The following is a 57,671-nucleotide window of genomic DNA, read 5'->3' as shown; positions in this document are numbered from 1 at the left end:
CAGAGTCTGGTTGCCCGCACCCAGATGCAGATTGCTGTAAGGATCGTCGATCGGCTTGGAGATACAGACATCGACGCCCCCGATCACCGACGTCATCGCGGCCACGCCGTCGAAAGAGATGACACCCGCGTAGGGAATCTTCAGACCCGTGATCTGTTCGACGGTCGCGACGACGCAACCGAGGCCACCTCGCTGCCCGCCACGCCCGAGAGCGGTGTTGAGTTGCTGGTACGACGTCGCGCCGTACACCTCGCCCGTGTCGGGATCGGTGCACTTCGCCATGTCGACCATCGTGTCGCGCGGAAAACTGATGACGCTGACGTTCTGATGATCCTGACTGATGTGCAGAAGCATGGTGACGTCGTTACGCGCACCCTCGGTGTCGTCGCCCTCTGTCGAGAGCTGATTGATGCGCGTGTCGCTGCCCACGACGAGAACGTTGACGCCGCCCTCGATAGCCCCTACATCCACGAGCTGCGGCACGTCGACTTCGTTGCTCAGAGCGACGGTGTTCGCCTGCACGGTGGATGCGAGTCCGTTGACGGCGATCGCGACGATCGATACCGAGCTCACGACAGCAACCGCGGCCGTGATCGCAACAACCCGCATGACGGCCCAGAAGCTGGAGCGGTTGCCGAGGCGACCGTGTCGCGGTGCGATGGACGAAGAGGTGCGTAACGAGCTGATGAGAATCGAATTCCTTTGTCTGACCCGGACGGGTTTCGGCAAGGCTCACGAAACTAGCGAGAGAACTTCGGAATTTGCTGTGTTCTCGCGCGGATTCTGCTGAGCGCCGGCATCACCAGGGCTTGTCGACGTAGTCCGGGTCGGTCGGTGTGCGCTCAGACGTCTGCTGGTCGCTGCGATCCTGACCCGCATCACGGAGCTTCTCCTCGAGCTGCTCGACCGTGGCGTCGCTCGGCGAGCCATCCGGCTTGGGCTGATCGTCGCTCGTGTCGCCCTCGTCCTCGGGCGGCTGCTCGGCAAGCGCCTCCTTCTTCTCGGTCACCCGCTTCTCCGAGTCGGACAGGTCGTCGTCCGTGCCCTCTTCTCCGTTCTGCGGAGGCTGTCGACACGACTCGTCGGCCTTGTCGATCACGTCGAGCGCCTCGTCGTAGAACGCGGATGCCTCGTCGCGCTTGTTCGGATCGGCTGCGACCACCGCATCGCCCTGCCGCTCGAGCACGAGCGACAGATTCACCCGCACGGGGCACTGATCTTCGGTGGACGCCAAGCCGAGCGCACGCTCGAACTCGCCCTGCGCATCCGCATCGAGCCCCTGAGCGGCGAGACCATCGCCTACGGCGAAGTGCGCCTTCCACGGGTCGATCACGTTCACGACGGTGAGCCATCGGGCAATCGATGTGGCCGACTCGAAGTCCTCCCTCTCGTACGCGGCGGAGACCTGGCCGGACACGATCGTGAGTCCGATCAGTTTCACCGCGACGACAATCGCGAGCACTGTCGGCGGCAGAGCGATGAGACCGGCTTTGGTACGGCGGCGCATCATTCGTCTCTCCCCTTCCGCCCGGCGGCAGCTCCGAGCTCGCGGAGTCGCCGAACAACGATGATGGCTTCGAAGGCGAGCAGCAGCACGAGGGCACCGGCCGGAATCCAGTAGAGCTCCGTCGTACCAGCCGAGGACTCGTCCGACAGGGAACTGCCCGCGGACGCGTCTACGGTGGCTGCCGGCGGGTCGCCGGGAGCGGTGCGGTGAAGGTATTCGGCTCCCAGCTGGTCTGCGATCGTGCGCAGATTCTGCTCGTCGATCACCGAGCGGGCGGGTGAGCCCGTGTCGTCGGTGACGAATCCGTCGTCCGTCTTGTCGTCGTCGTAGTATCCCGTCTGCACCCGCATCTGGCCGCCTGCCTCTGTGCCGTAGCCGAAGACATAGGCCGCGCTGACGAACGGAGCGGAGTCGGCGAAGCTCCCGACGGGTGCCGCCGCAGTCTGTTCACCGTCGCCGAAGTAGTACACGACGCGCGCGCGATCCGGCTCCGCGTCCTCCGCTCGCTGCAGAGTCGATGCGAGCAGGTCTTTCGCCTCGGTGATGCTGCTTCCGCTCGAGTAGATCGTGATCTCGGGGGCCAGCACGTCAGCAGCATTAGCGACTGCGGTGGCGTCGGAGGTGAGCGGCACTCGCAGCACAGCCGAACTGTCGAACGACATCAGAGCGAACTTCGCCCCGGGATACGCGTCGACCAGGTCGACGATGTCGCTCTTCACGCCGTCGAGTCTCGGATCGGAGCCGTCGAAGTCTTCGGCAACGATGCTCGTCGTCGTGTCCACCACGAAGAACACGTCGACATCGGAGGTCGCCTTCTCACCTGCAGGTCCGGGTATGCCGGGTCGGAGGGCGATGAGCAACAGCGCGACGACCATGGCCGCGCGGATCGACCACGACAACCGACGTGATCGGTTCTCTCGCAACACCAGCTGCCAGACGACGAATGCGGCGAACACGACGAACACGGCGATCAGCGCCGGCAACGGGAGAACGGGAGAGAACCTCACAGCCTGGCCCTCCAAGCGAGAACGAGCAGACTTGCGAGGAGAACGATGGAGAGCGCGACGAAAAGGGTGGGCTGGTCGGAGACGATCAGCTTAGGTTCGTCGTCGACAAGGGCGGCCTCCGTCGCCTCGATGCCGTCGACGATGGTCGGGACGGTGTCGGCGGACTCGAGCACGAAGTACTGGCCACCGGTCGAATCGGCGACGCGTTGGAATTCAGCCGAATCCTCGGAGTCGCCGGGCTTCGTCACGCTCGGGTCGATGCCGTAGACGCGGACATCGCGAGACGTGGCGAATGCGCCGGCCTCATCGAGGGTCATGATGGGCGTTCCATTGATGTCGTTGTCGGTCGCCAGCACGACGGAGCGGGATCTCTTCTCGTCTGTCCTGTCGAAGGTGAGCACGCACGATGCGAGGCCGTCGCCGATGAGCGAGGCGCCCTCCCCCGTGAGAGTTCCGCCGAACGCGTCTCCGAACTCTCCCGTGCCATCGAGACTCGAGCGCACCGCCTCGAGTTGTTCTGCGATGTAGTCGTAGTCGTCAGTGAGCGGGAAGACCTGGGCCGCGGACGAGTTGAAGATGACCAGGGCCAGGCGCTCGCCCTCGAATCCCTCTGAGAGCTCCTTGAATCGTTCGAGCACGTCGATGTCGACATCCGTCATCGAGCCCGAGACGTCGAGACACAGCACCACGTCGCGGGTGAACTTCGCGGGCTTCTCGGTGGAGGTGATGACGGGTCGAGCCGCGAGCAGAGCGGCCGTCGCTATGAAAAGAGACACCACCAGGAGCGCGGCGATGCTGAGACCGCGCATTCTGGCGACCGCCGCGATATAGCCCGGGAGTCTGGTGAGGCGCCCGGTGTGCGCCACCGGCACCCCGGCATCCGACGATCGTCGACGACGCGCCAACCGAGGCACCACGATCACGGCGACGACGACCGGCACGAGGCCGAGCAGGATCCACGCGTTGGCTAGCCCCATGACTCGATCACCTGCCTCGCCTTCGCCACGGCCGACGAGATCTCGTTGCGGTCGGCGGACTCGAACGATGCCGGGTAGTACTCGGCGATCGCCGCGGTCACCGTGGGCAGAGGCGACGACTGCAGCTCGGTGAGCGTCATCACCGGGGCGTCTACCCCGCTGACGGCACGTCCGTACTGACGCACGACCGCGCTGAGGCGGTGATGCGCCGCTCTGGCGGAGAGCCGCCCCTCGGCGAACTCGGCCTCGATCGCGGTGATCCGCGCGTGATACTCGGCACGAAGTCCCGCGAGTCCGCCGAGCGGCAGCTCGGCCGACGCGGACCGCTTGCGTGCGCGCACGAGGATAATGAGCAGGATCGTGGCGATGACGAGCACGATGAGCACGACACCGATCACGAGCCATGCGCTGCCGAAGCCGATCGGAGGGATGAGTTCGGTGTCAGGCACGCGTCCTGGCTTTCAGCAGGTGCAGGAGCGACGGCACGACATCGTCGATCCGCCCGATGCGTCGGTGCGAGACTTTCAGGTCATCGAACGTCGTCTGACGTTCTGCGACGTCCTCCTCGATCGAACGCGTCAGCTCGGCGGTGAGCCGACGGTCCATGCGCAGCGTCTCGGGGATCCGCCATCCATCGTCGACCGCCGTCGCTCCTGCTAGACGCAGAGGATCGATGTCGCCCACCGTCACCCAGACGAGTTCGTGCTGTGCGCGAAGTCGGCGCACCAGCCTCGTCTGATCGGGGCCGAGGGGCGCATCATCGGTGATCACGACGACGATGGCACGCCGGCGCACCGTGCGGGCGACGAGCTGGAGCGTGCGGTCGAGATCGCTCAGAGGAGAGTCCAGGCTGTGCGCCGAGTCGATTGAGCGCAGAACCCGTTCGAGGTGATCCTCGCTCGAGCGGGCCGGGAGCCGGATCGTGCGCTCCGCGTCGCCGGAGAGCAGCGCGACCTCGTCGCCGTGACGCACAGCGAGGTAACCGAGAACTCCGACGACGAAAAGGGCGACCTCGCTCTTGCGTTCGCCATCGGCCGCATGTGCCGCCATATTGCGACCCGTGTCGAGAACGAAGTACACCGTCTGTCTGCGCAGGGCGGTGTAGCGCCTGACCAGAGTCGCCCCGTGACGAGCGGTAGCCTTCCAATCGATATCGCGCACCTCGTCGCCGGCGACGTAGCTGCGCAGATCTTCGAAGTCCATGCTTCGCCCCGTGACGAGCGATCCGTACTCACCGTCGAGCAGGTGGAGCGCCTTGCGATGCGCGTGGATGAACATCCGCGACTTGATCCGCACGAGAAGGCTGTCCATAGCGCTCAGGGCGTATGGACAGACGCGAAGATCGCGTCGATGACGGTCTCGGGCCGCACACCCTCGGCGTCGGCATCGAAGTTCAAGATCACGCGGTGCCGCAGAACGGCGTGCCGGATGGCCTTGACGTCGTCGGGCACGACGTGCGAGCGACCGGACAGGAGGGCGAGAGCGCGTGCGGCCTGCATGAAGGCGATGGTGCCGCGGGGACTAGCTCCGTACTCGACGTAGCCGGCGAGCTCTTCACCGATGTAGTTCAGCGGATTGCGGGTCACATACACAATCGACACGATGTAGTTGCGGATGGCGTCGTCGACGTAGACGCGAGACGCGGCCTTCTGCAGAAAGCGGATGTCGTCGAGCGAGACCGAGCCCTCGTGCTGACTCGACGCCTCGAAGACCCCGGCGTCGAGGCGGCGCAGCACCTCGAGCTCCTCCTCCATCGTCGGATAGTCGATGATCTCCTTCAACAAGAACCGGTCCATCTGCGCCTCGGGCAGCTGATACGTGCCCTCCTGCTCGATGGGGTTCTGCGTCGCCATCACCAGGAACGGCTCCGGCAGTGGGTAGACGGTTCCGCCGATGGTCGTCTGCCGCTCCTGCATGGCCTCGAGCATCGCGCTCTGGGTCTTCGCGCTCGAGCGATTGACCTCGTCGAGCAGAACGAAGTTCGAGTGGACCGGACCCAGCTGAGTCTCGAAAGTGCTGGTCCTGGCGTCATACACCTGGGTGCCCGTGATGTCGCTCGGCAGCAGATCGGGCGTGCACTGGATGCGCGTGAACTGCGCGTGGATGGCTCGGGCGAGCGTCGTCGCCGCTGTCGTCTTGGCAAGGCCGGGGACGCTCTCGAGAAGCACATGGCCCCCGGCGACGAGAGCCACCAGGAGGGCGCGACGCAGGGTCACCTGCCCCACCACCGTCGCCGAGTACGACGACTCGACGGCGTGCACGATCGTGCCCGCCCGTTCCATGTCGTCGGAGGTCAGAGGCTCCAGCCTCATCAGGCCCCGACCGTCACGACAGGGCTGCCGGTCGAGGTGTCGGCGGCCGGCATCTCGGCCGCGAGGCGGTTGGCCTCGGCGATCAGCGTCGCCACGATCTCGGACTCCGGAACGGTCTTGACGACCTCGCCCTTGACGAAGATCTGACCCTTGCCGTTGCCGGAGGCGACGCCCAGGTCGGCGTCGCGGGCCTCGCCCGGACCGTTCACGACGCATCCCATCACGGCGACGCGGAGGGGCACGGTCATGCCCTCGAGGCCGTCTGTCACATCATTCGCGAGCTTGTAGACATCGACCTGAGCACGCCCACAGCTGGGGCACGACACGATCTCGAGCTTGCGCTCGCGCAGGTTGAGCGACTGCAGGATCTGCAGGCCCACCTTGATCTCCTGTGCGGGCGGGGCCGAGAGCGACACTCTAATCGTGTCGCCGATGCCCTCGCCGAGCAGGATGCCGAATGCGGTGGCGCTCTTGATGGTGCCCTGGAATTCGGGGCCGGCCTCGGTGACGCCGAGGTGCAGCGGCCAATCGCCGCGTTCCGCAAGCAGGCGGTAGGCCTTCACCATAACGACGGGGTCGTTGTGCTTGACGGAGATCTTGAACTCGTGGAAGTCGTGCTCCTCGAAGAGGCTTGCCTCCCACACGGCGCTCTCCACGAGCGCCTCGGGTGTCGCCTTGCCGTACTTCTGAAGCAGCGATGGCTCGAGCGAGCCCGCGTTGACGCCGATGCGGATGGAGACGCCTGCGGCCTTGGCCGCTGCGGCGATCTTTCCGACCTGGTCGTCGAATTTGCGGATGTTGCCGGGATTGACCCGTACCGCCGCGCAGCCCGCGTCGATGGCCGCGTACACGTAGTTCGGCTGGAAGTGGATATCGGCGATCACCGGGATCTGGCTCTTCTTCGCGATGATCGGAAGGGCCTCGGCGTCGTCTCGGCTCGGCACGGCGACGCGAACGATGTCGCACCCGCTGGCGGTGAGCTCGGCGATCTGCTGGAGAGTCGCGTTGATGTTCGTGGTGGGCGTCGTCGTCATGGACTGCACGCTCACACGGGCGTCGCCTCCGACGAGAACTTTTCCGACCTTGATCTGACGGGACTTGCGCCGAGGTGCGAGGGTGTCAGGCACTTTCGGCATTCCCAAATTAATAGCAGCCACGTCCTCCAGTGTAGGCGTCGACCGGAGGGGCGCGGCCGGTGCCGCGCTATCCGCCGTTCCAACCCGTTCGAACCAAATGCGTCTCGTAGGCCGTGACCACGAGTTGCACGCGATCCCTGGCACCGAGTTTCTGCATGATCCGTGACACGTGCGTCTTCGCTGTCAGGGGGCTGAGAAACAGCTTCGACGCGATCTCCTCGTTGGTCAGGCCGTGGCCGACGAGGGCCAGCACTTCGCGTTCCCGGTCTGTCAGCACCGACAGCCTGTCTGTGTCGACGACCGCCGATAATCCTCCCGATACGCGTCCGAGAAGCCTCCTGGTAACCCCTGGAGACAGCAGCGCATCGCCCGCGGCGACGACACGCACCGCCCTGATGAGCTCGACCGGCTCGGTGTCTTTCACGAGGAACCCGGACGCCCCGGCGCGAATGGCGTCGATCACATAGTCGTCGAGTTCGAAAGTGGTGACGATCACGATGTGAGTCGCAGCGTTCGCCGGCTCGGCGACGATCCGTTCCGTCGCCCAGATTCCGTCTCCGTCAGGCATCCGGATGTCCATCAGCACGACGTCGGGGTGCAGCCGCCCCACCAGTTCCACGGCCTCTGCGCCGGTCGCGGCCTGGCCGACGACGTCGATGTCGGACTCGCTCGCGAGGAGCGCCGTGAAGCCGGCGCGGATGAGCTGCTGATCGTCGGCGATCACCACTCGGATCATCTCAGGATGCCCCGTTTCTCGTTGGCCGCGTCGAGCGGGGAATCGTGGCGGAGATCTCGAAGCCGTGAGGCTCGAGATTGACCGCCTCGAGGCGCCCGCCCAACAGTTCCGCCCGTTCGCGCATGCCCAGCAGACCCTTGCCCGCGACGGATTCGACATCGACCGGTAGACCCCGGCCGTCATCGCTCACTCTGAGAACGATATCGTCGCCGCTCTCGCGGAGATCGATCCGGGCCTTGCTCGCCGACGCGTGCCGCACGATGTTCGTCAGACTCTCCTGCGCGATGCGGTACAGGGCGAGTTGCACCGCCGCCGACGGGGCCCGATCGACGTGCGAGTCGAGCTCGACGTCGAGGCCGCTCGATCGGGCGTTCTCGACGAGACGGGGAAGGCTCTCGAGGTCCGCCTCGGGAACGAGCGGCGCCTCGGTGGAATCGCCCGCATCGCCGCGAAGGATGCCGAGCACGTCGCGGACCTCGTCGAGGGCCTGCTTGCTCGTGGCCTTGATGCTGGCGAGCGCCTCGCCGGCCTTCTCGGGCTGTGATTCGAGAAGATGAAGTCCGACACCCGCCTGCACATTGATCGACGACAGGGAGTGGGCCAGCACATCGTGCAACTCGCGGGCGATACGCACCCGCTCCTGCTGGGCGGCATCCACCCGTCGTCTGCTCTGCATGCTGCGCAGCTGCGCGAATCGCTCGCGTCGGGTTCTGATCGACGAACCGAAGCCGAGCGCGACGACGATTCCCGCGGTGAGCAGCACTGCTGGCACGGGCTGCCACGTGGCCCCCGCGAGAGCGCTCCAGACGAACGCGGCGATCCAGCCCGCACCGACGGATGCGACGGCCCAGACTCCCGCGCCCCGCACGACAGCAAGGCAGGCGGCGAAGAGCACCGACGCGTACGCCGCGAAGATCGACGGGTCGACGACGACGTCGGCGACGGAGACAGCGGTGACGACCACGACGACGGGCCCGGGAAACCGCCGTGCCGCGATCAGGATGGCCGGGCCGAGGACGGCGAACAGATACGCCAGGCCTACCGTCTCGGGCGAGACGGAGGCGCCCGCGAGTTGGGCCGTGACAGCGGCCACCTGTACGACGAGCGAGATGATCACCGGCAGCCAGAGTCGCGCCTGCGGCGGAACGAACGGGCCCCGAGGACCGATTCCGTAGGCGCCCCGCCATCCGGATCTAGGCCCATGACGATGCTCACGCCCGCCGACCCGGCCACCGCTCTCGGGGTGCTCTATCGGAGCGCCCCAACCCTCGCGGCGCCGGTCGTCATGGTGCCCGTGCTCCAGCGACCGTCTCATGGTCTCGTTGCTAGCGAGCGACGCGTCCGGTGCGCGTCGGCCCGCGGCCGCATCATCGCTTACTCCGAGGGGAGTACGCCGGCCTCGACCGGTCAGCCGAAGAGGTTGATCGGTTTGACGATGTCGGCGTATGTCAGCAACACGCTCATCGCACCGAGGACGATGACCACGGCGAAGGTCAGGGGCATGAGCTTGGCGGTGTCGACCGGTCCGGGATCGCGCCTCTTGAAGAGCTTCGCGAAGAATCGACGGATGCCCTCCCACAGAGCGCCGGCGATGTGTCCGCCGTCGAGCGGCATGAGCGGCACGAGGTTGATGACGCCGAGCGCGATGTTGAGCGAACCGATCAGGCCGAGGAGGGTCGCGACCTTCGACTGCACGGTGAACTCGTCCATGCTCGCGATCTCACCGGCGGCACGACCGACGCCGACGACGCTGATGGGGCCGTTCCGGTCACGCTGGCCGGGCCCGAACGCGGCGTTGGCCACGTCGACCATGCGTTGTGGAAGGTTCACGATGATGTGCACGACACCGGCGATGTTCTCACCGACGAAGGGAAGCACGGCACCGGCGTTCTGCGGAACGAGTTCCTGTTTCGGGCCGATTCCGACGAAGCCGACCTCCTGGGTGACGGGCTGTCCCGAGTCGTCGAGCACCTTGTTGCCCGCGGCATCCTGCTCGTAGCGCTCCGCGAGAAGCGGCACCACGGTGAGCGTCTTCGTCTGACCGTCTCGCTGCACCTCGACGCTCAGTGTCTTGTTCGGAGACTTCTGGATGATCGCCGTCGACTCGTCCCAATTGGAGACCTGCTTGCCGTCGATGGCTGTGATGATGTCGCCCTCTTCGAAACCGGCGGTGACTCCCGGCCCCGGCTTGTCGGTGGCCTCACAGGTCTGTCGCTCGCTCGTCGCAGGCAGAACGCACTGGCTGATCGAGCCGATCGAGGTCTTCGCCACGCCGAAACCGCAGAGGACGATCGCGAACACCACGATGGCGATGACGAAGTTCATCGCCGGTCCGCTGGCCATGATGATGATGCGCTTCCAGACCGGCAGACGGTAGAACGCCCGATCGTCGTCATCACCGATCGTCTCGGCGCTCACCTCACGTGCGTCCTGCACGAGCGTGTTGAAGAACCCCGTGCTCGCTGTCCGCACGGCGCCGCCCGACTTCGCGGGCGGGAACATGCCGATCATCGAGATGTAGCCGCCCAGGGGAATCGCCTTGAGGCCGTACTCCGTCTCTCCGCGACGTCGCGACCACAGCGTCGGACCGAATCCGATCATGTACTGCGTGACCTTCACCCCGAAGAGCTTCGCCGGAACGAGGTGGCCTACCTCGTGGAGGCCGATCGAGACGATGAGGCCGACGAGAACGACGAGCACGCCGAGAATGAACTGAAGGACCGTTTCCACGTGCACACGTTACAGCGCTCCCCCAGGTCGCCGCTGTCCGTTCGCTGGACGAACGCCGCACGGCGGCCGTCAGTCGCCTCCGCGGATCAGCCCGCGATGAGCGTGTCGGCGGTGCGGCGTGCCCACAGCTCCGCGTCGGCCAAGGAGTCGAGTGAGATCTCGGCCGGCGCCTCGTGCTGCTCCACCACCCGGCGGATCGTGTCGACGATGTCGAGGAATCCGATCGTTCCCGCGTGGAACGCGGCGACCGCCTGCTCGTTCGCCGCGTTGAAGACGGCCGGGTAGCTGCCGCCCGCGCGGCCGACCTCCTTGGCGAGCTCCACCGCGGGAAACGCCTCGGAATCGAGCGGCTCGAACGTCCAGGTCTGCGACGAGGTCCAGTCGAGCGGGCGGCCGACTCCGCGCACCCGGTTCGGCCAGTCGAGTCCGAGAGAGATGGGCAGCTTCATGTCGGGCGGCGAAGCCTGAGCGATGGTGGAGCCGTCGATGAATTCCACCATCGAGTGGATGATCGACTGCGGGTGCACGGTCACGTCGATGCGTCCGTAGGCCACGTCGAACAGCAGATGCGCCTCGATGACCTCGAGGCCCTTGTTCACGAGGGTCGCCGAGTTCGTCGTGATGACGAGCCCCATGTCCCAGGTCGGATGCGCGAGCGCCTCGCGCGGCGTGACATCGGCGAGCGACTCGCGGCTGCGACCCCTGAAGGGCCCGCCCGAGGCCGTCAGTACCAGACGCTCAACCTCCTCCGGCGCACCCGAGCGGAGGGCCTGAGCGATCGCGGAGTGCTCGGAATCGACGGGGACGATCTGGCCCGGACGCGCCAGGGCTTTGAGCAGGTCGCCGCCCACGATGAGGCTTTCTTTATTGGCGAGGGCGAGAACTCGCCCCGCCTTCAACGCGGCGACGCTGGGCCCGAGTCCTACGGAGCCCGTGATTCCGTTGAGCACGACGTCGGCATCGACGTCTCGCACGAGGTGCGACGCCTCGTCGGCACCGAGCGCCGTGTCGGCGACTCCGAACTCAAGGGCCTGCTCGTCGAGCAGATCGCGATTGCGCCCGGCGCCCAGACCGACCACCTCGAACCTCTCGGGATTCGAGCGAACGACATCGAGCGCCTGCACGCCGATCGAGCCGGTTGAACCAAGGATGACTACGCGTTTCACATCGCTATCCTTGCACCTGCCGCTGGGTCAGCCCCGGCGGCAGGCGCTCCGACGGTCAGCCGGCCAGGATGTCGATGACGAAGACGAGGGTGTCGGTTCCAGAGATGCCTGCCTGCGGCTGGCCCTTGTCTCCGTATCCCTGCGCGGGCGGAATCGAGACGATGACCTGCGATCCCACGGTCTGGCCTGTGATGGCTGCTTCGAAGCCCTGCACCGTGCTGCCCGGCTGCACGGCGAACGGCTGCTTGCCCCAGCTCTGGTCGAACACCGCCTTGGTTCCCCAGATGCTGCCCTGGTACTGAACGACCGACGGCTGTCCGGATTCGATGACCTTGCCGGCGCCCTTCTTCAGGACGGTGACGGTGAGATCGGCGGGCGGAGCCGAGTCGGGGATGGTGACGGTCGGGGTGCCGTCTTCGGCGTCGACGACGGTGGGAACACCGTCGACGGCGGGCTGAGCCTCGCCATTCGCCTTGAGCTGCGAGGGGTCGTTCGCCGGAAGCACCTGGCCGAGGTCGACGACGAAGACGAGGGGGTCGGTCGCGGTGATTCCGAGCGCCGAGTTGCCCTTGTCGCCGAAGCCTTCGGAGGCGGGAGCGGCGACGGCGATGCGCGAGCCTCCATTGAGGCACTCGACACCCTTGACCAGGCCGGGCAGGAACTGGGTGGCGTCGACGACCATGCTCAGCGAGGCGGAACCCTGGTCGTAGGTCGAGAAGACCTTGTCGCCGGACGTTCCGTTGAACATCGTGAAGTTCAGAATGCCGAAGTCGCCGACGTTCGCCTTCGGGCCGTCTCCCTCCGAGAGCACCGTCCGCTGGGTCGCATCGATGTCGACGGGCGAGTCGAATGTCGCGGACGCCACCGAACCGGCGTCACCGGTCACCTTCACCGAGTCCGAGGCCGAACCGCTCGGGGTGTCGGTGCACGATCCGGCCGCGGCCTGGGGCGCCGCCGTTGCGCCCGCCGTCGACGTCGGGCTGGGAGCGGGAGAACCCGCGCAGCCCGCGAGGGTCAGGGCGAGCGCCGCCGAGGCGGCGAAGATGACGGGAAGTTTGCGCACGGAATGGCCTCACAGAATGACGGGAGATGACGTGGACGCGCAACGTGGAGCGCGCGAAGACGGTGGATGATTCCCAACCAGTCTGGACTACGTTCGCCGCACCTTCCTGTTCAGGGGCTGGGAGGGAGAACGCTCGGCGGGGCGGGGCCGCGCTCGTAGATCAGTTCCACCCCGTCTTCATCGTCGATCTGCTCCCCCACCAGCACGAAGCCGAGGCCGCGCACGACGGCGAGAGACGCGGCGTTGTCGGGGCTGACGCTCGCCCGCACGACGGAGGCGCCCAGGGTGGCGGCTTCGCTCAACAGCAAGGACACGGTTGCGGTGGCGTAGCCCCGCCTCCGGTGCTCCTCGAGAACCGTGTATCCGACCTCGATCATGCCGCGGGAATCCGGGGGCGCATGGAATCCGGCGTGTCCCACGACGACATGCGTCTCGGCGTCGACGATCGCGCGCACGACCACGGCCTCCGCCTCGGGGTCTGCGGCGATCTTCGCTCGGAAGACGGGCCACAGCCACGACTCGCTCGTGACGAAAGCCCGCGGCAGGTCGAGCTGTGAGCGACGCGATGCCTCGGCGAGATCGCCCCGCTGCAGCAGCTCGAAGACCTCGTCGCCCAGAAATATCAGCCCGACGGTCGGCAGCGTCACGGTCTGGCCGCCTTCTCTGGTGCGTCGGTCTTCCGAGGGTTGACGATGCCGATGCCCGAGATGACACCGCCGACGATCAGCAGCACACCCGTGACGATCGCCGCGCGGTGGAATCCGTCGACATCGAGACTCGAACCCACGATGAGCCCGGCGGCCGCGACGGAGATGAGACCCGCGACCCGCGACACGGCGTTGTTGACAGCCGAGGCGATACCGGCTCGTGACTGCTCGATCGACCCGAGGATGGCCGAGGTCAGGGGCGCGACGGTGATCGTCATACCCAGACCGAAGACGACGATGCCGGGAAACACCTCCAGCCAGTAGTCGGCCGAGTCGGTGACGCGCAGTAGCAAGAGGAATCCGATACCCGCCACGATCGGCCCGACGAACATGAACAGTCGGGAACCGAAGGTGCCCGCCAATCGACCGATCTGCGTCGACAGGGCGATGCTGATGATCGTCGTCGGCAGTGTGCTCAACCCGGCCAGGGTGGCGGAATAGCCGGCGACCTGTTGGAGGAAGACGGCGAGCAGGAAGGTGCCGAGCGACAGAGCGCCGTAGACGAAGAACGTCGACACGTTGCCCACCGAGAAGTTGCGCACTCGAAAGAGCGACAGCGGCATCATCGGCTGCGCGGTTCGACGCTCGTGCAGGATGAAGAGCACGAACGACACGGCTCCGACGATCGCGGGGACGAGGATCACGGGACTCGTCCATCCGAAATTGGACTGCTCGATGAGCGCGAACACGGGCAGACCGAGCCCCACGATGCCGAGCATCGCCCCGGTGACGTCGACCCGCGATCCCGCAGCGGCAGGCTTGTCATGCGGAAGCCGGGCCAGAAGCACGAGCGTCACGGCGATCGGAACCACGTTGATGGCGAAGACGAGCCGCCACGAGACCAGGTCGACGAGGAGCCCACCGATGAGAGGTCCGGCCAGGAAGGCCGTGCTGGTCCACGCGGTCCACGATCCGATCGCCTTCGCCTGCGCGGGGCCGGAGAACGTCGAGAGGATCAGAGCGAGCGAACTCGGGACCAGCAGCGCCCCGGCGACGCCCTGAAGCGCTCGGGCTCCGATGAGAACACCCGCTGTCGGCGCGATCGCACAGATCAACGACGAGACGCCGAAGCCGAGCAGTCCCCAGAACAACACCTTCTTGCGCCCGAAGACATCGGAGAGGGAACCGGCGAGAAGAATGATCGAGCCGAGGGTGATGAGGTACGCGTCCATGACCCACTGCTGCGTGACGAGGCCGCCGCCCAGTTCACGGGTGATGGCGGGCAGGGCGACGGTGATCACGGTACCGTCGAGGAACGCGACGAAGGCGGAGAGCACGGCGACGATCAGAACCAGTCGCTGCAGAACGGGGGTGGGCGGTGTGGACACAGTCCTAGCTAACTGCACCTCAGGCGAATCCGTTCCCCTTCGGCCGCGTTAACCTCTCGTCCACCTGCGAACCCTATGGTTCGAGCGCCGCGTGGGCGCGCGGCGATCGAACCTCCAGGAGACTGACGACGTGACCGACTCCCCCGCTGCACCCGGGCTCCTCCTGGGCAGCGAGCGCACCCCGGCCCCGCGCACGCTCGTAGACATCCTGCGAGACTCGGCCGATAGGCATCCGGAATCGGCCGCCCTCGCCGATGCGAACGGATCTGTCAGCTATCGAGAACTGATGCGATTGGTGTCGCAGTCGGCGGTCTCTCTCTCGGTCGCCGGCGTGCGCCGCGGCGATCGGGTCGGCATCCGCATCCCCTCGGGTGGCCGCACCCTCTACGTCTCGATCCTGGCCGTGCTGGTGCTCGGTGCCGCGTACGTCCCGGTCGATGCCGACGATCCAGACGAGAGGGCCGAGCTCGTCTTCGGCGAGGCGGATGTCGTGGGCTACATCGGCGCAGACGGCACCATCGTGCCGCGCGTCTCTGCCGACGGAAGCCGTCGTCTGGATGCTCGAGAGAGCGTTGGACTCGAGCCTGTGCGCACGGGTACCGGCACCATCAGCACGCTCGGAGCGCCCACGCCGGACGACGACGCCTGGATCATCTTCACCTCGGGCTCGACCGGCGTGCCCAAGGGCGTCGCCGTCACCCACCGATCGGCGGCAGCCTTCGTCGACGCCGAAGCACGGATGTTCCTGCAATCGGAGCCGCTCGACCAGACCGACAGGGTGCTCGCCGGGCTCTCTGTCGCTTTCGACGCCTCGTGCGAAGAGATGTGGCTGGCCTGGAGGCACGGCGCCTGCCTCGTTCCTGCGCCCCGATCGCTCGTGCGCTCGGGTGCTGATCTCGGGCCGTGGCTCATCGCTCACGGCATCACGGTCGTCTCCACGGTTCCGACGCTCGCGGGTCTGTGGCCGGCAGAGTCACTCGAGAACGTGCGTCTGCTGATCTTCGGTGGCGAGGCATGCCCGCCCGAACTTGCGGCGCGGCTGGCGACGCCCGCCCGAGAGCTGTGGAACACCTACGGCCCGACGGAAGCCACCGTGGTGGCGTGCGGCGCCCTTCTCGATGGATCGGCGCCCATTCGCATCGGACTCCCGCTCGACGGGTGGGATCTCGCCGTGGTCGACGCGGCGGGAACACCCGTGGGCGAGGGCGAGATCGGCGAACTGATCATCGGCGGAGTCGGGCTGGCACGCTATCTCGATCCGGCGAAAGACGCCGAGAAATACGCACCGATGCCCACTCTCGGGTGGGAACGCGCGTATCGCAGCGGCGACCTCGTGCGCTTCGAGCGCGAGGGACTCGTGTTTCAAGGCAGAGCCGACGACCAGATCAAGCTCGGCGGACGTCGAATCGAACTGGGCGAGATCGAGGCTGCCCTGCAAGCTCTGACGGGCGTGGCGGGCGCCGCCGCAGTCGTGCAGACCACGGCGGCGGGCAATCAGGTGCTCGTGGGCTACCTCGCTCTCGATGCGGCGATCGCCGAGGCCGACTTCGATCGGAACGCCGCCGTGGCCAGGCTCCGCGAAGAACTGCCTGCCGCCCTGGTTCCCGTGCTCGCCATCGTCGAGTCGATACCGACCCGGATCTCCGGAAAAGTCGACCGGGCCGCGCTCCCCTGGCCCCTCGCATCCGCTGCCGGCGCAACCTCGGGCGGGGCGGCCGCGCTCAGTGGAACCGCGGGCTGGCTGGCCGAACTCTGGACCAAGGTGCTCGGCGCCCGGGTCTCCGACGAGTCCGACGACTTCTTCGCCGTCGGCGGCGGCAGTCTCGCCGCCGCCCAACTCACGAGCATGATCCGCACGCGGTTTCCCGAAGCCCGCGTCTCAGACCTCTACGATCATCCACGCATCGGGGCACTGGCGACCGAGCTCGACTCGAGGGCGCCGAGCGTGGCCACGGAGCCACGCACGGTCGCGCCCACTCCACGAGCGACGCAATGGGCCCAGACGCTGCTCGGAATCCCGATGCACATCATCGTGGGCGCGCGGTGGAGCGTCTACCTCCTCGCCGCCAATGCCCTGCTGATCGGGTTCGCCGGCATCGGCTGGCTCCCGACGCCCGCGTGGTGGTGGCTGCTCGTGGGATTCCTGATTCTGGTGACCCCGTTCGGACGCATGGGTGTCTCGGTGGTCGCCGCGCGCCTGCTCCTCCGAGGTGTACGGCCGGGTGCCTACCCGCGTGGGGGCCAGGTTCACATAAGGCTGTGGATGGCGGAGCAGGTCGCGGCCCTGGTGGGAGCGGCGAGCCTCGCCGGTGCGCCCTGGATCGCCTACTACGCGCGAGCGCTCGGAGCGACGATCGGCGAGGGCGTCGATCTGCACTCACTTCCGCCGGTGACCGGCATGCTCAAACTCGGTGCGCGTGTCGCCATCGAGCCCGAGGTCGATCTCTCCGGGTACTGGATCGACGGCGATATCCTGCGTATCGGCGCCGTCACGGTGGGGGCCGACGCGACGATCGGCTCGCGGAGCACGCTGCTTCCCGGGGCGCGAGTCGGCCGTGGGGCGGAGATCGCCGCGGGGTCGTCGGTGTCTGGTCGGGTCCCTGGCGGCGAGCGGTGGGCCGGCTCGCCGGCCGAACGGATGGGCAAGGCCCGCCCTGGCTGGCCGGCGGAACGGCCGCCGCGGGCATCCGTGTGGGTCGCCGCGTACGGCGCCGGGTCCGTCCTGCTGTCCCTCCTGCCTCTTGCCGCGCTCGCGGTCGGCGCCCTGGTGACCGGAGCCATGGTGCGCGGCTCCGATTCGCTCGGGGAGCTCTCGCTGAGGGCCCTGGCGTCTGTGCCCCTCGCGACGATCGCGGCGGGCGTCGTCTTCGCCGTGCTCGTCGTGCTGAGCGTTCGACTTCTGGGGATCGGTCTCTCTCCCGGGCACTACCCGGTGCGCTCGCGCGTCGGATGGCAGGTCTGGGCCACGGAACGCCTGCTCGACCTGTCGCGCACGATGCTTTTTCCCCTCTATGCGAGCCTCTTCACCCCTGTCTGGCTGCGGCTTCTCGGTGCCAAGGTCGGAGCGAATGTCGAGGCCTCGACCGTTCTGCTTCTGCCCGCGATGACCACGATCGGCGACCACGCCTTTCTCGCCGACGACACGATGGTCGCGTCGTACGAGCTCGGCGGCGGCTGGATGCGCATCGACGAGGCCAAGATCGGTCGTCGGGCGTTCCTCGGGAACAGCGGGATGACAGGTCCCGGAAGGACCGTTCCGAAGAACGGACTCGTCGCGGTGCTGTCGGCGACACCACGCAAGGCGAAGTCGGGGTCGTCGTGGCTCGGCAACCCGCCGGTGCGGCTGCGCCGTGCCGTGGCCGAGTTCGACGAGAGCCGCACGTATCAGCCTCCCGTCTCGTTGCGAGTGGCGCGCGCGCTGTGGGAACTCGGCCGCATCGTGCCCGTGATGATCACCGTCGGCATCGGCCTCGGGGTCATGCTCGCTCTCGAGTTCCTCCTGATCGAATGGGGACTCGGCTGGATGATCGTGCTCTCCGGGCCTGTCATGCTGGCCGCCGGTGCTGTGGCGGCTGCCGTCACGACTGTCGCGAAGTGGACGATCGTGGGCAGGATCCGAGCCACCGAGCATCCGCTCTGGTCGTCGTTCATCTGGCGCAACGAGGTCTCCGACACGTTCGTCGAGATGGTCGCGGCCCCCTGGTTCGCGAGGGCCGCGACGGGAACCCCCGCACTCGCCCTGTGGCTGGCTTCGCTCGGCGCCCGCGTCGGCCGAGGCACCTGGATCGAGACCTACTGGCTGCCCGAGGCCGACCTGGTCGAACTCGGAGACGGATCGAGCGTGAACCGCGGATGCGTGGTTCAGACGCATCTCTTTCACGACCGCGTGATGTCGCTCGACACCGTCGTGATCGCATCCGGAGCGACCCTCGGACCGCACAGCGTGATCCTGCCCGCGGCCCGCATCGACGACGGCGCGACCGTCGGTCCCGCCTCTCTCGTCATGCGCGGCGAGGTCGTTCCGGCCTCCAGCCGCTGGACCGGCAACCCCATCGCGTCGTGGAATACTTGAGCGACAGATGCCGCACACTCCCTCACACCCCAGTCACGGTTCCCTGACCATTGGTGACAGCTACGTTCCCACCAGCGGCAATGGCGGCTACACCGTCTCGTCGTACGACCTCGATCTCGACTACAGGGTCGCCAACAACCGTCTCGCCGCGACCGCCATCATCACGGCGACCGCGACGCACGAGTTGACCCGCTTCAGCGTCGACTTCTGCGGGCTCGTGGCGACGCGCGTCACCATCGACGGCGCCGCACCCTCGAAGCTCGTCGAGTCGGCCAGAAAACTCACCATCACGCCGGCGCGTCCCATCGAAGCCGGCAAAGAATTCGTACTGAGCGTTCGCTACGGCGGTCTCCCGCGGCCCGTGCGCAGCCCGTGGGGCGAACTCGGCTGGGAAGAACTGAGCGAGGGCGTGCTCGTCGCGTCTCAGCCCAGCGGGGCACCGAGCTGGTTCCCGTGCAACGACCATCCCAGCGACAAGGCCTCGTTCCGCATCCGCATCGCGGCCGAGTCGTCTTACTCGGTGCTCGCGAACGGCCGCCTCGTCTCGAAGGTCCGGCGGGCGAGCCGCACGACGTGGACATACGAGACCGTCGAACCCATGGCGACCTACCTGGCCAGCATCCAGATCGGTGTGTATAGGGAGCTCGTGCTCTCGAAGGTGCCTGTTCCGCAGACGGTGCTGGCGCCGGCCTCCATCGTCGATCGCGCCCAGAACGACTTCGCCGACCAGGAACGGATGATCGCTCTCTTCGAGCGTTTGTTCGGACCCTATCCCTTCGGCGAGTACTCGGTCGTCGTAGCCGACGACGACCTCGAGATCCCTGTGGAGGCTCACGGCTTCGCCGTCTTCGGCAGGAACCACATCGACGGCCTGGGCGGCTCGGAGCGGCTCATCGCGCACGAGTTGGCGCACTCCTGGTTCGGCAACAGCGTCACCGCTACGACGTGGAAGGACATCTGGCTGCACGAGGGTTTCGCCTGCTACGCCGAGTGGCTCTGGTCGGAGGAATCGGGCGGCCCCACGGCCGACCGCCTCGCGCATCAGCACTGGGCACGGCTCTCGCACCTCCCCCAAGACCTGACGATCGGCGATCCCGGGCCGGAGAAGATGTTCGACGACAGGGTCTACAAACGCGGCGCCCTCACGCTCCACGCTCTGCGCATCATCCTCGGCGATGACGCGTTCTTCGAGCTCCTGAGTTCGTGGGCGACGGAGAACCGCTACGGCAACGTGACCACCGAGGCGTTCTATCTGCACGCTCACGAACGCAGCGCCGTCGACTTGGATGAGCTGTTCGAGAGCTGGCTCTTCGCCGAGCGACTGCCGGTGCTTCCCCGCTGAGCGTGCCGGCTCGAGTCAGTCGAGCAGCTCCACGACGACCGGCTCCACGACGACCGGCTCAGGGCCGAGCATCGCGACCGTGAGAACAAGAGTCGGGTCCCCGAACGGCACGTCGACGATCACGGCACCATCTCCAAGGCCGGATGCGAGGTCGATCGTCGTGAGGTCGAGGCGAAGACCGCGCCCGGTCGCTTTCAGGTACGCCTCTTTGCGTGACCACAGCCGGGTACGCAGCTCGTCACGGCTCCCGGCGTCTTCGTCGTCGATGAGATCTCGCTCGGCCTCGGAGAACGCGGCTTCATCGACCCGCGCCCTCGACATCTGCACCGACGACTCGATGTCGACGCCCAGATCGCCTCCTCCAGCATCGAGCGATATGGCCGTCGCGACCCACCCCGCCGCCGAGCTCTTGCTGACCATGATCTCGGAGCCGTCGTCGGCAAGCGGGAAGAGCACCCGCGGCTTGCCGTGTGGCCTCTCGCAGTCATCGCAGTGCGACTCGATGATCACCTGCGACGCCACGACACCGGCGACGGATGCGACGGTCCGCTCGATCGCGTCGGACGCGGGCGCCGCACGCAGCGTCACGCGCACGTGTCTGGCGGTCATCCGGCCAGGGGTTCGTGCAGCACGGGAAAGCTGACCGAGTTCGCGATGAAGCACTTCTCACTCGCCTCGCCGTGCAGTGACTGGGCCAGCTCGGCTTGCGAGGGGTCGGCCAACTCGACCCTGGGATGCAGCGTCGCCGACGTGAACCGTCCGCCACCCGTGCGGTCGAGGGCGAGTGTCCCCGTCGCCTCGTCCCGATACCCCGTGACCACGACGCCGTGCAGAACCGCGACGTGCAGGTACGAGAGCATGTGGCACTGGCTCAGTGCGGCCAGCAGCATCTCTTCGGGGTTCCACCGGTCGGTGTCTCCGTGGAATGTGCGGTCGGCGCTTCCCTCGACGGGGTGTTTCCCCTCCGCCGTCACGAGGTGGCCGCGCCCGTAGTCTCGGTACCCGCTGGTACCCGTGCCCCTATTTCCAAGCCACTCTACGGTCACGGTGTAGGAATGCTGCGCTTTCACGCGATCAGCCTAACCGGGCGCGTGTCGGCACGGCGGTAAACTCGATGGCATCATGACAGACACCCTGAATTCCTCGTACACAGTCGCCCAGGAGCGGAAGGTCGTCACGGCCATCCCCGGTCCCCAGAGCATCGCACTGCACGAGCGACGACTGGCCGTTGTGCCGGTGGGTGTCGGCACCGCACTCCCTATCTACATCGAGAAGGCCAACGGAGCGATCCTCGTCGACGCCGACGGCAATCAGTTCATCGATCTCGGCGCCGGTATCGGAGTCACGACCGTCGGTCACACCTCTGCTCGGGTCATCGAGGCCGCCGCGGCTCAGCTCGGCAAGGTGACGCACACGCTGTTCACGGTCACCCCCTACGAGGAGTACGTGCGGGTCGCCGAACTGCTCGCCCAGCACACCCCCGGCGACTTCGCGAAGAAGACGGTGCTCGTGAACTCCGGCGCCGAGGCCGTCGAGAACGCCGTGAAGATCGCCCGCAAGTACACGCGCCGCACGGGTGTTGCGGTGCTCGAGCACGCGTACCACGGTCGCACCAACCTGACCATGGCGATGAACTTCAAGGCGGCTCCGTACTCCACGGGCTTCGGCCCCTTCGCCGGCGACGTCTACCGCGCACCCAACTCGTACCCGTACCACGACGGACTCACCGGAGCCGAGGCGGCGGCCCGCACGATCGGCTACCTCGAGAAGACCGTCGGCGCGTACGACCTCGCGTGCCTCGTCGTCGAGCCGATCCAGGGCGAGGGCGGCTTCGTCGTCCCGGCCGAGGGCTACCTGCCCGCCCTGCAGCAGTGGTGCACCGACAACGGCATCGTCTTCATCGCCGACGAGATCCAGAGCGGCATGGCGCGCACCGGCGCCTATTTCGCCAGCGAGCACTTCGGCCTCGTTCCCGACCTCGTGCTGAGCGCCAAGGGCATCGCGGGCGGGCTTCCTCTCGCGGGAGTCACGGGCCGCGCCGAGATCATGGACTCGGCCCTCCCCGGCGGATTGGGCGGCACCTTCGGCGGCAATCCCGTGGCAGCGGCAGCGGCCGTGGCCGTCTTCGAGCAGATCGAGAGCGACAACCTGCTCGCCGAGGCGACCCGCATCGAGCAGACACTCGTCACGGGTCTCGAGGAACTGGCGTCGAAGTACGACATCATCGGCGACATCCGCGGTATCGGAGCCATGATCGCGATCGAGCTGGTGCAGCCCGGAACGGGAGCCACCACGAAGGAACCCAACCCCAAGGCCGTCGACGCGATCGTGGCCTACGCGGCGTCGCAGGGTGTTCTCGTCCTGAATGCGGGAACGTACGGCAACATCGTGCGTTTCCTGCCGAGCCTCGCGATCTCCGATGCACTCCTGACCGACGCGCTGAGCGTCATCGACGATGCGATGGCGACCCTGCGATGAGCTCTCTCGCGACGGCTGCCTCAGACGCTGCATCGCGGGGCACCTTCTCTCTCGAGGGAGCCGTCGAGCTCGCCGTGCTCGAGCGCAGCGGATTCATCGAGTCGCGTCACGTGGGCGCGGCCGTCGTACTCGACCCGACGGGCGCGGTTCTCGACGAGCTCGGCGACGCATCTGCACCCGTCTTCCCGCGCTCCAGTCTCAAGCCCTTCCAGGCGCTGGCCATCCGTCAGGCGGGTGTCGACCTCGATCCGCTGCAGACCGCACTCTCGATGGCGAGCCACGGGGGAACGCCCGAGCATGTCGACGTCGTGCGCGACATCCTTCGACTGGCCTCGCTCGACGAGTCCGACCTCGGATGCCCCGAGGACTGGCCGGGAGACCGGGCCGCGCGCGATGCGGTCGTCCGCGCCGGCGGCTCCGCACAACGGGTCTATATGAACTGCTCCGGAAAGCACGCCGCCATGCTGCTTGCCTGCGTCAAGCAGGGCTGGAGCACCGCCGACTACCTCGACCCCGCGCATCCTCTTCAGCGCCGGATCCGCGACCTCATCGAGGAGCAGACCGGCGAGGCGATCGCCGCATCCGGAGTAGACGGCTGCGGTGCTCCCGTGCATGCCATCTCCCTTCGTGCACTCGCCCGGGGCGTGTCGCGCATAGCCCAGAGCGAGACTCCGGATGCCGAATGGCTGGTCGACTCGGTGCTCTCCAACGGCTGGGCCGTCGACTCCCCCAATGAGCAGAACACCCTCGTGATTGACAAGCTCCAGCTCTTTGCGAAGCTCGGTGCCGAGGGTGTCATGGTCATGTCCACCAGATCCGGTGTGGCCGTCGCCCTCAAGATCCTCGATGGCAGTCTGCGGGCGGCCGCGATCGTGGCGCTCGATCTCCTCGTGCGCGCGGGCGCCGTCAGCCGCGACGACGTCGATGCCCTGGTGCGCACGTTCGATCTCGCCGTTCTCGGTGGCGGCAAGCCCGTCGGAACGATCAGAGTCACCGCCTGATCGGGCTCGGGCGCTGGATCAGGTGAGCTTCGCCAGCCTCTTCTGCCTGGCCGAGCGGCTGACCTGACTCACCACCACGATGAGGATCGCCAGGATGAACACGGCCGAGGCGATCACATTCGCCTCGGCGGGGATGCCTCGTGCCGCCGCGATGTAGATGAATTTGGGGAAGGTGTCGACGGCGCCCGAGTTGAAGTTCGTGATGATGAAGTCATCGAAGCTCAGCGCGAACGACAACAGCGCCGCCGCCAGAATGCCCGGCAGAAGCAGAGGAAACGTGATGCGCCAGAAGACCTGGGCCGGCGAGCCGTAGAGATCTCGTCCCGCCTCTTCGAGCGCCGGGTCGAGGCCTGCTACGCGTGCTTTCACGGTGACCACCACGAAGCTGATGCAGAACATCGTGTGGGCCAGAATCACCGTCACGATGCCCTTCTGCGTACCGAGGGCCAGGAATTGTGCAGCAAGCCCCGCGCCCAGCACGACCTCGGGGGTCGCCATGGGCAAGAACAGCAGCAGGCTGATACTCGAGCGAAACCGGAATCGATAGCGCACGAGCGCAATCGCGATGGCCGTGCCGAGCGCGGTCGCGAGAACGGTGGCGACGACTCCCACGAGAATGCTGTTGCCGAAGGCCTCGCAGAGACCGGGTTCGTTGCAGACCGTGAGCCACTTCTCGAACGTGAACCCCCTCCAGGCGAGGTTGGACTTGCCCGAGTCGTTGAACGAGAAGACGAAGGTGTAGACGATCGGGATGAGCAGGAACGCGAGGGCCAGCGCGACATAGATGGGAAGTCCGATACCCGCGAACCTTCCGCGGGGGCGTGAGGGCTCTCCGCGCCTGGTCGCCGGGTTCTTCGGATCGAGAGGTAGCGCGGTCACAGCAGGTCCTCCGTTCCACTGCGGCGCACGTACACGCCGACGAGTACCAAGATGACGGCCATCAGGATGATGGAGAGCGCCGCCGCGACAGGATAGTTCTGCAGCGTGAGGAAGTTGGCCTCGATCGCATTTCCGAGCATGGCCGTCTTACTCGATCCCAGAAAGTCGCGGCTCGCGTTGATGTAGTCACCGGCCGCCGGGATGAACGTCAGCAGTGTGCCCGAGATGATGCCCGGCATCGAGAGCGGAACCGTGACCTTCAGGAACGTCGTGGCCGGATTCGCGTAGAGGTCGCTTCCCGCCTCGAGGAAGCGAGTGTCGAGGCGCTCGAGAGTCGTATAGAGCGGAAGGGTCATGAACGGGATGAAGTTGTAGGTGAGCCCGAAGATCACGGCGAACGGTGTACCCGTGAGATGTCCGTCTACGGGCAGGATCGCCACCGCTTTGAGCGCCAGGACCACGGGCGACTCGTCGGAGAGGATCTGCTTCCACGCGAGCGTGCGGAGGAGGAAACTGATGAAGAACGGAGCGATGACGAGGGTGAGCATCGTGCTCTGCAGAAGGGGCCAGCGTCGTGCTTTGACACCGATGAAGTACGCGATCGGGTAGCTGATGATCAGGGCGAAGACGGTGGCGACGAGTGCGTAGCCGAACGCGCGCAGGATGTGCGGCAGATACTCGCTCGCACTCGCTACGTAGTTCTGCCACTGCACTCCCGGAATGTATTCGCCGATGTCTCCCCCGGGAAGCTCGGCCTGGAACGAGGTGATGACGAGCGATATGAGCGGGGTGAGAAAGAACAGCACCATGTAGAGGATGCCGGGAAGAAGCAGAACCAGCGCGATCGTGGACTTTCGTCTCGGCGGCTTCGTCACGGCCGCGTCGCTCGAAGCGAATGCCGCGAAGGCCACGGGTTACGCCCCTTCCAGTTCGGTCTCGAGCGCGGCCCTGCGCTGGATCGCGATGGCGCTCGTCGACGCGTCGGCGGGGAAGCGGGAGCCCGGGCTCGGCTCGTCTTCAAGACCGAAGCCGTGATCCACCGTCCAGCTGACCCAGACCTCGGCACCCTCGTTCACAACCGGTCCGAAGACCATGTTCTGAGCGAAGACGGTCACGGCGCCCAGACCCGGGATCTGGACGATGTACGAGGTGCTGACCCCGGAGAACGAGACGTCGGTGACGCGGCCCGGTCCGAGGATGTTGAGTCCGGCCTTGGTCTCGGGCGCTTCCGTGTGCAGCAGCAGCTTCTCGGGCCTCACGCCGATCGTCACCTCGCCCGCGTGGCGCTGAGCCCGGGTGCGAGGCACCACGATGCCTCTGCCCGCGATGTCGACGGTGATGAAGTCGGCGGTCGACTCGGTGACCCGGCCCGTGAAGAGATTCGATTGACCGAGGAAGTTGGCGACGAACGCTGTTCGCGGCAATTCGTAGAGCTGCTCGGGCGCCCCCATCTGCTCGATCTGGCCCTTGTTCATGACCGCTACGATGTCGGCCATGGTCATGGCCTCCTCCTGGTCGTGCGTGACATGAAGAAAGGTCAGGCCGATCTCGGTCTGGATGCTCTTCAGCTCGAGTTGCATCTGGCGACGCAGCTTGAGATCGAGCGCCCCCAGCGGTTCGTCGAGCAGGAGAAGAGCGGGTCGATTCACGATCGCTCGTGCAAGCGCGACGCGCTGCTGCTGACCGCCCGACAACTGAGCGGGGCGCCGCGTCGCGAGGTGGTCCAGTTCGACGAGTTTCAAGGCCTCGTGAGCCTTGCCGAGCGGATCGTCGATCTTGCGTCGACGAAGACCGAAGGCGACGTTCTCGAGGATCGTCATATGCGGAAAGAGAGCGTACGACTGGAAGACCGTGTTCACCGGACGTTGAAAGGACTTCGTGTTCGTGACGTCCTTTCCTCCGATGAGAATGCGTCCCGCCGACGGCTCCTCGAGCCCCGCGACAAGTCGGAGCGTGGTCGTCTTGCCGCAGCCTGACGGCCCGAGAAGCGCGAAGAACGAGCCGGCCGGAATGGTGAGATTGAGATCCTCGATGGCCGTGAAGCCGGGGAACCTCTTGCTGATATCGACGAACTCGAGGTCGGCGCCCGCCTCGGCGAAGGTGCTCATCGTCTTCATCAGATACCCAACAACACTTTCTGAAATTCGGTGCCCAAGGTCTTCTCTTCCTCTGCCGTCAATGTCCGGAACACATGTGTTTGTTCGAGGGTCTTCTCATCGGGAAAGATCAACTGGTTGTTCGCGAGTTCAGGATCGATGGACTCCATCGCCTCCCGTGCGCCGACGACGGGCGTGATGTAGTTGACCCAGGCCGCGACCTCTGCGGCGACCTCCGGTTCGTAGTAGTAGTTCATGAGCGCCTCGGCGTTCGCCTTTCGAGTAGATCCCATCGGCACCACGAAGGTGTCGTTCCAGAGGGTTCCGCCGGAGTCGGGAAGGATGAACTCCCATTTGTCACCCGCCTCCGCGTTGATCAGAGTGATGTCGCCAGACCAGCAGATGGCCGCCAGCGTGTCCTCGTTCTGCAGATCGTTCAGATAGGCGTTGCCTTTGATGTTGCGCACCTGCCCGTCGTCGACCTGCTTGCGGAACAGATCTACGGCATCCATGAACTGAGCCTCACCCCAGTTGCTCGAGACGTCGGTTCCGAGCGACTGCATGATCACTCCGATGGTGTCTCGCATCTCGCTCAGCACGCCGACGCGGCCCTTGAGCTCCGGATTCCACAAGTCGTCGACAGACCTGAGTCCCTTCGGCAGCCGCTCCTTGTTCCAGCAGATTCCCGCGAACCCACCCTGCCAGGGAAGCGAGCGCGCGCGACCGGGATCGAAGTCGGGGTTCGCGAGCGACGGAAGCATGTTCGCCTTGTTGGGGATGTTCGCAGCGTCGAGCTCCTGCACGTAGCCCTTGCGAACGAGACGGGAGACCATCCATTCGGTCAGACATACGGCGTCTGCGCCGATGTCCTGGCCCAGGGCGAGCTGATCCTTGACCTTGCCGTAGTAGGTGTTGTTGTCATCGACCGCGACGTTGTAGGTCACGCTGATGCCGGTCTGTTCCTCGAAGCCGATCACCGTCGGGTAGTTTCCGTCGTCGTCTTCGTCGATGTACGCCGGCCAGTTGTCCCAGACGAGCGATCTGTCGGATGCCGACGAGTCTATGGCGGCCAGTGGCGCGGGTCGTGGACCGGTCGAGCACGCGGCCAATGCCAGAGCCCCGAGGCCCAAGCCCGCCCCGGCGAGCAGGGAGCGCCGCGACAACGCGAGCTGCTTCGCTCGTTGCATGGATCGTGTGTAGGCGATCGCCTGCCGAATCATCGGGTCACGGGGCGGTGGCGCGTTCATGTCGGGCGGATCTCCGAACTGTGCGGTCATCAGGGTGGTCTGATAGTGGCACAGCACGTGGCCTCATGGGGTGAAAGAGGGCGAAAGCGGCAATAACGAAACATAGATTTCACGAAATCCTCTGCGATTCCCACGATTCCCGGCGGGAATCCTCTGCGGGCTCGAATCTGACGATGGTGTCGTCGGGGGTGAGCATCCAGCGGGCCTGCCTGCCGTGATCGACCGGTGGCGGCAGATCGCGGCGCCGCGTCAGGGCTCGGAAATCACCGAGTGAGCACCCATCGAAGTACACCGGGACGCGACTCCGGAGGCTCGAGAACGTAGTCCAAGCGGTCATCCATGTGTCCGGCGTTCCGACCAGCCACGCCGAGACATCGGGTGTGGGCGTGAATGCCGACACCGCCGCACGATCGCTGGCATCGATCAGGGTGACGGCGCCGCCCGGTCGATCGAGAAATGCAGACGGGCGAGCCGTGACGATGAGCAGGAGCGACGGCAGGGAGCGCCCTTGGGCGCGAGCGTGCCGTGGCAACAATGCCTCTCGGGGCGACTCGCTACCGGCGGCGAGTGCGACCTGCAGCCGTGACCCCCGCCAATGCCCAGCACCTGGTGGAAGCCGGGGGTCGTGGTCGGAGGCGGCGCCCTCCGAGACGATGTATTCCTGACGACTGGCGAACCTCAGATGGATCCGCTCGGGAAAGAGCGGCGCGAGGGTCGTGAGCGGAGCGGCCAGACGCTGAGCCGTGGCGATGACGGTGATGCCGCAGGGCGGACCATCCCGGAGGATCGTCGCAAGCTCTGAGACGATCGCGCCCTGGTACTCGGCGTCGAAGCGACGCAACACCGAATCGACGTCGTCGATGAGCACGATCATCTGTGAGCGAGGAACCGCCCCGGCCTGCCTTCGTCGACACAAGGCGACGAGCTCGTGCACCGTGTCCCACGCCTGTTCTGTGTCTCGTCCGACGACCACCGCGAACGACGACTGTCGAGCAAGCGTCGCGAGAAGCGTCGATTTTCCCGAGCGCGAGGAACCGAGCACGAGTAGCGGTCCGTGCTCTACCGGGTCGTAGCGGGCCGGCGGTTGGCGCTGCTCGTCGGGCAGATCGAGGAGGCCGAGGACGAAGCCGGACGATGGTCGTGGGATGTCGTCGAGTTCGACGCGGTGCGGCAGGGCGGGGAGCCACGGTGCTCGGATCCTCGGACGCGTGTCGGTCTGATGCTCCGAGAGCGCCTCGGCGTCGGTGAAAGCGATCTGCACGGCCGAGGGTGGTCTACCGCCCAGAGAGACGAAGCAGCGACCGCGTTGCTCGGCGGTCAGCATGGACGCCGCAGGGCTGCCGATGATGGAGGTCGAATCGGCTGCGTTGTTCACCCGTAGCGACAATCTCAGTTCGCAGTTCGCGAGCAGGGAATCCTTCACCACGCCGGACGGGCGTTGGGTGCAGAGCACCAGGTGCATTCCGAGCGATCGCCCGCGCGCAGCGATGTCGGCGAACACGTCATGGAGTTGCGGGAACTCCGTCAGCATGGCCGCGAACTCGTCGACGACGATCATCAGACGAGGCAGGACACCCCCGAGCCGTGGATCGGAGATATCACGGGCGGATGCCTCTCGGAGAATTCCTTCGCGCCATCGAATCTCCGCTCTAAGGCTCGACAGGGCACGCGCGGCCCCGCCGGGATCGAGATCGGTGATCAAGCCGACGCACTGCTCGAGGCGCGTCAGCGGGTCGAACGCGGCTCCGCCCTTGAAGTCCACGAGCAGCACGGTGAACGAGGTGGTGTCGTAAGCGCGGGCGAGAGCAGCCACCCATGTCACGAGGAGTTCGCTCTTGCCGCTTCCCGTGGTTCCGGCCACGACCGCGTGAGGTCCCTGTTCGACGAGGTCGAGCTGGAAGACCTCACCGCGCTCTCCGATCCCGATTGCAGCGCGGAGGCCCTTCCGCGCCGCCGACCGCTCTCCCCCGTCTCCTGCGCGTGCCAGCGCCTCGACCTCGGAACTCGTCACGCGCTCGGGAAGTGCGAAGAGACCACGATCGGCTGCAGCAGACTGCCGGCCGAGTCGCGCGCAGAACTCCTCGGCCTCGACGATCGACACGAACTCCCCCTCGATCTGAAACGGAGTCGGGAGTCGGGGGTGCCTGAGCACGGAGACCAGGCCGACCGAGTCCGCAGCGACGACGATGTCTGCATCTGCCGGTACGGCGCCGGCGGATTCCGCGACCACGACGAACGTCGCGGAGAGGGGGCGGGAAACCGCCTCGAGCGAGCCGAGGCACACACGGTCTGCACCACGATGGGGCAGTAAGTGCGCCCATTCCCACTCACCCGAACACGTGTCGTTCGTCGTCGAACCCCCAGAGAAAGCGGCCGCATCCGGCGAGACGGCGGCGGCGAGCTGCACGGCGTAGCCCCGCGCCAGGGCGTGCGCGAGCAGCGGCGCTCCGACGACGGCGATGCGCGCGGGAGCTACTGCCAGGACGGGGGCGCGATCCAATCGAAGAGCCTCAGAGCGCAATCTCCGAGAGTCCTCATCGTCGTCAGAGCCACCCTCCACCCTGATCGCGCTTTTGACCGGCCCCCTGCCCAGGCAGATCACCACCTGCGCGGCTGCTGTCGCGGTGAACGGATTGGATGCTCTCTCGAGGATCACCCGCGCAGACGGTGCGCGCTGCCGGAGACTCGCGAGCTCGCTCTCGTGAAATGCGACGACCCTGGCGTCGAAGATGTTGCGCCGCCGCTCGAGATCGACCTCGTTGCGGCGTCGGGAGCGGCGCCCGCTGAACCGCCCGTCGATGAGCGTCGCGACAGCCATCACCGGTGACAGCAGGGCGAAGACCAGCGCGAGAGGCGAGTGCAGGACGAACCATACGACGACGGCGACGCCCAACGGTGCGAGTGAGCCGATGAGGGGGAACGGCGCCCTGGGAGCCGGATCCGCTCGCCGCGGGACCACGATGACGTCGTCGATATCCGATGCGACGTCCGCTCGGTTCCGGGCCGGGTCGGGCGGGGGCTCGTCCGGGGGCAACGGATGACGTCGGCGCATCGAACGAGTACACCTCAGGCTCGGCCTCGCACGAGCGCACCCGCCTCAGTCCGTGGAGAACACCGGCCGAAAGCGACGTGTGGACGGACCCGAGGACGCGGCCTCCGCTAGAGGACGTCGAAGTACTGCTCACCGATGCGGATGCGCGTTCCTCGCGCCACTCCGTACCGCTCACCGGGCAGGGCGTCCAGAGACTCCTCGCCGGCCACGGAGATCGAGGTGCCATTGCCCGAATGACGGTCGCTGACCCAGAACATCCCGTTCTCGATTCCGAACTCGAGGTGGGTCTTCGACACGCTCAGCTGCGGATCCACGATGCGCACGATCTCGAAGGGCCGATCGACGTCGGCGGCAACTGGGTTCCGACCGATGAGTCCCGGCCCGGCGACGACGACGTTCTCACCGGTGCTGAACACAAGCCGGAAGACGGGGCGCGCGGGCGAGGTCTTCGGTGCGGGCCGTTCGGGAGCGGTCAACGATTCGTGTCGCCTCGTGATCGGCAGCGGCTGCACATGCTGCGTGTCGCTCATCGCAGATGCTGCAAGCACCGAACTGCCGCATTCGCCGCAGAACATCGCCCCGCTGGGGAGGACCGTGCCGCAGGTCTTGCACCGCACGGCGCTCATCGACTGTGCGCGCTCGGTCGTGTCGACTCGATCTCATCGACAGCCAGGGCGACATCGACGACGAGCACCGTGACGTTGTCTCTGCCTCCGTTCGCGAGCGACGCGGCCACGAGTTCGCTCACGGCCCGTTCGGCGGAATCGGTCGTCGCCAGATAGTGCCGGATCCCGTGATCGGTGAGTTCCTTGGTCAGGCCGTCAGAACAGATGAGCATGCGCTGACCGGGCACCACAGGAATGAGCGAGTAGTCGGGAACCGGCCTGTCATGGAACCCGACGGCCCGCGTGATCACGTTGCTGTCCGGATGCACGTCGGCCTGCTCCCGGGTGATGAGACCCGCAGCGACCATCTCCTGCACGACCGAGTGGTCGATGGTCACCTGTTCGAGCACGTCGTCGGCGAAGACGTAGACCCGCGAATCGCCGATGTTGAACACTGCCCATTGCGCTTCGTCGTCGACCACCGTGAGCGCAATACCGGTGACGGTCGTCCCCGTTCCCAGAACACTCTCGTCGCCCACCCGGTCGATGTCCGCGCGGGCCGACTCAAGAGCTCGATCGATAGTGTCGGCGTCGACGAATGCCCTCCCCGTGATGTCGCCGAGGCGCGTCACGACCGCTGCGCTGGCGATATCGCCGGCGGAGTGTCCGCCCATGCCGTCTGCCACGGCGAAGAGGGGTGGATTCGCGACGACGCTGTCTTCGTTGACGGCTCGCTTGTTGCCGCGGTCCGACAGAAATGACCAGGTGAGGGTCAAGGTGGTGTCGACGGCGCCGGGAAGGACAACGCTCACGTGGGCGTCACTGTCACCGATCTGGGTCACGGGACTCTTCTCCTCGGCATGCTGTTCTAACGCGGGCGAGCACACGCGGGTGGGTGTGCGCACCGTTCTGCACGGTCAATCTGCTGCGGGAAGTATCTCGATGACATTGCCGTCGCCGATCTCGACCCTGCTGTACGGGGGAAGAACGATCGAGTCCCCCTGCTTCAACTTTATCCGAGGCGAGCCGGGCAGAGTGACGGCGGTGCCATTCGTCGACTGCAGATCGGTCGCGACGACCTCCCGACCTCGCTGCACGATGAACAGATGCGATGCCGACACCTCGCGCGTGGGCGAGGGCACCTCGGCCAGAATCACTTGGTCGCCCGAAAGTTGACGCGGGCCGCGCGGCCTGCGGCCGATGCACACGGGAACGTGCAGCTCGAACGGCGTCTGCGTGCCGATCCGCACGCGACTGGGACGGCCACGATTCGCCGCCGGCGCCTCTGACTCGGGCGCGCCACCGTGTCGTCCCGTGCGCCGGCCAGGAGCCCGCTCCAGGGTGATCTCGCCGTCGTCGACCGCGGCGGGCGCCGTCTGGGGGCGCGAGCGCTCCCGCGGGACGACGCTCGTCTGACGCTCGTCGAGAATCCACATCACCGAATCGACGGATGCCACGCCGAGCACGAGCGGAAGCTCGTCGCCCGAGATGGCGAGCTCGCCAGTAGTACCTTCCGCGTCGGGGGCTCCTGCAAAACGGAGCCCGGTGACGTTCGAGAACGACGCGAGATGCCACGGCCGAAGCCCCTGCGAGGAGAAGCGACGAGGCTCGGCATCCGCCGTGTGCACATCGACGATGGCGGCGCCCCGCGTGACGACCGAGAAGACGGCGGACGAGGGGCCGTCTGCCTCCCATGCCGCCACCGCGAACGATGTCACGGCGTCGGCGCCGAGCAGAGGAATGGTCTGGACGACGCCCTCGAACGACGTCGACTCTTCCGACATCTCCAGCCAGAGCCGGGAGAGAACAGCCGGCGAGCATCCACCGTCGAGCACGACGACAAGGCCCGGCGCGACCAAAGCCAGCTGTGACCCCGACGACGAAGCCGCCCTGTAGACCACCCGGCCTGGTGTGTCTCGGGGCACGCTCACCCGTCGAGCCTAATCGCCGATGAACGACATGACGTGCTTGATCCGTGTGTAGTCCTCGAAGCCGTACATCGAGAGGTCTTTCCCGTAGCCCGAATGCTTGAAGCCGCCGTGGGGCATCTCGGCGACGATGGGGATGTGGGTGTTGATCCACACGCATCCGAAATCGAGTCGCCGTGCCATCCGCATCGCCCGCGAGTGATTGCTGGTCCACACGCTGGAGGCCAAGGCGTAGTCGACGCCATTGGCGTGACGGATGGCTTCGGCCTCGTCGGCGAAGGACTGCACCGTGATCACCGGTCCGAAGACCTCGTTCTGAACGATCTCGTCGCTCTGGGTCAGACCGGAGACGATGGTGGCCTCGTGGAAGTACCCGGTGTCGCCCTGTCGTCGACCCCCGAGTTCGATCGTCGCGTGATCGGGAAGACGCTCGATGAATCCCGTTACCTGAGCCAGCTGCGCGGCATTGTTGACGGGGCCGAACAGCACGTCGGTGCGATCCGGAGTACCGGTCACCGCGCTGGTTCTCGCATGCTCGGCGAGCGCCGCCACGAACTCGTCATGGATGCCGTCCTGCACGAGCAGACGTGTCGCCGCCGTGCAGTCCTGTCCCGCATTGAAGTAGCCCGCGGCGACGATGCCCTCGACAGCCTTGGCGATGTCGGCATCGTCGAAGACGACGACGGGTGCCTTGCCGCCGAGTTCGAGGTGGACCCGCTTCAGATCGACCGCGGCAGCTCTCGCCACCTCCATTCCCGCACGCACGGAGCCGGTGATCGACACCAGCTGCGGGATCCGATTCGCCACCATCGCGGCCCCCGTCGATCTGTCGCCCAACACCACGTTCATAACGCCGGGCGGCAGGAATTCGGCCGCGACCTCGGCCAGGAGAAGGGTGGACAGCGGCGTCGTATCCGACGGCTTGAGCACGGTGGTGTTGCCGGCTGCGATTGCGGGCGCCACCTTCCAGACGGCCATATTGAGCGGGTAGTTCCACGGCGTGACCTGCCCGACGACGCCGATGGGCTCCCGGCGCACGAACGACGTGTGATCGGTCATGTACTCCCCCGCGCTTCTGCCCTCGAGGTTCCGAGCCGCGCCGGCGAAGAACCGGATCTGGTCGACGCTCAGAAGGATCTCGTCTGCGACGAGAGTCGCTCGCGGCTTGCCGGTATCGAGCGACTCCCTGTCTGCGAATTCCTCGGCGCGGCTCTCCATGGCGTCAGCGATGCGGAAGAGCGCGAGTTGGCGCTGCGACGGTGTGGTGTCTCGCCATCCCTCGAAGGCGTCGGATGCCGCACGGTAGGCCGCGTCGATCTCTCGTTCCGATGAGATCGGCGAGACGCCATAGACCCTCTCCGTCGAAGGATCGACCAGATCGAGACCTGCGCCGAACTCCGAGTCCGTGTAGTGGCCGTTCACGAAGTTCTTCAGCGTGTGACTCTGCATGGCCCCATCGTCGCACGGTTTCGTACGCGATTCAACTGATTTCGTCGCTCAAACCCGTTATAGCGACGAAATCACTTGCTCGGAATCGGACTCGCTGACAGAATCGAGGCATGAGCCTGAAACCACGACAAACCCATCTCGATGACACGTCGAAGGCGATCATCGAGCAGCTCCAAGTCGATGGTCGACGGTCCTACGCCGAGATCGGCAAGGCCGTGGGGCTGAGCGAGGCGGCGGTTCGGCAGCGTGTGCAGAAGCTCACGGACTCGGGGGTGATGCAGATCGTCGCCGTGACCGATCCCCTGCAACTCGGCTTCTACCGACAGGCGATGATCGGCCTGAAGGTGTCGGGCGACACGCGCGTCGTCGCCGACGCTCTGGCCGCGATACCCGCGGTCGACTACGTCGTGCTCACGGCCGGAACGTTCGACATCATGGCCGAGGTCGTCTGCGAGAGCGATGACGATCTCATCGCTCTGCTCAACTCGCAGATCCGGCATCTTGAGGGCGTCATCTCGACCGAGACGTTCGTCTATCTGAAACTGCACAAGCAGCTCTACAACTGGGGTACCCGATGACCGACATGACTTATTCCGACGTCGCCGAGAGCGAGCTGCAGCGCAAGGCGAAAGACCATCTCTGGATGCATTTCAGTCGGCAATCGGTGATGGAATCGGGCGCGGGCGTTCCGATCATCACTCGCGGCGAGGGTCATCACATCTGGGACAGTCGGGGAAAGAGGTACATCGACGGTCTTTCAGGGCTCTTCGTGGTGAACGCCGGTCACGGCCGACGACGCCTGGCCGAGACCGCGGCACGGCAGGCTGAGGAATTGGCCTTCTTTCCCGTGTGGTCCTACGCACATCCGAACGCGATCGAGCTCGCGGACCGGCTCGCGCACTATGCGCCGGGCGACCTCAACCGTGTGTTCTTCTCGACCGGTGGTGGTGAGGCCGTGGAGACTGCTTTCAAGCTGGCCAAGTACTACTGGAAGCTCCAGGGGCAGCCGACGAAGCACAAGGTCATCTCGCGCGCCGTCGCGTATCACGGCACCACCCAGGGAGCGTTGGCGGTGACCGGCATACCGGGTATGAAGGCGATGTTCGAACCTGTCACGCCGGGCGGCTTCCGCGTGCCGAACACGAACATCTATCGCGCGCCCGAGCACGGCGACGACCCGGTCGCGTTCGGAATCTGGGCTGCCGATCGGATCGAGGAGATGATTCAATTCGAGGGTCCCGACACGGTGGCGGCCGTCTTTCTCGAGCCGGTGCAGAACTCCGGCGGCTGCTTCCCTCCACCGCCCGGGTACTTCCAGCGGGTGCGTGAGATCTGCGACCGCTACGACGTGCTGCTGGTCAGCGATGAAGTGATCTGTGCTTTCGGCCGAATCGGTCATATGTTCGCGTGCGACGAGTACGGCTACGTTCCCGACATGATCACCTGTGCCAAGGGCATGACCAGCGGGTATTCTCCCATCGGTGCCACGATCGTGAGCGACAAAGTCTACGAGCCGTTCAAGCACGGTCAGACGTCCTTTGCACACGGATACACGTTTGGCGGTCACCCCGTGTCGGCTGCCGTCGCGCTGGCGAACCTCGACATCTTCGAAGAGGAGAAGCTCAACGAGAATGTCAGGGCCAACTCTCCCCTCTTCCGCTCGACGCTCGAGAAGTTGAACGATCTGCCGATCGTCGGCGATGTGCGCGGAGACGGATACTTCTTCGGCATCGAGCTGGTGAAAGACAAGGCGACCAAGGAGACGTTCGATGATGAGGAGTCGGAGAGGCTGCTCCGGGGTTTTCTCTCGAAGGCTCTCTTCGACGCAGGGCTCTACTGCCGTGCTGACGACCGGGGAGATCCGGTGATTCAATTGGCCCCTCCTCTCACCATCGGCGCGCCTGAGTTCGACGAGATCGAGCAGATCCTCCGTAGCGTCCTCACGGAGGCCTGGAGCAGGCTCTGATCACCGGTCACACAGCCTGCCTGCCCACCCAGTCGGGCACGCGGCCCGTGCTGATCAGCTGCTCGAAGAGGCGAGCCAACTCGTACCCCGGCCCGATCGAGAGCGCCTGTTCGAGGTAGTCCCCCGCGGCAGAGCCTTGGCCCCGTGCCCATTCGAGCCAGGCGAGCATGGTGAGGGGCGCGAGCTGCCACGGCATGGGTGCCAGGGAGACGAGGTGACGGAGCAGACGAATCGCTCCCTCTATGCGCAGCCCGTCGGGGCACTGTCTGCCCTCGCCGACAAACGTTTCGAGAATCGACCCGTCCGGAACCGATTTTCCTCGGCGTAGCGCGGCCGTGACTCCGGCAGCCCGATCACCGGCGGCATCACCCCAGGCCAGGAGCATCAGCACGCAGTCTCTGACGCCCTTGTCTCTGACGCTCCAGAGCAGGGCCGCCAGCGCATTCGGCGGGATGTCGATCGGTGCAGACTCGATGGCGTCGGTCCAGAGAACCTTGGCCGGCGTCCACTCCCACAATCGTTCTCTCTCACGAGGATGGTTCATGATCGCCGTGGATGCCGCGGCCACCCCTTCCCGTTGCTCCGTCGGACCATCAAGTATCGGCGTCGCCCCCTGGGCGACCCCCTCGACATCGCGCGACGCGCCAACCCCGTCGAGCTCCCCGTCGATTCGTGCCGTGTCGCTGTCTGTGAAGCGTCCACGTTCGTCATCGAGATACGAACCCCACACACGACCAGAGCAGCACAGTGCATCGACTATGCCGAGCCCCGCCGACGCCATCCTGGTGACGATGGCCTCGACGAGTTGCGGCCTCGGCGGCCGATCCTCCGCCGACCACGCCTCGTCTGTGTAGATGGCGATGAGCACGGCATCCACCCCCGGTACCCGACTGATCAGGCGGATGATGGCATCGGCTACCAGCCGGGGGTTCGTGCGCGGAGTATCCGCGGGCAGGTCTACTCGCAGCGATGCCGCCGTCTGCCGATTCTGGAAGGTCTGGACGACGATGCTGTTCGTGGGTGTGTAGCCCAGGACGCGTGGCAGGGCGATCAAGAAGTCTGCGGGCCTTTTCGCTTTCACCGAGTGAGTCATGACGAGAGCCTGCGGCACTCGCAGCGCCGGAATCCCGGCTCGCCTCGAAGGTGTGGAGAGATGGGAGGAATGCTGCGCTGTGAGGGGACACCTGTCCGCCATCTCCTCCCCAGCCCGTCCTGACGGGCGCGAATGACACCGACGCTCCAGATCACGGTCGGCGACGACCCACGGCGATACTCTCGACCTCATGACACGAGAACTTCTCTCAACAGGAGACGACGGTATTGCTCGGTGCGGTTGGGTCTCCGACGACTCCGAGTACCAGCGCTATCACGACGAGGAGTGGGGAAGCCCGCTGCACGGCGACGACGCACTCTTCGAGACGATCGCATTGGAGGGATTCCAGGCTGGCCTCTCATGGATCACCATCTTGAGGCGACGGCCTGCCTTCCGCCGTGCGTTCGACGGCTTCGCGATTCGGAGGGTCTCCGCCTTCGATGACGACAAGGTCGACGAACTGGCCAGCGATTCCTCGATCATCCGCAATCGACAGAAGATCGTCGCGACGGTCAAGAACGCTCGAACCATTCTCGACCTGGTGAGCGCGAACCCGGGGGAACTCGATCGTCTGATCTGGAGTCACGCGCCATCATCGCATCAGCGGCCTCGCACCGTAGAAGAGGTTCTGACCGTTACCGATGGCTCGAGGGCGCTCAGCACTCGGTTGAGGAGCATAGGACTGGGGTTCGTGGGACCGACGACCATGCACGCCTTGATGCAGGCAGCAGGGCTGATCAACGACCATGCGCAGGGCTGTGTCCGAGGCGATCAGCTCGAGAAGGCGACTGAACGTCTCAGTACGTAGGGTTCTGCGGTCCGCCCATCGATGGAGCGGCATAGACGGGCCGAGCCTGTGGCACGTAACGGAGAACGGCGCTCGTGGGCCTCGCCCACTCCGGGGCGATGAATATGCCCGCGATCGGCTGGGGGTTCCATACCGATCGGTTGAAAGCGAAGATGCCCCACCACACGTACGGAACAAGGATGTACAGAACGACCCAGGCCGCGGTCTTTCCGAAGCGCAGTCCGATGTTGTAGGCCGCGAGACAGATGAACACACTCGATGCAACGCCGACGAAGGGCACGAAGGCTACGAGGGCCCACCAACCCGCCTGTCCCCCGAGCTCGAGGAAGACCCAGGAGTTGTAGACGGGCACCCATCCCTTCCACGCGGGCTCACCGGCCTTCACGAAGATCTTGCTCAGGAACCAGGAACTGATCACGTAGATGGCGATGATCAGAACCGCGTAGAGCGCGGTGAAGACCAACGTGATAATCAGGCCGGCCGCGGCTCCGGTCGCTGAGCCGTCCGAGTCATATGTCGAGATCATGCAGCAAGACTAGCGGCAGCCCGGGAACAACCGTGGGTGGCGCTGGAGGCAGCGTCGCGGCTGGCGCGATCACCCCTTCGGTGCGTACAGCCTCACTTCTTTCTGGTCGCCGAGTTCCATGCGGTAACCCGCTTCGGCCGCGACGGCGATCACCTCCTCGATCGACTCGAGGTCGCGCGCGTTCAAGAGCAACGCTCGTGTTAGAAGCCCCTTGGCCTTCTTGTTGAAGTGGTTCAATGCTCGTACCGTTCCGTCATCGGACTCCGTGACCACCCGGAGGAACCAGGAGTTCACCCCCGGCGCTAGGGGCGACAGAGCGACGTACCCTTCAGACCTGAAGTCGAGAACGAGTTCGCCGTCTGCGCCGATTTCCGTCGGCACAACGGGAGCCCACGTCTTGGCGAGATGAATACCCGGCAATTTGGAATCGTGCGACAACCGGTATGCAGGAATGGGGTCCATGCCACCGATCGGCCCGAGGAGCGCCGACTGAATCACGACGTGCGTCGCGGCGAATGAGCGGGCCTCGACGGGCAGACTCCCCGAATCGAGAGCGTCGAAGATCACGCCCGTGTACCTGTCGAGAGCCGGCATCGTCGGCGACGTGGTCACGGAGCGATTGCGCACGACCTCTGAGCGAAGCCGGGCACTGATCTTGAGCGCCTTCAGACTCGCTTCCTCGTCTTGAGACAGAGCACGAAGCTCGCGAATCACCCGCCGACGAGTCGCCGTCAACGACGAAAAACGCAAGCGGGTCATATCCAACTTCGTGGCATCACCCCCCTCCCGCTTCGTCTCGGACGGCGGAAGGAGGATGATCACGAGGTGGTCGACCCGCTTGCGTTAGACGAGCGCCGCGTTGCGCGCGACGATCGTGATGGTGTTGTTCTCTACCGACAGGAATCCGTCGTCGGCCTGAGCCGTGATGCGGGAACCGGAGGCCTGCGTGACGCGGACCTCTCCCTCAGCCAGAATCGCGAGAAGCGGCTCGTGGCCGGCGAGGATACCGATCTCGCCTTCGACAGTCTTAGCGATGACCATGGTGGCCTCGCCCGACCAGACTTCCTGATCGGCCGAGACGACACTCACGGTAAGAGCCGAAGCCATGACTAGCCGTTCTCTTTCTGGATCTGGGCCCACTTCTCTTCGACGTCGTTGATACCACCGACGTTGAAGAAGGCCTGCTCCGCCACGTGATCGAAGTCACCGTTGGCGATAGCGGAGAACGACTCGATCGTGTCCTTCAGAGGAACCGTCGAACCTTCCACGCCCGTGAACTTCTTGGCCATGTAGGTGTTCTGCGACAGGAACTGCTGAATGCGACGGGCGCGCGAAACGGTGATCTTGTCTTCTTCAGAGAGCTCGTCGACACCGAGGATCGCGATGATCTCCTGGAGTTCCTTGTTCTTCTGGAGGATCGCCTTGATGCGCACGGCCGTGTTGTAGTGATCCTCACCCAGGTACCGCGGGTCGAGGATGCGGCTCGTCGACGTCAGCGGGTCGACGGCCGGGTACAGGCCTTTCGACGCGATTTCACGCGAGAGCTCCGTGGTGGCGTCGAGGTGGGCGAACGTGGTGGCCGGCGCGGGGTCGGTGTAGTCGTCAGCCGGAACGTAGATCGCCTGCAGCGACGTGATCGAGTGACCACGCGTCGATGTGATGCGCTCCTGCAGGATTCCCATCTCGTCGGCCAGGTTGGGCTGGTAACCCACAGCGGACGGCATGCGTCCGAGAAGGGTCGAGACCTCGGAACCCGCCTGCGTGAAGCGGAAGATGTTGTCGATGAAGAGCAGAACGTCCTGCTTCTGAACATCGCGGAAGTACTCCGCCATGGTCAGGGCCGACAGGGCTACGCGAAGACGCGTTCCCGGCGGCTCGTCCATCTGGCCGAACACGAGGGCGGTCTTGTCGAAGACTCCCGCCTCTTCCATCTCGGCGATGAGGTCGTTTCCCTCACGGGTGCGCTCGCCGACACCGGCGAACACGGACACTCCACCGTGGTCCTGCGCGACGCGCTGGATCATTTCCTGGATGAGGACCGTCTTGCCGACTCCGGCGCCTCCGAAGAGTCCGATCTTTCCACCCTGCACATAGGGGGTCAGGAGGTCGATGACCTTGATGCCGGTCTCGAAGAGCTCCGTCTTCGATTCGAGCTGGTCGAAAGCCGGGGGCTTGCGGTGGATGGGCCAGCGCTCGGTGATCTCGATCTTCTCGCCCGGCTCAGCGTTGAGCACCTCGCCGATGACGTTGAAGACCTTGCCCTTGGTGATGTCGCCGACGGGAACCGTGATCGGCTCTCCGGTGTCGGTGACCTCCTGGCCGCGGACGAGTCCGTCGGTCGGCTTCAGGGCGATGGCGCGAACCAGGTCGTCTCCGAGGTGCTGGGCGACCTCGAGGGTCAGCACGGTCTCGGGAGCGCCGGGAATGGCGATCGTGGTCTTGAGTGCGTTGTAGATGCCCGGGATCGAGTCGTGGGGGAACTCGATGTCCACGACAGGGCCGGTGACGCGGGCGATACGGCCGACTGCGCCGGGCGCAGTCGTCGTCGCAGCTTCAGGTGCGGTCAGTGTCATTGCTTCTCTCTTCTTTCGAGCTACTTTGCCGAGCTCAGCGCGTCGGCGCCGCCGACGATCTCGGAAATCTGTTGTGTGATCTCGGACTGGCGAGCGTTGTTCGCCAATCGCGTGTAGTCGCGGATGAGTCCATCCGCGTTGTCGCTGGCCGCCTTCATGGCCTTCTGCGTCGCCGCGTGCTTCGCAGCCGCGGACTGGAGCATGGCATTGAAGAGGCGCGACTCGATGTAGACGGGAAGCAGTGAATCAAGAACGGACGACGCGTCGGGCTCGAATTCGTAGAGCGGCAGAACCGCCTTGGAATCGGGCTCTTCGACACCTTCGACGACCTCGAGCGGAAGAAGACGAACGACCTCCGGCACCTGCACCAGCATCGACACGAAGCGGTTGTAGACGATGTGGATCTCGTCGACCCCGCCCTCGGCAGCAGGCTTCAGGAACGACTCGAGAATGGCATCGCCGATCTCCTTCGCCGTCTCGAACTCGGGGTTGTCGGTACCGCCCTGCCACGTCTTCTCTGAGGCCCGACGACGGAACGCGAAGTACGCGTTCGCCTTGCGGCCCACCAGGAAGTACACGACATCCTTACCCTGGCTGCGGAGGAGCTCCGCGAGCTGCTCCGACTCCTTGAGCACGTTGCTGTTGAAGGCACCTGCCAGACCACGGTCGCTCGAGAAGATGACGATCGCAGCACGCTCGACCTTCTCCGGTTCCGTGGTGAGGATGTGCTCGACATTCGAGTACGACGCCACCGCGGAGACGGCACGAGTGATCGCCCGAGAATACGGGGTAGAGGCGGCAACTCGCGCCTGCGCTTTTTGAATGCGCGAGGCGGAGATGAGCTCCATGGCCCTGGTGATCTTCTTGGTCGTCTGGGCAGACTTGATCTTCTGCCGGTAGACGCGGAGTTGCGCTCCCATAAGTTAGCGGCGACCCTTCACGATCTTTTCCTGGTTGACGTCTTCAACCTTGGTCGCAGTGAACTCCTCGCGGCCCACCGACGCGAGGGGCTTGCCTTCGCCCGTCTGGAACTCGAGTTTGAACTTGTCGACCTCGGAGTCGAGCAACGAAGCGGTCTCATCGGACAGTACGTTGGATTCGCGAAGGGTGGTCAACACCTGCGTGTTGCGGGCGAGGTAGTCGAGAAGCTCGCGCTCGAAACGGAGGATGTCCTCGACGGGAACTTCGTCGAGCTTGCCGTTCGTTCCAGCCCAGATCGCGACGACCTGGTCTTCGACCGGGTACGGCGAGTACTGCGGCTGCTTGAGCAGCTCGGTGAGGCGCGCTCCACGAGCAAGCTGGCGACGCGACGCCGGGTCGAGGTCCGATGCGAACATCGCGAACGCCTCGAGCGAGCGGTACTGCGCAAGCTCCAACTTCAGCGTTCCGGAGACCTTCTTGATCGACTTCACCTGAGCGTCACCACCGACTCGCGACACCGAGATACCCACGTCGACCGCGGGGCGCTGGTTGGCGTTGAACAGGTCGGACTGGAGGAAGATCTGGCCGTCGGTGATCGAGATCACGTTGGTCGGGATGTAGGCCGAGACGTCGTTGGCCTTGGTCTCGATGATCGGGAGCCCGGTCATCGAGCCAGCGCCGAGCTCGTCGGAGAGCTTGGCACAACGCTCCAGCAGACGCGAGTGCAGGTAGAACACGTCACCCGGGTACGCCTCGCGTCCCGGCGGACGGCGCAGGAGGAGGGAGACGGCGCGGTAGGCCTCTGCCTGCTTCGACAGGTCATCGAAGATGATCAGAACGTGCTTGCCGCCGTACATCCAGTGCTGACCGATGGCCGAGCCCGTGTACGGGGCGAGGTACTTGAAGCCTGCAGGGTCGGAAGCGGGAGACGCGACGATGGTCGTGTACTCGAGCGCTCCGGCGTCTTCCAGCGCGCCCTTCACCGAGGCGATGGTCGAGCCCTTCTGGCCGATGGCGACGTAGATGCAGCGAACCTGCTTGTTGACGTCGCCCGACTCCCAGTTGGCCTTCTGGTTGATGATCGTGTCGATCGCGATGGCGGTCTTACCCGTCTGGCGGTCACCGATGATCAGCTGACGCTGGCCACGGCCAACGGGGATCATGGCGTCGATCGCCTTGATACCCGTCTGCATGGGCTCGTGAACGCTCTTTCGTTGCATCACACCGGGTGCCTGCAGCTCGAGTGCGCGGCGGCCCTCCGAAGCGATGTCGCCGAGACCATCGATCGGGTTGCCCAGCGGGTCTACGACGCGGCCGAGGTAGGCGTCGCCGACGGGAACCGAGAGGACCTCGCCCGTGCGCTGCACCTCCATGCCCTCGACGATTCCCGAGAACTCACCCAGGATGATGACACCGACCTCGTCTTCGTCGAGGTTCTGGGCGAGGCCCAGGGTTCCGTCGGCGAAGCGAATCAGTTCGTTTGCCATGACGCCGGGGAGACCCTCGACGTGGGCGATGCCGTCGCCGGCGTCGGTGACGTATCCGACCTCGGTCTTCGTCGCCTTGCCGGGCTCATAGGACTTCACGAAGTCCTGAAGAGCACCACGGATCTCGTCGGGGCTGATCGATAGTTCTGCCATCGTTTTTCCTTTTTCTGCCGAAGGATTCGCTCCGGCGTGTAGCAAGCGAGCCGCGAGGGGCTAGCCAGCGAGCTGAAGTCTCAAATCATTGATGCGGGCGGAGACGCTGCCATCAATGACATCATCTCCCACCTGGATGCGAAGACCGCCGATGAGGGCGGGATCGATCTGCTGGTTCACGGAGAGAGAGCGTCCGTACAGTGACGAAAGCCCCTTTTCGAGACGCTCCAGCTGTGCGGGAGCGATGGGAGTCGCGCTCGTGACGGTGGCGATCGACTTGCCCGCCTGATCGGCCACGATGTTCGCAGCGACGCGGAGCAATTCTCCGATGCGCCGACCGCGAGGCTGGGCAACGAGCTGCCGCACGATCGCGAGCGTCTGGGCCGACGCCTTGCCCTGAAGCAGCGCGTCGACAAGAGTCAACTTCGCGTCGACCGCACCGAGCTTCGAACCGAGCGCGAGCTCGAGTTCGTCGCTCGTCGAAACGGCTTCACCGAAGCGAGCCAGCTCGGCCTCGATCGATTCGGCGTTCGTTGCCGAATCAGCGAGGACTCGGAAGCCAAGCTCCTCGACGGCCTCGAGGAGGTCGTCGTGGCTGGACCAGCGGCTCGCCGCGACGTCGCTAAGGATGCGAACGGCCTCGGCGTCGAGCTTCGAGCCGAAGAGCTCGGAAACCACTCCAGCCTTCGAGGCCTGATCCGCAGACGGATCGGCCAAGAGGGACAGGAGCGAAGACGACTCACCGATGACACGTCCGGCGAGGAGCAGCTGCTCCCCTGTGGCGAGCGTGGCTGTACCACCCTGCCCGGCCAGTCTGGCTCGAACTCCGGCGATCGCTTCTCTGGTCGCTGATCCCATGTGCTTACTTGTTTCCTGCGGACGAGGCGGATGCCTCGGACGCCTCGAGGTCAGCGAGGAAGCGATCGACGATACCGGCAGCCTTGGCGTCGTCCTTGACGGACTCACCGATGACGCCCGACGCGAGGTCGAGAGCAAGGCTTCCCACTTCGGCGCGCAGCGACACGACCGCAGCCTGACGCTCGGCTTCGATCTGGCTCGTCGCCTGTGCCTGAATGCGGGCAGCGTCGAGCTGAGCCTGCTCCTTGAGCTCGGCAGCGATCTTGAGAGCGTCGGCGCGAGCCTGCTCCCGGATCTTGCCGGCCTCGGCGCGACCCTCCGCGAGCTGAGCCGTGTACTGCTCGAGCGCTGCTTCGGCCTGGGCCTGGGCGGCGTCTGCCTTGGCGATGTTTCCCTCGATCGCAGCCGAACGCTCGTCGAGCATCGTCTTGACGCGAGGAAGCACCATTCTCCAGAAGAAGAACAGGATGACGACGAAGCAGAGCAGTGACCAGACGATGTCGTAGATCTCTGGGATGAGCGGATTCGTCGTCTCGGCCGTTTCCTCTGCGGCAGCTAGAACTGCGTGAAGCATTCCAGCCTCCTATCTCTTGAGCGAAGCGGGATCAGACGAAGATGAAGTAGGTCGCGATACCGATGAAGGCCAGGGCCTCGGTGAAAGCGATACCGATGTACATCAGAACCTGCAGGCGACCTGCGAGCTCAGGCTGGCGGGCGACACCCTCGATGGTCTTTCCAACGACGATACCGACGCCGATGGCCGGGCCGATGGCTGCGAGACCATAACCGACCGTCGCGATGTTTCCGTTGATCTCGGCGAGAACGGTTGTTGCGTCCACGTGTGTTTCCTTCCGTGATGTCGAACGAGGCGGGCGCCTAATTCGTTTAGTGTTCCTCAGCCAGCGCGAGCTGGGTGTAGACAGCGGTGAGCAGGGTGAAGACGTAGGCCTGGAGCACGGCGACGAGGATCTCGAACAGCGTGAACACGAAGCCGAATGCCAGCGTGCCGACGCCGAACAGGGTGAACCACCCGCTCGCCGTGAAGAAGAAGAACCAGGTGGCGCCGAAGAACAGCACCAACAGCAGGTGGCCGACGACCATGTTCATGAGAAGTCGAAGAGTCAGAGTGACGGGACGCAGGATGAAGGTCGAGAGGAGCTCGATCGGCGTCACGATGATGTAGAGACCCTTGGGCACTCCGGGCGGGAACAGCGCGTTCTTGAAGAACGCTCCCGGGTGCTTCTTGATGCCCGCATAGATGAACGTCACGTAGGCGACCACGGCGAGTACCAGGGGTACACCGATGACGGACGTTCCCGCGAGGTTGAGGAACGGCACGATGCCCGTGAGGTTCATGGCGAGCACCATGAAGAAGATCGTGGTCAGGATCGGCAGGAATCGCCTGCCGTCTTTCTTGCCCAGGAGGTCTTCGGCGATGTTCACTCGGACGAAGTCGAGAGCCATCTCGGCGATGCTCTGGCCCCGGGTGGGTACCAGCTTCATCTTGCGCGTTCCCAGCCAGAAGAGGATGAGGATGGCGGCGACAGCGATGAAGCGGATCAGAATGACCCGGTTGATCTCGAAGGGGGTACCGGGGAAGAAGATGACTTCTGGGAAGAATTCCTCGATGGACGGACCGTGGAATTGACCATCATCGGCAGCCAACGGCACAAGCAAGTTCAGAGCGTTAGCTAACAGCGCTATCTCCTGGTTCGGGGCGTGGAGCGAGGCTCTCGCGACGACGAATGATGGGGGGTGCTGCTTCTGGGCGAAAACCCGAGTGACGCAGCGGAACGATCTTTATGAACCCTATCAAGAGTTAGGGGCCCCTGACCAATCGAGAAGGGCTATTGACGACCCGAATGTGCCGGATCGGACATATTCCTACTCGCCCGGCAACTTCACGTCGCTTGCATAGCTCATGCGGGATGTAGCGACCACGACGACGTCCACGATGAGTGAGCCGAGTACGCCCGCGATGATGCACAGGAACATCACGACCGGGTTGATCCAGGGCTGATCGCGCAGCAAGAAGACGAGGACGAGGAAGATCGCGAACTTCACGATCCAGGCGCCCATCACCACGGCGAAGAAGATGGCGGTGAAGAAGTCCGTTCCCGAGAACCGGTTGGCGACCAGGATAGACGCGGCGGTGAGACCGGTGAAGAGGATGGCCATCGCCGTACCCACCAGGGCGCTCACCAGGCCCCGCTCCGCGTCGACGAGGTAACCCGCCACTCCCCCGATCACCGCGATGGCGAGGGCCAGCAGCCCGCCCCATTTGAGGATGCGCACGAAGACGGGCCGCGCGGATGATCCGGTGGCGGCTGAGGTGACACGGGGGCTGGGGGTCGACACGCTAGGCGCCTTTCGTTTCGGCAGGAGGTGAGACTGATTCGGATGCGGCGTCGAGCGGATCGAGGGACGCGGCCATCGACGCCTCGGGACTCTCTGCCTCGGTCGACTGAGCGGTCGCCTCGACGACCTTGCGCCGGCTCAGGGGCGCCAGGGTCAGAACGGTGCAGACCACGAGGCCGACCAGAAGGAATACGACCGCGTAGCCGGTCGGCACGAGGAAGAACAGCAGACAGCCGATGGACACGACGGCCGTCCACGCATAGAAGATGAGAACCGCGTGAAAGTGCGAGTGACCCATGTCGAGCAGTCTGTGGTGGAGGTGCTTTCGATCCGCACTGAACGGACTCTTGCCCGCACGGAGACGACGGAAGACCGCGAGCCCGAAGTCGAGCAGGGGAAGCACGAGAATGGCGAACGGAAGCAGGATCGGGATGAACGCGGGAAGCAGCTCGCGTCGTCCGAGGGTTGCCGGGTCGATCACTCCCGTGACCGCGATGGCACTCGTCGCCATCAGCAGACCGACGAGCATCGCGCCGGCGTCGCCCATGAACAGCTTCGCCGGGTGCCAGTTCAATGGAAGGAAGCCTGCGCAGGCGCCGATGAGAATCGCGGAGATGAGCGCCGCCAGGTTGAAGTAGTCGGTCGCCGACCCTTCTTGGATGAGCAGGAACGTGTAGAGGAAGAAGACGCCGTTTGCGATGAGGCAGACACCCGCCACGAGCCCGTCGAGACCGTCGATGAAGTTGATGGCGTTCATCACGAGCACGACAGCGAACAGACTGATGATCAGCGACATGACGCCGGAGCCGACGGCGAGCGTGCCCGCGATCGGTAGTGACACGATGGCGACGCCCTGCCATACCAGCAGCCACGCCGCAATGATCTGCCCTGCGAGCTTGATGGTCCAGTCGAGGTCGATGAGGTCATCGATGACCCCGATCACCACGATGATCAGGGCCGCGCCCAGAATGGCGAAGACCGGCCCCGGATTGACGAAGACCAAACGGAAACCGTCGACCTGTGAGGCCACGGCGAACGCCACGACCATACCGATGAACATGGCGACACCGCCCAACCGTGGTGTCGGCCGGGTGTGCACATCTCGTTCGCGGATCTTCGGATAGAGCCTGAACCGATGACTCAGCTTGTACACGACGAGCGCCAACCCGAACGTGACGACGGCCGAGATGGCGGCGACGAGCAGATAGATCCGCACCGATCAGCCGTTCGGTTGCTCGTCTGGAACCACGAGCACGTCTCCCAGAATCGACCGCAGCTGTTCTTCGGACACCGCCCCGTGACGCACGATCCGGATCGCACCGTCGACGCCGAACGTGCTCGCATCGACGATGGTCGACGTGACGGTTTCGGTAGCGCCGCCGTCGAGATACACGTCGACGCTGTCGCCGAGGCTCTCGAGAGCGAGGGATGCGGTGGTCGCCGCCGGCTCGCCGGTGAGGTTGGCCGACGACACGGCCAACGGGCCCACTTCGGTGAGCAACTCGAGGGCGATCGGATCGGAAGGCTGTCGCAGAGCCACGGTTCCTCGGGTCTCGCCGAGATCCCAGGCGAGCGAGGACCGCGCAGGAACGATGATCGTGAGCCCGCCGGGCCAGAACGCATCGACGAGGTCGCGCACGGGCTGGCTCACCGTCTCGGCCAGGGCGTCGAGCGTGGCGACACCGGGTACGAGAACCGGCGGCGGCGAGCTACGCGTGCGGCCCTTGGCGTCGAGGAGAGCCTGCACGGCCGTCGGATTGAAGGCGTCCGCGGCGATGCCGTACACCGTGTCCGTCGGAATGACGACGAGGGCACCGCGGCCGATAGCGGCGCGGGCCAGTCGCATTCCCGTCAGGAGCTCGGACGGAACCGAGCAGTCATAGAGGGCAGCCATATCGACCCCAATGATAGTGCGTGGGCCCTGAGCATTCAGACAATGACGCTCGGAGGGAGCATCCGGCGCAGCAGTTTTCGAGACGGCTCCTCGATGAACCTCCAGAGGACCCAGGCGCAGAGCCACGCCGCGGCGGCCGTCGCCACTCCGACTGCCACAAGCGCTGGCCCCGACTCGGCGTGCAACTTCGCCGCAGCCAGAAGTCCCGCACCGATGACGAGAGGGTGCACCAGATAGAAGGCGAACGACGCCCGGCCGGCGAGGAGGAACGGCCTCGTCGAGAGCAGTCTGGAGAGAGGGTCCCGAGGGCAGATCGCCAGAGAAGCGATCAGGAGGACGAGGAACGGGAGCACGATGATCGACTCAGACGGGGCGATCATGTCGATGCCCTGGTGGAACTCCTGCTGACCCGCGCGCATGTTGTGAAGCGGGTCGTTGTAGGCCACAACGAGGAGAACGGCGACAGCGGCCACGGCCGACACCGTGGCGAGCGGAAGGCTCCGAAAGCGATTGGATCTGGGCGCGTCGGACGCCTCTCCGAGATAGCGGCGCAGGAGCAGCGAGAGAACGGCCCCGATCCAGAACTCGCCGAGGACTCGGATCGGTAGGACGCCCGCGGCCGTCACGTAGCTGTCGTTCGCGAATAAGAAGATGGTGTCGTCCTGCATGCTGATCCCGACGACGAGGACGGGCAGCATGAGAAGCACGATCAGGGTGATCATCACGCGTCGGGACGCGACGGCGGCGAACCGAGCCAGTACGACGACCCCCACTGCGAACGTGAGATAGGCCATCCACTCTGCACTCACGGACCAATCGACCCCGTTCCAGTCGAGCGTCGACGGGAACCAGCCGTTCAGCAGTGTCAGGTGCATCAGGAGCCGGCCGGGATCCGCCTGGGCGAGGAACGATGGATCTCCGGACGTCAGAGCTTGGAAGATGAAATATGCCCCGAACAGCATGAGTACGAATGCGGTCAGCGGCCACACACGTGCCAGCCGCAGCCAAAGGAATCCGACGGCGGTGCGCCAGCTGTATCGACGCGTCATGGTCGACAGGTGCGTGTAGGTGAGAATGAATCCGCTGAGGATGAAGAACAGGTCCACGCCGAGGTATCCGGCCGAAGACAGGTGGATGACGAACTGGGTGAAGGGTCCTGGTCCGAGGGCGTCGACGATCTCCGTGCGGAAGTGCCTGAGGAAGACCCAGAACGCCGCCAGGGCGCGGATCCCCGTCAACGCTCCGATGAGAGGAGCACGGCGGGCCGTCGTCTCGATTGCGGCGTCGGCTCTCGACATCGTGTTCGGTCTCGCCGGGTCTTTACCGACTGACCTTGCCGCGACCGAACAGCAGCCAGAGAATCGATCCGATCACAGACGTGAGCAGGACGACGATGAACCAGACCAGTTTGCCGATGAAGCCGTGATTCGGATTCCGCACGATGGAGATGACGGTCGCCACGAAGATGACGAACAGCACGATGCTTCCGAGAGTTGCGCTGATCGGTTCCATGATCACTCCTGATAATCGAGGGACGGCGTCCGGTGGAATGCCGCCGACCAAGCATAGCTGCGCTATCAGCGCAGGGCGGTCGTCGCCCGGTCTCGCCCCGTGAGGTCGCGGTGGGTGGCGGTGGCGTGCCAGCCGTCGGCATCCAGCAGTCGCCTGATCTCGGCGCCCTGCAGTTCGCCGTGTTCGATCACCAGCACACCGCCCGAGTGCAGCAAGCGGAGACCCGTGCGCGAGACGTTCCTGACCACATCGAGACCGTCTTCTCCGCCGTAGAGCGCGTGCTCAGGGTCGAAGAGACGCACTTCGGGATCTCGGGGAATCGCCTGTGCCGGGATGTACGGCGGATTGGACACGACGACCGAGACCCGGCCGTCGAGCTCCGGCACCGCGTCGACGAGATCGATGAAGACCAGTCGAGCGTTCGGTGCGTCGACACGACGGAAGTTCTGTTTGGTCCATACGAACGCGGCCGAGCTGTTCTCTACGGCCACGACTTGCGCATGAGGGACCTCCGTTGCGAGCGACAGCGCGATCGCACCGCTTCCCGTTCCGAGGTCGACCGCTATGGGACCGTCTTCACGACGAGGATCTATGACGATCGAACGGAGGGAATCGATGGCCAGGCCGGCCACGAATTCGGTCTCTGGACGCGGGACGAACACTCCGGGGCCGACCTCGAGCTCGAGGTTGCGGAACCACGCCACGCCAGTGATGTGCTGCAACGGTTCTCTCGCGGCGCGACGCTCGATCGCCTCGCTGATCGCGACCGCATCTTCGACGGCGAGCGTCTTGTCGGTGATCGTCATGGCCTGTACCTGGCCACGGCTCGCTCCGAGAACGAAACCCACGAGGAGTTCGGCATCGACCTGCGCATCCGCGATACCGCTGCGGGAGAGCACGGCGACACCGTGCTCCAACAGGCTTCTGACCGTGGGAGGCCTGAGCGTTCCTGTCGGTTCGAGGACGACCGCGCTCATCAGTCGGCCGCTCCCCCGAGCTCCTGCAGACGAGCTTCTTCGTCGGCGGCGATACACGACTCGATGACGGGCTCGAGGGCTCCGTTCATGACACCGTCAAGGTTGTACGCCTTATATCCCGTGCGGTGATCCGCGATGCGGTTCTCGGGAAAGTTGTACGTTCGGATTCGTTCGGACCGATCCATCGTGCGGATCTGGCTCTTGCGAACGACGGACGCCGCCGCGTCGATCTCCTCCTGCTGGCGGGCGAGAACGCGCGCTCTCAGAACCCGCATACCGGCCTCGCGGTTCTGCAGCTGGCTCTTCTCGTTCTGCATCGCCACCACGATTCCGGTGGGAAGGTGGGTGATGCGCACGGCAGAGTCGGTGGTGTTGACCGACTGCCCGCCGGGGCCGGAGGAACGATAGACATCGATCTTCAGGTCGTTCGGGCTGATCTCGACCTCTTCGGGTTCGTCGACCTCGGGGAAGACGAGCACCCCGGCTGCCGACGTGTGGATGCGTCCCTGCGACTCGGTCGCGGGAACCCGCTGGACGCGGTGAACGCCTCCCTCGTACTTGAGATGCGCCCACACTCCCTGCGCGGGATCCGACGAAGAGCCCTTGATGGCGAGTTGCACGTCTTTGATGCCGCCGAGGTCGCTCGAGGTCTGCTCGATGATCTCGGTCTTCCACTTCTTGCTCTCTGCATAGTGCAGGTACATGCGCAGGAGGTCGGCCGCGAACAGCGCCGATTCGGCGCCGCCCTCGCCCATCTTGATCTCCATGATGACGTCACGACCGTCGTTGGGGTCGCGCGGAATCAGAAGTCGACGAAGTCTCTCCTCGGCCACCGCGAGGTCAGCCGTGATCCCGGGCACCTCTTCTGCGAAAGAAGCGTCCTCTTCCGCCATCTCCTGAGCGGCCGCGAGATCGCTCTCGAGCTGCTGCCACTGGCGATACGCGGCGATGATGCGGCTGAGCTCCGCGTAGCGGCGGTTGACCTTCTTCGACCGAGCGGGATCCGAGTGCAACGCGGGATCGGCGAGCTGCTCCTGCAACTCGTCATGCTCGGTCAGCAGTGTTTCGACTGACTCGAACATGTCCTACTTCTCCAGGTCGCGTCCGTTGTGACCTGTCGGAGCCGGCATCGTCTTCTGCACCTGCATGAGGAATTCGACGTTCGACGTCGTCTCCTTGAGCCGGCCCAGCACGATCTCGAGCGCCTGTTGCTGGTCGACACCGGCGAGGGCGCGACGCAGCTTCCAGGTGATCTTGGTCTCGTCGACGCCCATCAACAGCTCTTCGCGACGCGTCGAGGATGCGTTGACATCGACGGCCGGGAAGATGCGCTTGTCGGCGAGCTGCCGCGACAGACGCAGCTCACTGTTGCCGGTGCCCTTGAACTCCTCGAAGATCACCTCGTCCATCTTCGACCCGGTCTCGACGAGAGCGGTTGCGAGGATGGTCAGCGATCCGCCGTTCTCGATATTGCGTGCCGCACCGAAGAAGCGCTTGGGCGGGTAGAGCGCCGACGCGTCGACGCCGCCGGACAGGATGCGGCCGGATGCGGGCGAGGCCAGGTTGTACGCGCGGCCCAGTCGAGTGATCGAATCGAGCAGCACGACGACGTCGTGACCCAGTTCGACCAGGCGCTTGGCGCGCTCGATGGCGAGCTCGGCAACCGTGGTGTGGTCTTCGGCAGGGCGATCGAAGGTGGAGGCGATGACCTCACCCTTGACCGTGCGCTGCATGTCGGTGACCTCTTCGGGGCGCTCGTCGACGAGAACGACCATGAGGTGGACCTCGGGGTTGTTCGTCGAGATGGCGTTCGCGATCTGCTGCAGAACGATCGTCTTGCCGGCCTTCGGGGGCGCCACGATCAGGCCTCGCTGGCCCTTTCCGATCGGGGCCACGAGGTCGATGATGCGCTGCGTCAGCTTGCCAGGCTCGGTCTCGAGGCGCAGACGCTCCTGCGGGTAGAGCGGGGTGAGCTTGTTGAACTCGACCCGGTTCGCTGCTTCGTCGACGGGCAGTCCGTTGATGGACTCGATCTTGACGATCGCGTTGTACTTCTGGCGCCCGTTGCCGTCGCCCTCGCGCGGCTGGCGGATCGACCCCACGACCGCGTCGCCCTTGCGCAGGTTGTACTTCTTGACCTGACCGAGAGAGACGTAGACATCGTTGTTGCCGGGCAGATAGCCGCTGGTGCGAACGAAGGCGTAGTTGTCGAGGATGTCGAGGATTCCGGCCACCGGAATCAGGACGTCGTCTTCGCTGATCTCGGGCTCGAGCTCGTCGTTGCCCGTCTGTCCGCGACGCTTGCGGTCGCGGTAGCGGTTGCGCGCACTGCGATCGCCGCGACCCTCGTCGTCGAGCGCGGGCCCGTTCGAGTCACCGCGATCGTTCTGCGGGCGCTCGTTCTGGGCGCGATCGTTCTGGGTGCGCTCACCCTGGTTTCGGCCGTTCTGACCGCGACCGTTCTGGGTGTTGTCGTCTTGTGCTCGAGAATTGCGGCCGTTCTCGCCGCGGCCGCTCTGGGCGTTCTCGCCCTGACCTCGGTCGCCCTGACCGCGTGCGGCCCGGTCGGACGAGGCGCGGTCCGTATTCTGCGGAGCCTCGGCGGGCTGTTCGGCGGCGTTCTGCTTGTCTTGGTTGCCACCGCGATCGCGATTGCGGTTGCGGTTGCGGCCCTGACGACCGCCCTGCTCGCGAGGCTGCTCCGAGCGGGACTCGTCGGCCTCGTTCGGCTGAGCGTCGTCGGCCGTGCGCGATTCGGAGGCACGGGCGTCTTTGTCAGCTGCGCGGCCGCGGGTGACGGGTGGGAGCAGCGCGGAGAGCTCTTCGCTCTTCGCGTTCACGTGGGAGACGGCCGAGACACGAGACTCGGACTCGACCGCGCCGGCGCCGTCGACGGACTTGGCACGTCGGGGAGCACGCTTACGCGGTGCAGAGGTGTCGATCTGCGGGCGCTCGGCCTCGGCGACCTCGTCAGTGGGAATGGTGTCGTTCAGCGGCGCTGCGACGAAGGCGTCGAGCAGAGCGGCGTCGGTGCCGTTGTCGACCGGGGCCTCGCGCGCCTCGTCGGCGTCGTTCGAGACCTCGTCGAGCATCGGCTGCTCCGCCGACGATTCGACAGGGGTGGAGACGGCGAGGTCTTCTGCGGTCGTCGCCGGTGCGGCGGAGTCGGATGCCTGGCGGTCGGCGATCGCCTGCACCAGTTCTCCCTTGCGGAGTCTGGCGGCACCGTTGATGCCGAGGGACTGGGCGAGGGCCTGAAGCTCCGCGACCTTGAGGCCGGCGAGAGCTGTGGGGGTATCCGCGCCCGGGGCGCGGAGATTGACGTCAGTCACGTGTGTGGGGTTTCCTTCCACTGCTGTCCGCTCCGAGCTTTGAGCCGGGGCGGTACTACGCAGAGAGCTGTCCGTGTACGAGGCGTATGGGCGAGAGGTGCTGAGCCAGTACGCGTAAGTCGCGGGGCAGCGATGAGTGTGAGAGTGCTACCGGGTACGAGCTTGGATCAAGCCGCTTCAACCGGATGCGTGACCACTGTAGCACCTTTGAAGTCGACGGCCAGAACAAGGGACTTCCACGGCGTGGCCGACTCAGACTCGACGAGCTCTACGGCCGCGAGACGCTGGGCCGGATCGCTGCACAGTACAAGGATGCTCGGACCCGCGCCGGAGACGACGGCCGGGAAGCCCTGCTCACGCAGGAGGCCTATCAGTCGCGACGTGTCGGGCATGGCCTCGGCACGGTAGTTCTGGTGCAGACGATCCTCCGTTGCGGCGAGCAGGAGCTCCGGGCTCTGAATGAGCGCTGCGATGAGGAGGGTCGAGCGCGACACGTTGAAGATGGCATCGGCATGCGGCACCGACTCCGGCTGCAGGCTACGAGCGAGCGCGGTGGACATCGTCGCCTGAGGAACGAGCACAAGAGGAGAGACGCCGCGGTGCACGATCAGTTTTTTGAACTGCGGCCCCTCTTCTGTGACCCACGCGATCGTGAGGCCACCGAAGAGGCACGGAGCGACGTTGTCGGGATGCCCCTCCATCTCGGTTGCCAACGCGAGCAGACCGAGCGCGTCGATGTCGACGATTCCGTCGAGCAGCCCCTTGGCCGCCATGATGCCCGACACGATGGCGGCACCCGAGGAGCCGAGGCCACGGCCGTGCGGAATGACGTTGCGGGCCACGAGGTCGAGGCCCGGCATGGGCTGGTCGTATGCGGCGAACGCGTGGGCTATCGCACGCACAACCAGGTTGGATTCGTCGGTGGGAACCTCGCCCTCACCGACACCGGAGACCTGAACGGTCGCTCCGGGCTGTTCTCTGACGGTGACCGTCAGTTCGTCGTAGAGGGCCAGCGCCAGGCCGAGGGTGTCGAATCCGGGGCCGAGGTTCGCGGTCGTGGCCGGAACCTTGACCGTGACCGATCGTCCGACAAGGCTCATGACGAGGCTTTCGACAGACCGAGCACACCGGCGATCTCGTCGGTGTCCACGGCGACCGACGTGGGAGTCACGTCGGAACCGTCTGCGGTCTTGAGAGCCCACTGCGGGTCTTTCAGCCCGTGACCCGTGACGGTGAGCACGACGACCGCGCCCTTGCCGATCACTCCGGCATCGGCGCGCTCCAGGAGGCCGGCGACACTGATCGCGGACGCGGGCTCCACGAAGATTCCGACCTCGGCCGAGAGAATACGGTAGGCCTCGAGGATCTTGTCGTCGTCGATGGCGCCGAAGTATCCGTCGCTTGCTTCGCGGGCCGCCAGGGCGAGCTCCCAGGATGCCGGGTTTCCGATGCGGATGGCGGAGGCGATGGTCTCGGGGTTGCGAACGATCTCGCCGCGCACGATCGGAGCGCTCCCCGAGGCCTGGAACCCGAACATGCGGGGCAGCTTCGTGGTCTCGCCGCGAACGAGTTCTTCGGAGTATCCACGCGAATAGGCCGTGTAGTTGCCGGCATTCCCCACGGGAACGATGTGGAAGTCGGGCGCGTCGCCCAGAACTTCGACGACCTCGAACGCGGCCGTCTTCTGGCCTTCGATGCGGTCGGGGTTCACGGAGTTCACGAGGTGCACGGGGTAGTTCTCGGCGAGATCGCGTGCGATGTCGAGGCAGTCGTCGAAGTTGCCCCGCACCTGCAGCAGCTCCGCGTTGTGCGCGATCGCCTGGCTCAGCTTGCCGAGCGCGATCTTGCCCTCGGGAACGAGAACGGCGGCCGTGATGCCGGCATGCGTGGCATAGGCGGCCGCGGATGCCGAGGTATTGCCGGTCGAGGCGCAGATGACGGCCTTGGCACCGTGCTCGACGGCCTTCGAGATGGCCATGGTCATGCCGCGGTCTTTGAAGGAGCCGGTCGGGTTCATGCCCTCGAACTTCACATAGACCTGCGCGCCCGTGCGAGCAGACAGCGCGGGTGCGGGAATGAGAGGCGTGCCACCCTCTCCGAGGGTCACGATGGGCGTCGCCTCCGAGATGTTGAGACGGTCCGCGTACTCGTGCAGCACTCCGCGCCACTGGCGGGATGCTCGTGTGGTGCTCACGGGATTATGCTCCTTCAACTCTCAAGACGGATTCGACCCGCACGACGACCTGCTGGTCTGCGATGTCGGCCACCGTGCGCGATAGAGCGCGCTCGCTGGCCACGTGCGTGACAATGACAAGGGTAGCGGTGCCGGAGGACTCCGACGTTCCGGCGCTCAGCGCGTCCGACTTCACCGCTCCTGACTCCACCGACGCGATGG

The 57,671-nt window shown here is 65.5% G+C and carries 55 protein-coding genes and 1 pseudogene (2 of these 56 running past the window's edge); 7 read left to right on the top strand and 49 right to left on the bottom strand.

The annotated features are described in order from the left end of the window. From ASE64_RS12290 to ASE64_RS12215, 15 genes are all read right to left on the bottom strand, one after another. On the bottom strand, positions 1-609 hold the 5' portion of the coding sequence (locus tag ASE64_RS12290; protein WP_055780865.1) for an LCP family protein. Its footprint begins 573 nt before the window's first position; 609 of the gene's 1,182 nt are visible here — the first part of the coding sequence; the start codon lies at positions 607-609; its stop codon lies beyond the left edge, outside the window. Positions 610-799: 190 nt separating this feature from the next. Beyond that, a complete protein-coding gene (locus ASE64_RS12280) occupies positions 800-1,510 on the bottom strand; it encodes a hypothetical protein (RefSeq protein WP_156351867.1) in 711 nt (236 codons plus the stop codon). After that, a complete protein-coding gene (locus ASE64_RS12275; RefSeq protein WP_055780856.1) occupies positions 1,507-2,514 on the bottom strand; it encodes a vWA domain-containing protein in 1,008 nt (335 codons plus the stop codon). The genes ASE64_RS12280 and ASE64_RS12275 overlap by 4 nt, the downstream gene beginning before the upstream one ends. Then, positions 2,511-3,491: a vWA domain-containing protein gene (locus ASE64_RS12270; RefSeq protein ID WP_055780853.1), complete on the bottom strand. Its 981-nt coding sequence runs from the start codon at positions 3,489-3,491 to the stop codon at positions 2,511-2,513. The genes ASE64_RS12275 and ASE64_RS12270 overlap by 4 nt, the downstream gene beginning before the upstream one ends. After that, complete coding sequence (locus ASE64_RS17605; protein WP_055780850.1) at positions 3,482-3,940, bottom strand: hypothetical protein; 459 nt, start codon at positions 3,938-3,940, stop codon at positions 3,482-3,484. The genes ASE64_RS12270 and ASE64_RS17605 overlap by 10 nt, the downstream gene beginning before the upstream one ends. Continuing rightward, complete coding sequence (locus ASE64_RS12260; RefSeq protein WP_055780847.1) at positions 3,933-4,802, bottom strand: DUF58 domain-containing protein; 870 nt, start codon at positions 4,800-4,802, stop codon at positions 3,933-3,935. The genes ASE64_RS17605 and ASE64_RS12260 overlap by 8 nt, the downstream gene beginning before the upstream one ends. Before the next feature lie 5 nt (positions 4,803-4,807). Beyond that, positions 4,808-5,803, bottom strand: a complete 996-nt coding sequence (locus ASE64_RS12255) for an AAA family ATPase (RefSeq protein ID WP_055780843.1) — start codon at positions 5,801-5,803, stop codon at positions 4,808-4,810. Then, positions 5,803-6,960, bottom strand: a complete 1,158-nt coding sequence (gene ispG, locus ASE64_RS12250; protein WP_181035766.1) for a flavodoxin-dependent (E)-4-hydroxy-3-methylbut-2-enyl-diphosphate synthase — start codon at positions 6,958-6,960, stop codon at positions 5,803-5,805. The genes ASE64_RS12255 and ispG overlap by 1 nt, the downstream gene beginning before the upstream one ends. A 46-nt stretch (positions 6,961-7,006) precedes the next feature. Continuing rightward, positions 7,007-7,675 (bottom strand): response regulator transcription factor, encoded by a 669-nt coding sequence (locus ASE64_RS12245; protein WP_055780837.1) that lies wholly within the window; start codon positions 7,673-7,675, stop codon positions 7,007-7,009. A 1-nt stretch (position 7,676) separates the two neighbouring features. Then, entirely contained in the window at positions 7,677-8,990 is a 1,314-nt protein-coding gene (locus tag ASE64_RS12240) for a sensor histidine kinase (protein ID WP_156351864.1), read from the bottom strand. Positions 8,991-9,082: 92 nt separating this feature from the next. Then, entirely contained in the window at positions 9,083-10,405 is a 1,323-nt protein-coding gene (locus ASE64_RS12235) for a M50 family metallopeptidase (RefSeq protein ID WP_055780833.1), read from the bottom strand. 86 nt (positions 10,406-10,491) lie between these two features. Further along, positions 10,492-11,571 carry a 1-deoxy-D-xylulose-5-phosphate reductoisomerase gene (gene dxr / locus ASE64_RS12230; RefSeq protein WP_055780831.1) on the bottom strand — a complete coding sequence of 360 codons (1,080 nt, stop codon included), beginning with the start codon at positions 11,569-11,571 and terminating at the stop codon, positions 10,492-10,494. 55 nt (positions 11,572-11,626) lie between these two features. Beyond that, positions 11,627-12,634: an FKBP-type peptidyl-prolyl cis-trans isomerase gene (locus ASE64_RS12225; protein ID WP_055780828.1), complete on the bottom strand. Its 1,008-nt coding sequence runs from the start codon at positions 12,632-12,634 to the stop codon at positions 11,627-11,629. A gap of 110 nt (positions 12,635-12,744) precedes the next feature. Continuing rightward, entirely contained in the window at positions 12,745-13,281 is a 537-nt protein-coding gene (locus ASE64_RS12220) for a GNAT family N-acetyltransferase (protein ID WP_200920221.1), read from the bottom strand. Further along, positions 13,278-14,669, bottom strand: a complete 1,392-nt coding sequence (locus tag ASE64_RS12215) for a DHA2 family efflux MFS transporter permease subunit (RefSeq protein WP_055780825.1) — start codon at positions 14,667-14,669, stop codon at positions 13,278-13,280. Before ASE64_RS12215 ends, ASE64_RS12220 begins: the two co-directional genes overlap by 4 nt. Before the next feature lie 130 nt (positions 14,670-14,799). Here ASE64_RS12215 and ASE64_RS12210 point away from each other — a divergent pair, with 130 nt between their 5' ends. Then, positions 14,800-18,741 carry a Pls/PosA family non-ribosomal peptide synthetase gene (locus tag ASE64_RS12210; protein WP_055781981.1) on the top strand — a complete coding sequence of 1,314 codons (3,942 nt, stop codon included), beginning with the start codon at positions 14,800-14,802 and terminating at the stop codon, positions 18,739-18,741. Positions 18,742-18,748: 7 nt separating this feature from the next. After that, complete coding sequence (locus ASE64_RS12205; RefSeq protein WP_055780823.1) at positions 18,749-20,083, top strand: M1 family metallopeptidase; 1,335 nt, start codon at positions 18,749-18,751, stop codon at positions 20,081-20,083. Positions 20,084-20,098: 15 nt separating this feature from the next. Here ASE64_RS12205 and ASE64_RS12200 read toward each other — a convergent pair whose 3' ends face one another. Together ASE64_RS12200 and ASE64_RS12195 are read right to left on the bottom strand one after the other, a co-directional pair. Next, positions 20,099-20,692, bottom strand: a complete 594-nt coding sequence (locus ASE64_RS12200) for a 4'-phosphopantetheinyl transferase family protein (protein WP_055780821.1) — start codon at positions 20,690-20,692, stop codon at positions 20,099-20,101. Then, a complete protein-coding gene (locus ASE64_RS12195) occupies positions 20,689-21,153 on the bottom strand; it encodes an OsmC family protein (protein WP_055780818.1) in 465 nt (154 codons plus the stop codon). Before ASE64_RS12195 ends, ASE64_RS12200 begins: the two co-directional genes overlap by 4 nt. 52 nt (positions 21,154-21,205) lie before the next feature. Between ASE64_RS12195 and gabT the strand changes: the two genes are divergently transcribed. After that, on the top strand, positions 21,206-22,561 hold the full coding sequence (gene gabT, locus ASE64_RS12190; protein ID WP_082466251.1) for a 4-aminobutyrate--2-oxoglutarate transaminase: 1,356 nt from the start codon (positions 21,206-21,208) through the stop codon (positions 22,559-22,561). Beyond that, positions 22,558-23,562, top strand: a complete 1,005-nt coding sequence (locus tag ASE64_RS12185; protein ID WP_055780813.1) for an asparaginase — start codon at positions 22,558-22,560, stop codon at positions 23,560-23,562. Before gabT ends, ASE64_RS12185 begins: the two co-directional genes overlap by 4 nt. An 18-nt stretch (positions 23,563-23,580) precedes the next feature. On the opposite strand, the gene ASE64_RS12180 is transcribed toward ASE64_RS12185, so the two are convergent. The 10 genes and pseudogenes from ASE64_RS12180 to ASE64_RS12140 form a co-directional block, all read right to left on the bottom strand. Then, entirely contained in the window at positions 23,581-24,360 is a 780-nt protein-coding gene (locus ASE64_RS12180) for an ABC transporter permease (protein ID WP_181035772.1), read from the bottom strand. Between the two features lie 77 nt (positions 24,361-24,437). After that, positions 24,438-25,352, bottom strand: coding sequence for an ABC transporter permease (locus ASE64_RS12175; protein ID WP_055780809.1), 915 nt, complete (start codon positions 25,350-25,352; stop codon positions 24,438-24,440). 3 nt (positions 25,353-25,355) lie between these two features. Then, positions 25,356-26,558 carry an ABC transporter ATP-binding protein gene (locus ASE64_RS12170; RefSeq protein ID WP_082466249.1) on the bottom strand — a complete coding sequence of 401 codons (1,203 nt, stop codon included), beginning with the start codon at positions 26,556-26,558 and terminating at the stop codon, positions 25,356-25,358. Continuing rightward, positions 26,558-27,814 (bottom strand): ABC transporter substrate-binding protein, encoded by a 1,257-nt coding sequence (locus ASE64_RS12165; RefSeq protein WP_235480611.1) that lies wholly within the window; start codon positions 27,812-27,814, stop codon positions 26,558-26,560. Before ASE64_RS12165 ends, ASE64_RS12170 begins: the two co-directional genes overlap by 1 nt. 79 nt (positions 27,815-27,893) lie before the next feature. Further along, positions 27,894-30,836, bottom strand: coding sequence for an FtsK/SpoIIIE domain-containing protein (locus ASE64_RS12160; protein ID WP_082466248.1), 2,943 nt, complete (start codon positions 30,834-30,836; stop codon positions 27,894-27,896). Positions 30,837-30,943: 107 nt separating this feature from the next. Further along, positions 30,944-31,366, bottom strand: a complete 423-nt coding sequence (locus tag ASE64_RS12155) for an FHA domain-containing protein (RefSeq protein WP_162234570.1) — start codon at positions 31,364-31,366, stop codon at positions 30,944-30,946. A 21-nt stretch (positions 31,367-31,387) separates the two neighbouring features. After that, positions 31,388-31,462: pseudogene (locus ASE64_RS17960) on the bottom strand (zinc-ribbon domain-containing protein); the annotation flags it as partial. After that, the gene (locus ASE64_RS12150) at positions 31,459-32,283 is read right to left on the bottom strand and encodes a PP2C family protein-serine/threonine phosphatase (protein ID WP_055780804.1); all 825 of its coding nucleotides are present in this window, start codon (positions 32,281-32,283) and stop codon (positions 31,459-31,461) included. The gene ASE64_RS12150 and the pseudogene ASE64_RS17960, both read right to left, overlap by 4 nt. Before the next feature lie 75 nt (positions 32,284-32,358). Further along, a complete protein-coding gene (locus ASE64_RS12145; RefSeq protein ID WP_156351861.1) occupies positions 32,359-33,372 on the bottom strand; it encodes an FHA domain-containing protein in 1,014 nt (337 codons plus the stop codon). A gap of 9 nt (positions 33,373-33,381) precedes the next feature. Further along, entirely contained in the window at positions 33,382-34,818 is a 1,437-nt protein-coding gene (locus tag ASE64_RS12140) for a gamma-aminobutyraldehyde dehydrogenase (RefSeq protein ID WP_055780797.1), read from the bottom strand. 110 nt (positions 34,819-34,928) lie between these two features. Here ASE64_RS12140 and ASE64_RS12135 point away from each other — a divergent pair, with 110 nt between their 5' ends. Then, the gene (locus ASE64_RS12135; RefSeq protein ID WP_055780794.1) at positions 34,929-35,396 is read left to right on the top strand and encodes an Lrp/AsnC family transcriptional regulator; all 468 of its coding nucleotides are present in this window, start codon (positions 34,929-34,931) and stop codon (positions 35,394-35,396) included. Next, positions 35,393-36,784, top strand: a complete 1,392-nt coding sequence (locus ASE64_RS12130; RefSeq protein WP_156351858.1) for an aspartate aminotransferase family protein — start codon at positions 35,393-35,395, stop codon at positions 36,782-36,784. Before ASE64_RS12135 ends, ASE64_RS12130 begins: the two co-directional genes overlap by 4 nt. Positions 36,785-36,791: 7 nt before the next feature. On the opposite strand, the gene ASE64_RS12125 is transcribed toward ASE64_RS12130, so the two are convergent. After that, entirely contained in the window at positions 36,792-37,877 is a 1,086-nt protein-coding gene (locus tag ASE64_RS12125; protein WP_162234569.1) for a DUF4192 domain-containing protein, read from the bottom strand. A gap of 190 nt (positions 37,878-38,067) precedes the next feature. Between ASE64_RS12125 and ASE64_RS12120 the strand changes: the two genes are divergently transcribed. Then, the gene (locus tag ASE64_RS12120; RefSeq protein WP_055780788.1) at positions 38,068-38,685 is read left to right on the top strand and encodes a DNA-3-methyladenine glycosylase I; all 618 of its coding nucleotides are present in this window, start codon (positions 38,068-38,070) and stop codon (positions 38,683-38,685) included. On the opposite strand, the gene ASE64_RS12115 is transcribed toward ASE64_RS12120, so the two are convergent. The 21 genes from ASE64_RS12115 to ASE64_RS12015 all read right to left on the bottom strand — a co-directional run. After that, the gene (locus ASE64_RS12115) at positions 38,675-39,211 is read right to left on the bottom strand and encodes a DUF5684 domain-containing protein (RefSeq protein ID WP_055780784.1); all 537 of its coding nucleotides are present in this window, start codon (positions 39,209-39,211) and stop codon (positions 38,675-38,677) included. The two genes, ASE64_RS12120 and ASE64_RS12115, sit on opposite strands and share 11 nt — an antisense overlap. Positions 39,212-39,280: 69 nt before the next feature. Continuing rightward, positions 39,281-40,033: a YaaA family protein gene (locus ASE64_RS12110; protein WP_055780779.1), complete on the bottom strand. Its 753-nt coding sequence runs from the start codon at positions 40,031-40,033 to the stop codon at positions 39,281-39,283. A 21-nt stretch (positions 40,034-40,054) separates the two neighbouring features. Further along, entirely contained in the window at positions 40,055-40,318 is a 264-nt protein-coding gene (locus ASE64_RS12105) for a F0F1 ATP synthase subunit epsilon (RefSeq protein WP_055780777.1), read from the bottom strand. A 2-nt stretch (positions 40,319-40,320) separates the two neighbouring features. Beyond that, positions 40,321-41,784, bottom strand: coding sequence for a F0F1 ATP synthase subunit beta (atpD, locus tag ASE64_RS12100; RefSeq protein WP_055780775.1), 1,464 nt, complete (start codon positions 41,782-41,784; stop codon positions 40,321-40,323). 20 nt (positions 41,785-41,804) lie between these two features. Then, positions 41,805-42,704, bottom strand: coding sequence for a F0F1 ATP synthase subunit gamma (locus ASE64_RS12095; RefSeq protein ID WP_055780772.1), 900 nt, complete (start codon positions 42,702-42,704; stop codon positions 41,805-41,807). A gap of 3 nt (positions 42,705-42,707) precedes the next feature. After that, positions 42,708-44,345: a F0F1 ATP synthase subunit alpha gene (gene atpA, locus ASE64_RS12090; protein ID WP_055780769.1), complete on the bottom strand. Its 1,638-nt coding sequence runs from the start codon at positions 44,343-44,345 to the stop codon at positions 42,708-42,710. Positions 44,346-44,405: 60 nt separating this feature from the next. Further along, positions 44,406-45,203 (bottom strand): F0F1 ATP synthase subunit delta, encoded by a 798-nt coding sequence (locus ASE64_RS12085; protein ID WP_055780766.1) that lies wholly within the window; start codon positions 45,201-45,203, stop codon positions 44,406-44,408. 4 nt (positions 45,204-45,207) lie between these two features. Further along, positions 45,208-45,777 carry a F0F1 ATP synthase subunit B gene (locus ASE64_RS12080; protein ID WP_055780763.1) on the bottom strand — a complete coding sequence of 190 codons (570 nt, stop codon included), beginning with the start codon at positions 45,775-45,777 and terminating at the stop codon, positions 45,208-45,210. 31 nt (positions 45,778-45,808) lie between these two features. Further along, positions 45,809-46,042, bottom strand: a complete 234-nt coding sequence (atpE, locus tag ASE64_RS12075) for an ATP synthase F0 subunit C (protein ID WP_035837596.1) — start codon at positions 46,040-46,042, stop codon at positions 45,809-45,811. Between the two features lie 46 nt (positions 46,043-46,088). Beyond that, on the bottom strand, positions 46,089-46,886 hold the full coding sequence (atpB, locus tag ASE64_RS12070; protein ID WP_055780761.1) for a F0F1 ATP synthase subunit A: 798 nt from the start codon (positions 46,884-46,886) through the stop codon (positions 46,089-46,091). Positions 46,887-47,087: 201 nt separating this feature from the next. After that, on the bottom strand, positions 47,088-47,561 hold the full coding sequence (locus ASE64_RS12065; RefSeq protein WP_055780758.1) for a hypothetical protein: 474 nt from the start codon (positions 47,559-47,561) through the stop codon (positions 47,088-47,090). Between the two features lies 1 nt (position 47,562). Continuing rightward, on the bottom strand, positions 47,563-48,777 hold the full coding sequence (locus tag ASE64_RS12060) for an MraY family glycosyltransferase (protein WP_055780756.1): 1,215 nt from the start codon (positions 48,775-48,777) through the stop codon (positions 47,563-47,565). Positions 48,778-48,780: 3 nt separating this feature from the next. Beyond that, entirely contained in the window at positions 48,781-49,455 is a 675-nt protein-coding gene (locus ASE64_RS12055) for an L-threonylcarbamoyladenylate synthase (RefSeq protein WP_055780753.1), read from the bottom strand. Between the two features lie 35 nt (positions 49,456-49,490). Next, positions 49,491-50,753 (bottom strand): acyltransferase family protein, encoded by a 1,263-nt coding sequence (locus tag ASE64_RS12050; RefSeq protein ID WP_055780750.1) that lies wholly within the window; start codon positions 50,751-50,753, stop codon positions 49,491-49,493. 22 nt (positions 50,754-50,775) lie between these two features. Further along, positions 50,776-50,967, bottom strand: coding sequence for a PLDc N-terminal domain-containing protein (locus tag ASE64_RS12045; protein ID WP_055781968.1), 192 nt, complete (start codon positions 50,965-50,967; stop codon positions 50,776-50,778). A 65-nt stretch (positions 50,968-51,032) separates the two neighbouring features. Beyond that, positions 51,033-51,944: a peptide chain release factor N(5)-glutamine methyltransferase gene (gene prmC / locus ASE64_RS12040; protein ID WP_055780747.1), complete on the bottom strand. Its 912-nt coding sequence runs from the start codon at positions 51,942-51,944 to the stop codon at positions 51,033-51,035. After that, positions 51,944-53,026 carry a peptide chain release factor 1 gene (prfA, locus tag ASE64_RS12035; RefSeq protein ID WP_055780745.1) on the bottom strand — a complete coding sequence of 361 codons (1,083 nt, stop codon included), beginning with the start codon at positions 53,024-53,026 and terminating at the stop codon, positions 51,944-51,946. Before prfA ends, prmC begins: the two co-directional genes overlap by 1 nt. A 3-nt stretch (positions 53,027-53,029) precedes the next feature. After that, positions 53,030-55,276 carry a transcription termination factor Rho gene (gene rho, locus ASE64_RS12030; protein WP_055780742.1) on the bottom strand — a complete coding sequence of 749 codons (2,247 nt, stop codon included), beginning with the start codon at positions 55,274-55,276 and terminating at the stop codon, positions 53,030-53,032. Positions 55,277-55,443: 167 nt separating this feature from the next. Further along, complete coding sequence (gene thrB, locus ASE64_RS12025) at positions 55,444-56,376, bottom strand: homoserine kinase (protein WP_055780739.1); 933 nt, start codon at positions 56,374-56,376, stop codon at positions 55,444-55,446. Beyond that, complete coding sequence (thrC, locus tag ASE64_RS12020; RefSeq protein WP_055780736.1) at positions 56,373-57,470, bottom strand: threonine synthase; 1,098 nt, start codon at positions 57,468-57,470, stop codon at positions 56,373-56,375. The genes thrB and thrC overlap by 4 nt, the downstream gene beginning before the upstream one ends. 4 nt (positions 57,471-57,474) lie before the next feature. Next, positions 57,475-57,671, bottom strand: the 3' end of a protein-coding gene (locus ASE64_RS12015) for a homoserine dehydrogenase (RefSeq protein WP_055780734.1). 1,162 nt of this gene lie beyond the right edge of the window; the window shows 197 of its 1,359 coding nt (coding positions 1,163-1,359); its start codon lies off the right edge, out of view; its stop codon occupies positions 57,475-57,477.

The organism is Agreia sp. Leaf210 (genome assembly GCF_001421485.1).
GTDB lineage: Bacteria > Actinomycetota > Actinomycetes > Actinomycetales > Microbacteriaceae > Agreia.
Note: the sequence above shows the minus strand (reverse complement) of the source record. Positions and strands in the feature narration are given on the sequence as shown.

Excerpts from the sequence above, each read along its gene's own strand:
- ASE64_RS12155 (WP_162234570.1), bottom strand. The coding sequence starts at position 31,366 with ATGAGCGACACGCAGCATGTGCAGCCGCTGCCGATCACGAGGCGACAC.
- ASE64_RS12205 (WP_055780823.1), top strand. The coding sequence starts at position 18,749 with ATGCCGCACACTCCCTCACACCCCAGTCACGGTTCCCTGACCATTGGT.
- ASE64_RS12160 (WP_082466248.1), bottom strand. The coding sequence starts at position 30,836 with ATGCGCCGACGTCATCCGTTGCCCCCGGACGAGCCCCCGCCCGACCCG.
- ASE64_RS12270 (WP_055780853.1), bottom strand. The coding sequence starts at position 3,491 with ATGGGGCTAGCCAACGCGTGGATCCTGCTCGGCCTCGTGCCGGTCGTC.
- ASE64_RS12280 (WP_156351867.1), bottom strand. The coding sequence starts at position 1,510 with ATGATGCGCCGCCGTACCAAAGCCGGTCTCATCGCTCTGCCGCCGACA.
- ASE64_RS12050 (WP_055780750.1), bottom strand. The coding sequence starts at position 50,753 with ATGTCGAGAGCCGACGCCGCAATCGAGACGACGGCCCGCCGTGCTCCT.
- ASE64_RS12120 (WP_055780788.1), top strand. The coding sequence starts at position 38,068 with ATGACACGAGAACTTCTCTCAACAGGAGACGACGGTATTGCTCGGTGC.
- prmC (WP_055780747.1), bottom strand. The coding sequence starts at position 51,944 with ATGAGCGCGGTCGTCCTCGAACCGACAGGAACGCTCAGGCCTCCCACG.
- ASE64_RS12260 (WP_055780847.1), bottom strand. The coding sequence starts at position 4,802 with ATGGACAGCCTTCTCGTGCGGATCAAGTCGCGGATGTTCATCCACGCG.
- ASE64_RS12165 (WP_235480611.1), bottom strand. The coding sequence starts at position 27,814 with ATGACCGCACAGTTCGGAGATCCGCCCGACATGAACGCGCCACCGCCC.
- ASE64_RS12245 (WP_055780837.1), bottom strand. The coding sequence starts at position 7,675 with ATGATCCGAGTGGTGATCGCCGACGATCAGCAGCTCATCCGCGCCGGC.
- ASE64_RS12185 (WP_055780813.1), top strand. The coding sequence starts at position 22,558 with ATGAGCTCTCTCGCGACGGCTGCCTCAGACGCTGCATCGCGGGGCACC.
- ASE64_RS12115 (WP_055780784.1), bottom strand. The coding sequence starts at position 39,211 with ATGATCTCGACATATGACTCGGACGGCTCAGCGACCGGAGCCGCGGCC.
- ASE64_RS12200 (WP_055780821.1), bottom strand. The coding sequence starts at position 20,692 with ATGACCGCCAGACACGTGCGCGTGACGCTGCGTGCGGCGCCCGCGTCC.
- prfA (WP_055780745.1), bottom strand. The coding sequence starts at position 53,026 with ATGTTCGAGTCAGTCGAAACACTGCTGACCGAGCATGACGAGTTGCAG.
- atpD (WP_055780775.1), bottom strand. The coding sequence starts at position 41,784 with ATGACACTGACCGCACCTGAAGCTGCGACGACGACTGCGCCCGGCGCA.
- ASE64_RS12170 (WP_082466249.1), bottom strand. The coding sequence starts at position 26,558 with ATGAAGACGATGAGCACCTTCGCCGAGGCGGGCGCCGACCTCGAGTTC.
- ASE64_RS12045 (WP_055781968.1), bottom strand. The coding sequence starts at position 50,967 with ATGGAACCGATCAGCGCAACTCTCGGAAGCATCGTGCTGTTCGTCATC.
- ASE64_RS12125 (WP_162234569.1), bottom strand. The coding sequence starts at position 37,877 with ATGACTCACTCGGTGAAAGCGAAAAGGCCCGCAGACTTCTTGATCGCC.
- ASE64_RS12135 (WP_055780794.1), top strand. The coding sequence starts at position 34,929 with ATGAGCCTGAAACCACGACAAACCCATCTCGATGACACGTCGAAGGCG.
- ASE64_RS12105 (WP_055780777.1), bottom strand. The coding sequence starts at position 40,318 with ATGGCTTCGGCTCTTACCGTGAGTGTCGTCTCGGCCGATCAGGAAGTC.
- ASE64_RS12085 (WP_055780766.1), bottom strand. The coding sequence starts at position 45,203 with ATGGGATCAGCGACCAGAGAAGCGATCGCCGGAGTTCGAGCCAGACTG.
- ASE64_RS12095 (WP_055780772.1), bottom strand. The coding sequence starts at position 42,704 with ATGGGAGCGCAACTCCGCGTCTACCGGCAGAAGATCAAGTCTGCCCAG.
- ASE64_RS12240 (WP_156351864.1), bottom strand. The coding sequence starts at position 8,990 with ATGAGACGGTCGCTGGAGCACGGGCACCATGACGACCGGCGCCGCGAG.
- ASE64_RS12255 (WP_055780843.1), bottom strand. The coding sequence starts at position 5,803 with ATGAGGCTGGAGCCTCTGACCTCCGACGACATGGAACGGGCGGGCACG.
- ASE64_RS12140 (WP_055780797.1), bottom strand. The coding sequence starts at position 34,818 with ATGCAGAGTCACACGCTGAAGAACTTCGTGAACGGCCACTACACGGAC.
- thrB (WP_055780739.1), bottom strand. The coding sequence starts at position 56,376 with ATGAGCCTTGTCGGACGATCGGTCACGGTCAAGGTTCCGGCCACGACC.
- ASE64_RS12055 (WP_055780753.1), bottom strand. The coding sequence starts at position 49,455 with ATGGCTGCCCTCTATGACTGCTCGGTTCCGTCCGAGCTCCTGACGGGA.
- ASE64_RS12130 (WP_156351858.1), top strand. The coding sequence starts at position 35,393 with ATGACCGACATGACTTATTCCGACGTCGCCGAGAGCGAGCTGCAGCGC.
- gabT (WP_082466251.1), top strand. The coding sequence starts at position 21,206 with ATGACAGACACCCTGAATTCCTCGTACACAGTCGCCCAGGAGCGGAAG.
- atpA (WP_055780769.1), bottom strand. The coding sequence starts at position 44,345 with ATGGCAGAACTATCGATCAGCCCCGACGAGATCCGTGGTGCTCTTCAG.
- ASE64_RS12080 (WP_055780763.1), bottom strand. The coding sequence starts at position 45,777 with ATGCTTCACGCAGTTCTAGCTGCCGCAGAGGAAACGGCCGAGACGACG.